General features: G+C 69.3%; 50 protein-coding genes, 1 tRNA gene and 1 pseudogene (1 of these 52 running past the window's edge). 28 read left to right on the plus strand and 24 right to left on the minus strand.

Annotated features, from left to right (window positions below; all coding sequences use genetic code 11):
• Positions 1-12: 12 nt before the first annotated feature.
• The gene (locus KUM40_RS00065) at positions 13-1,497 is read right to left on the minus strand and encodes an alpha/beta fold hydrolase (RefSeq protein WP_217161433.1); all 1,485 of its coding nucleotides are present in this window, start codon (positions 1,495-1,497) and stop codon (positions 13-15) included.
• Positions 1,498-2,093: 596 nt separating this feature from the next.
• On the opposite strand from KUM40_RS00065, the gene KUM40_RS00070 reads away from it, so the two are divergent.
• Positions 2,094-2,417 (plus strand): 2Fe-2S iron-sulfur cluster-binding protein, encoded by a 324-nt coding sequence (locus KUM40_RS00070; protein WP_161378564.1) that lies wholly within the window; start codon positions 2,094-2,096, stop codon positions 2,415-2,417.
• 355 nt (positions 2,418-2,772) lie between these two features.
• Here the strand turns inward: KUM40_RS00070 and KUM40_RS00075 are convergent, their stop codons facing one another.
• Positions 2,773-3,876 (minus strand): winged helix DNA-binding domain-containing protein, encoded by a 1,104-nt coding sequence (locus KUM40_RS00075; protein ID WP_217161435.1) that lies wholly within the window; start codon positions 3,874-3,876, stop codon positions 2,773-2,775.
• Between the two features lie 165 nt (positions 3,877-4,041).
• Between KUM40_RS00075 and KUM40_RS00080 the strand changes: the two genes are divergently transcribed.
• Positions 4,042-5,268: a cytochrome P450 gene (locus tag KUM40_RS00080; RefSeq protein WP_217161436.1), complete on the plus strand. Its 1,227-nt coding sequence runs from the start codon at positions 4,042-4,044 to the stop codon at positions 5,266-5,268.
• Positions 5,269-5,348: 80 nt separating this feature from the next.
• The gene (locus KUM40_RS00085; protein ID WP_217161438.1) at positions 5,349-5,657 is read left to right on the plus strand and encodes a hypothetical protein; all 309 of its coding nucleotides are present in this window, start codon (positions 5,349-5,351) and stop codon (positions 5,655-5,657) included.
• A gap of 64 nt (positions 5,658-5,721) precedes the next feature.
• Here the strand turns inward: KUM40_RS00085 and KUM40_RS00090 are convergent, their stop codons facing one another.
• From KUM40_RS00090 to KUM40_RS00100, 3 genes are all read right to left on the minus strand, one after another.
• Positions 5,722-6,759 carry an NADP-dependent oxidoreductase gene (locus KUM40_RS00090; RefSeq protein ID WP_217161440.1) on the minus strand — a complete coding sequence of 346 codons (1,038 nt, stop codon included), beginning with the start codon at positions 6,757-6,759 and terminating at the stop codon, positions 5,722-5,724.
• 41 nt (positions 6,760-6,800) lie between these two features.
• Positions 6,801-8,090: an MFS transporter gene (locus tag KUM40_RS00095; protein ID WP_217161442.1), complete on the minus strand. Its 1,290-nt coding sequence runs from the start codon at positions 8,088-8,090 to the stop codon at positions 6,801-6,803.
• Between the two features lie 208 nt (positions 8,091-8,298).
• Entirely contained in the window at positions 8,299-9,081 is a 783-nt protein-coding gene (locus tag KUM40_RS00100; protein ID WP_217161444.1) for an SDR family NAD(P)-dependent oxidoreductase, read from the minus strand.
• Between the two features lie 211 nt (positions 9,082-9,292).
• Between KUM40_RS00100 and KUM40_RS00105 the strand changes: the two genes are divergently transcribed.
• The 5 genes from KUM40_RS00105 to KUM40_RS00125 all read left to right on the plus strand — a co-directional run bounded on the left by KUM40_RS00105 (position 9,293) and on the right by KUM40_RS00125 (position 16,193).
• A complete protein-coding gene (locus KUM40_RS00105) occupies positions 9,293-10,528 on the plus strand; it encodes a CaiB/BaiF CoA-transferase family protein (protein WP_217161448.1) in 1,236 nt (411 codons plus the stop codon).
• Positions 10,529-10,612: 84 nt separating this feature from the next.
• Entirely contained in the window at positions 10,613-12,247 is a 1,635-nt protein-coding gene (gene cimA / locus KUM40_RS00110; RefSeq protein WP_217161450.1) for a citramalate synthase, read from the plus strand.
• Between the two features lie 21 nt (positions 12,248-12,268).
• The gene (locus KUM40_RS00115; protein WP_374227328.1) at positions 12,269-13,309 is read left to right on the plus strand and encodes a ketoacyl-ACP synthase III family protein; all 1,041 of its coding nucleotides are present in this window, start codon (positions 12,269-12,271) and stop codon (positions 13,307-13,309) included.
• Between the two features lie 76 nt (positions 13,310-13,385).
• Positions 13,386-14,345, plus strand: a complete 960-nt coding sequence (locus KUM40_RS00120; protein WP_308401010.1) for an aromatase/cyclase — start codon at positions 13,386-13,388, stop codon at positions 14,343-14,345.
• 93 nt (positions 14,346-14,438) lie between these two features.
• Entirely contained in the window at positions 14,439-16,193 is a 1,755-nt protein-coding gene (locus tag KUM40_RS00125; RefSeq protein ID WP_217161452.1) for an AMP-binding protein, read from the plus strand.
• Between the two features lie 45 nt (positions 16,194-16,238).
• Here KUM40_RS00125 and KUM40_RS00130 read toward each other — a convergent pair whose 3' ends face one another.
• Together KUM40_RS00130 and KUM40_RS00135 are read right to left on the minus strand one after the other, a co-directional pair.
• Positions 16,239-16,850, minus strand: a complete 612-nt coding sequence (locus KUM40_RS00130; RefSeq protein ID WP_217161454.1) for a DNA-binding response regulator — start codon at positions 16,848-16,850, stop codon at positions 16,239-16,241.
• 14 nt (positions 16,851-16,864) lie between these two features.
• Entirely contained in the window at positions 16,865-17,989 is a 1,125-nt protein-coding gene (locus tag KUM40_RS00135; protein ID WP_217161455.1) for a histidine kinase, read from the minus strand.
• Between the two features lie 580 nt (positions 17,990-18,569).
• Here KUM40_RS00135 and KUM40_RS00140 point away from each other — a divergent pair.
• The 6 genes from KUM40_RS00140 (at position 18,570) to KUM40_RS40905 (ending at position 24,825) form a co-directional block, all read left to right on the plus strand.
• Positions 18,570-19,448 (plus strand): AfsR/SARP family transcriptional regulator, encoded by an 879-nt coding sequence (locus KUM40_RS00140; protein WP_217161457.1) that lies wholly within the window; start codon positions 18,570-18,572, stop codon positions 19,446-19,448.
• 671 nt (positions 19,449-20,119) lie between these two features.
• On the plus strand, positions 20,120-21,382 hold the full coding sequence (locus KUM40_RS00145; RefSeq protein ID WP_254394305.1) for a beta-ketoacyl synthase: 1,263 nt from the start codon (positions 20,120-20,122) through the stop codon (positions 21,380-21,382).
• The gene (locus KUM40_RS00150) at positions 21,379-22,599 is read left to right on the plus strand and encodes a ketosynthase chain-length factor (protein WP_217161459.1); all 1,221 of its coding nucleotides are present in this window, start codon (positions 21,379-21,381) and stop codon (positions 22,597-22,599) included. Before KUM40_RS00145 ends, KUM40_RS00150 begins: the two co-directional genes overlap by 4 nt.
• Before the next feature lie 35 nt (positions 22,600-22,634).
• Positions 22,635-22,904 carry an acyl carrier protein gene (locus tag KUM40_RS00155; protein WP_161378583.1) on the plus strand — a complete coding sequence of 90 codons (270 nt, stop codon included), beginning with the start codon at positions 22,635-22,637 and terminating at the stop codon, positions 22,902-22,904.
• 113 nt (positions 22,905-23,017) lie between these two features.
• Positions 23,018-24,637 carry an acyltransferase domain-containing protein gene (locus tag KUM40_RS00160; RefSeq protein ID WP_308401011.1) on the plus strand — a complete coding sequence of 540 codons (1,620 nt, stop codon included), beginning with the start codon at positions 23,018-23,020 and terminating at the stop codon, positions 24,635-24,637.
• 35 nt (positions 24,638-24,672) lie between these two features.
• Complete coding sequence (locus KUM40_RS40905; RefSeq protein WP_254394307.1) at positions 24,673-24,825, plus strand: DUF6059 family protein; 153 nt, start codon at positions 24,673-24,675, stop codon at positions 24,823-24,825.
• An 84-nt stretch (positions 24,826-24,909) separates the two neighbouring features.
• On the opposite strand, the gene KUM40_RS00165 is transcribed toward KUM40_RS40905, so the two are convergent.
• Positions 24,910-25,947: an alpha-ketoacid dehydrogenase subunit beta gene (locus tag KUM40_RS00165; protein ID WP_217161461.1), complete on the minus strand. Its 1,038-nt coding sequence runs from the start codon at positions 25,945-25,947 to the stop codon at positions 24,910-24,912.
• Positions 25,948-25,980: 33 nt separating this feature from the next.
• Entirely contained in the window at positions 25,981-26,964 is a 984-nt protein-coding gene (locus KUM40_RS00170; protein ID WP_217161463.1) for a thiamine pyrophosphate-dependent dehydrogenase E1 component subunit alpha, read from the minus strand.
• Between the two features lie 249 nt (positions 26,965-27,213).
• Between KUM40_RS00170 and rfbA the strand changes: the two genes are divergently transcribed.
• Positions 27,214-28,086, plus strand: coding sequence for a glucose-1-phosphate thymidylyltransferase RfbA (gene rfbA, locus KUM40_RS00175; RefSeq protein WP_217161580.1), 873 nt, complete (start codon positions 27,214-27,216; stop codon positions 28,084-28,086).
• Positions 28,087-28,139: 53 nt separating this feature from the next.
• Here rfbA and rfbB read toward each other — a convergent pair whose 3' ends face one another.
• The 11 genes and pseudogenes from rfbB to KUM40_RS00225 form a co-directional block, all read right to left on the minus strand.
• Positions 28,140-29,135 (minus strand): dTDP-glucose 4,6-dehydratase, encoded by a 996-nt coding sequence (gene rfbB, locus KUM40_RS00180; RefSeq protein WP_217161465.1) that lies wholly within the window; start codon positions 29,133-29,135, stop codon positions 28,140-28,142.
• A gap of 158 nt (positions 29,136-29,293) precedes the next feature.
• On the minus strand, positions 29,294-30,298 hold the full coding sequence (gene hemC / locus KUM40_RS00185) for a hydroxymethylbilane synthase (protein ID WP_217161467.1): 1,005 nt from the start codon (positions 30,296-30,298) through the stop codon (positions 29,294-29,296).
• A gap of 218 nt (positions 30,299-30,516) precedes the next feature.
• Positions 30,517-30,924 carry an SRPBCC family protein gene (locus tag KUM40_RS00190; RefSeq protein ID WP_217161469.1) on the minus strand — a complete coding sequence of 136 codons (408 nt, stop codon included), beginning with the start codon at positions 30,922-30,924 and terminating at the stop codon, positions 30,517-30,519.
• A 646-nt stretch (positions 30,925-31,570) separates the two neighbouring features.
• Positions 31,571-32,371, minus strand: a complete 801-nt coding sequence (locus tag KUM40_RS00195) for an AfsR/SARP family transcriptional regulator (protein WP_308401012.1) — start codon at positions 32,369-32,371, stop codon at positions 31,571-31,573.
• Positions 32,372-33,454: 1,083 nt separating this feature from the next.
• Positions 33,455-33,577, minus strand: a pseudogene (locus KUM40_RS40910) (IS5/IS1182 family transposase); the annotation flags it as partial.
• Between the two features lie 242 nt (positions 33,578-33,819).
• Positions 33,820-34,479: a ScbR family autoregulator-binding transcription factor gene (locus KUM40_RS00200; RefSeq protein ID WP_254394301.1), complete on the minus strand. Its 660-nt coding sequence runs from the start codon at positions 34,477-34,479 to the stop codon at positions 33,820-33,822.
• A gap of 397 nt (positions 34,480-34,876) precedes the next feature.
• Positions 34,877-35,725, minus strand: coding sequence for an SDR family NAD(P)-dependent oxidoreductase (locus tag KUM40_RS00205; protein WP_308401013.1), 849 nt, complete (start codon positions 35,723-35,725; stop codon positions 34,877-34,879).
• Positions 35,722-36,537 carry an alpha/beta fold hydrolase gene (locus KUM40_RS00210; protein WP_189745629.1) on the minus strand — a complete coding sequence of 272 codons (816 nt, stop codon included), beginning with the start codon at positions 36,535-36,537 and terminating at the stop codon, positions 35,722-35,724. The genes KUM40_RS00205 and KUM40_RS00210 overlap by 4 nt, the downstream gene beginning before the upstream one ends.
• The gene (locus KUM40_RS00215; protein WP_217161472.1) at positions 36,534-37,811 is read right to left on the minus strand and encodes an LLM class flavin-dependent oxidoreductase; all 1,278 of its coding nucleotides are present in this window, start codon (positions 37,809-37,811) and stop codon (positions 36,534-36,536) included. The genes KUM40_RS00210 and KUM40_RS00215 overlap by 4 nt, the downstream gene beginning before the upstream one ends.
• Positions 37,812-37,854: 43 nt before the next feature.
• Positions 37,855-38,238, minus strand: coding sequence for a hypothetical protein (locus KUM40_RS00220; RefSeq protein WP_217161474.1), 384 nt, complete (start codon positions 38,236-38,238; stop codon positions 37,855-37,857).
• A gap of 78 nt (positions 38,239-38,316) precedes the next feature.
• Positions 38,317-38,402: transfer RNA gene (locus KUM40_RS00225), tRNA-OTHER, on the minus strand.
• A gap of 293 nt (positions 38,403-38,695) precedes the next feature.
• Here KUM40_RS00225 and KUM40_RS00230 point away from each other — a divergent pair.
• From KUM40_RS00230 to KUM40_RS00250, 5 genes are read left to right on the plus strand one after another with little or no spacing between them, the layout of a single operon-like run.
• Positions 38,696-38,947, plus strand: coding sequence for an acyl carrier protein (locus KUM40_RS00230; RefSeq protein ID WP_229892290.1), 252 nt, complete (start codon positions 38,696-38,698; stop codon positions 38,945-38,947).
• On the plus strand, positions 38,940-42,773 hold the full coding sequence (locus tag KUM40_RS00235) for a type I polyketide synthase (protein ID WP_217161476.1): 3,834 nt from the start codon (positions 38,940-38,942) through the stop codon (positions 42,771-42,773). The genes KUM40_RS00230 and KUM40_RS00235 overlap by 8 nt, the downstream gene beginning before the upstream one ends.
• On the plus strand, positions 42,770-44,341 hold the full coding sequence (locus KUM40_RS00240) for a long-chain-fatty-acid--CoA ligase (RefSeq protein ID WP_217161478.1): 1,572 nt from the start codon (positions 42,770-42,772) through the stop codon (positions 44,339-44,341). The genes KUM40_RS00235 and KUM40_RS00240 overlap by 4 nt, the downstream gene beginning before the upstream one ends.
• On the plus strand, positions 44,338-45,117 hold the full coding sequence (locus tag KUM40_RS00245) for a thioesterase II family protein (RefSeq protein ID WP_217161480.1): 780 nt from the start codon (positions 44,338-44,340) through the stop codon (positions 45,115-45,117). Before KUM40_RS00240 ends, KUM40_RS00245 begins: the two co-directional genes overlap by 4 nt.
• Positions 45,118-45,150: 33 nt before the next feature.
• On the plus strand, positions 45,151-45,606 hold the full coding sequence (locus tag KUM40_RS00250; RefSeq protein WP_217161482.1) for a nuclear transport factor 2 family protein: 456 nt from the start codon (positions 45,151-45,153) through the stop codon (positions 45,604-45,606).
• Positions 45,607-45,734: 128 nt separating this feature from the next.
• Here the strand turns inward: KUM40_RS00250 and KUM40_RS00255 are convergent, their stop codons facing one another.
• Both KUM40_RS00255 and KUM40_RS00260 read right to left on the minus strand, forming a co-directional pair.
• On the minus strand, positions 45,735-47,573 hold the full coding sequence (locus tag KUM40_RS00255) for an asparagine synthetase B (protein ID WP_217161483.1): 1,839 nt from the start codon (positions 47,571-47,573) through the stop codon (positions 45,735-45,737).
• 55 nt (positions 47,574-47,628) lie between these two features.
• Complete coding sequence (locus KUM40_RS00260; RefSeq protein ID WP_217161485.1) at positions 47,629-49,062, minus strand: aminotransferase class V-fold PLP-dependent enzyme; 1,434 nt, start codon at positions 49,060-49,062, stop codon at positions 47,629-47,631.
• Between the two features lie 218 nt (positions 49,063-49,280).
• Between KUM40_RS00260 and KUM40_RS00265 the strand changes: the two genes are divergently transcribed.
• The 6 genes from KUM40_RS00265 (at position 49,281) to KUM40_RS00290 (ending at position 54,255) form a co-directional block, all read left to right on the plus strand.
• Positions 49,281-50,369, plus strand: coding sequence for an acyl-CoA dehydrogenase family protein (locus KUM40_RS00265; protein ID WP_308401014.1), 1,089 nt, complete (start codon positions 49,281-49,283; stop codon positions 50,367-50,369).
• Between the two features lie 42 nt (positions 50,370-50,411).
• Entirely contained in the window at positions 50,412-50,927 is a 516-nt protein-coding gene (locus KUM40_RS00270; protein WP_308401015.1) for a hypothetical protein, read from the plus strand.
• Positions 50,928-50,929: 2 nt separating this feature from the next.
• Positions 50,930-51,502 (plus strand): flavin reductase family protein, encoded by a 573-nt coding sequence (locus tag KUM40_RS00275; protein WP_217161496.1) that lies wholly within the window; start codon positions 50,930-50,932, stop codon positions 51,500-51,502.
• A 6-nt stretch (positions 51,503-51,508) separates the two neighbouring features.
• Positions 51,509-52,498 (plus strand): VlmB-like protein, encoded by a 990-nt coding sequence (locus tag KUM40_RS00280; RefSeq protein WP_217161498.1) that lies wholly within the window; start codon positions 51,509-51,511, stop codon positions 52,496-52,498.
• 99 nt (positions 52,499-52,597) lie between these two features.
• The gene (locus KUM40_RS00285; RefSeq protein WP_217161500.1) at positions 52,598-52,933 is read left to right on the plus strand and encodes a VOC family protein; all 336 of its coding nucleotides are present in this window, start codon (positions 52,598-52,600) and stop codon (positions 52,931-52,933) included.
• A gap of 131 nt (positions 52,934-53,064) precedes the next feature.
• Entirely contained in the window at positions 53,065-54,255 is a 1,191-nt protein-coding gene (locus KUM40_RS00290) for a methylated-DNA--[protein]-cysteine S-methyltransferase (RefSeq protein ID WP_217161502.1), read from the plus strand.
• A gap of 58 nt (positions 54,256-54,313) precedes the next feature.
• Here the strand turns inward: KUM40_RS00290 and KUM40_RS00295 are convergent, their stop codons facing one another.
• Both KUM40_RS00295 and KUM40_RS00300 read right to left on the minus strand, forming a co-directional pair.
• Positions 54,314-54,475, minus strand: coding sequence for a hypothetical protein (locus tag KUM40_RS00295; RefSeq protein ID WP_217161504.1), 162 nt, complete (start codon positions 54,473-54,475; stop codon positions 54,314-54,316).
• 49 nt (positions 54,476-54,524) lie between these two features.
• Entirely contained in the window at positions 54,525-55,562 is a 1,038-nt protein-coding gene (locus KUM40_RS00300) for a DUF2156 domain-containing protein (RefSeq protein WP_308401019.1), read from the minus strand.
• Between the two features lie 285 nt (positions 55,563-55,847).
• Here KUM40_RS00300 and KUM40_RS00305 point away from each other — a divergent pair, with 285 nt between their 5' ends.
• Complete coding sequence (locus KUM40_RS00305; protein WP_217161508.1) at positions 55,848-57,005, plus strand: sulfotransferase; 1,158 nt, start codon at positions 55,848-55,850, stop codon at positions 57,003-57,005.
• Positions 57,006-57,034: 29 nt separating this feature from the next.
• Positions 57,035-57,671, plus strand: partial view of an ABC transporter substrate-binding protein gene (locus tag KUM40_RS00310; protein ID WP_217161510.1) — the 5' portion only. The gene runs 593 nt beyond the window's last position; only the first 637 of its 1,230 coding nucleotides appear in the window; its start codon is at positions 57,035-57,037; its stop codon lies off the right edge, out of view.

Here is a 57,671-nt window from a genome sequence, read left to right on the forward strand (position 1 = left end):
CCGCGCAACGGTTCAGTCGGTGTCGGCGGGGATGTCCGGGCGCAGCGACACACCTCGGCAGACGGTGTGCTCCGCGGGCAGCCGGCCATCCACCAGATAGCGGTGCACGACGGCGTCGACGTGCGCATTGCCGCCGAGTACGTAGATCTCGTGCTCGCCGGAGTCCTCGACCGTCAGCAGCCTGTGGCCCAGCAGTTCGGCCATCGCAACGCCGCCGGCGTAGTGGTCCATCGGGTCCCCGTCGGCCTGGACGACCAGGCCCGTCGGAAAGCCGCCCGGGCGCAGGCGCGTGGGCGGCTCGGCCGGCTGGAACGTTCGGAACGCCCCGACCCAGGGCTGGGCGCGCAGCACTCCGTAGCCGTAGGGGAAGCGTTTTCGGAAGTCACGCATGTCGTTGTAGTAGACTTCCAGGTCGTCGGGCCACTCGTGTTCGAGGGTGACGGCCTCCAACACGGCGACGCGCCGGGTGCCCTCGCCGTCCGCAGCCCGCCAGACGGCCTGCTCGGACAGGAGTTCCGCACAGGCCTCGGGGCCCGCCCCGCCGGGTGCCGCCGCGGCCAGCAGCGCGCCGACGGCCTCAGCGAGTTCCGCCCAGCGCCCGCGGTCGGCGCAGCGGGTCCCCACCGCCCCGTCGAAGAGCGTGCGCAGTCGAACGCCACCGGGTTGGCTCTCCAGCAGGCCGGCAACGCGCTCCACGGCCGAGAGCACCTGTGCGCGCCCGCGGCCGAGGCCGAAGGCGGTGTGGCGCTGTCCGGTCCACCGGGCCCACTGGTTCACGTTGCGGTGCACGGCGTCGCCCTGCCACAGGAACTGTTCGCGCCAGGTCCATCGGGGCCCGACACAGGAGTCGAGCACGCTGCGGTCCAGGTGTGCCGGGAACATGCTCGCGTAAACGGCTCCGGCATAGGCGCCATAGGCGTAGCCGACGAAACTGAGGTGGGTCTCGCCCAGCACCTGGCGCATCACGTCCATGTCCCGTGCGGTGTTCCGGGTGCTGATGTGGGGGCGCAGGGCGCCCCCGGCCCGGCCGCAGGCCAGTTCCCGCTGCCGCATGTCCTCCGCGAGTTGACGGAACGCCGAGTCGGGGGGCCGCGAGTCGAACGGCGCGGTCGGGGTGGTGACCTCGGCGTAGAGCCCCGTCGACGCACCGGTGCCCCGAGGATCGAAGCCGATCAGGTCGTAGACCTGGTGCAGTGCGGTCCCGGCGAACTTCTCCGGCAGGAACCTGCCGAGGCCCCCGTCGCCGCCCGGTCCTCCGTTGACGGCCAGGAGGATGCCGCGGCGCCGTGCGGGGTCGGCGGCGCGCAGCCGGCTGATGGCGAGCGTGATGCGCTCCCCGGACGGCTCCGCGTAGTCGCGGGGCACCTCGATGGTCGCGTACTCGGTGCCGGGAAAGCCTTCCCGACCGGCGAAGGGCTCTGCCGTCCAGCGCGGTCGCTGGGTGTGGAACTCCCGCGGAAGGTGAGCCGCGTCGGTGCCGGGCCAGATGGTTGCCACCTCATGCCTCCGTTCGGATCAGGGTGTCCAGAGTTGCGGATGCGCCTCGAAGCCTCCTGGAACGGCGTCGGACCGTGGCCGGCCGGGTCCCGCTGCGCGGCAGCGGCCGAAACGCCCGCCCGCGCGGGAACGGCGAGTACCGCCGGGAAGCCGAGCCCGGCGCAGCCCGCCGTTTCGAGGAGGGCCGCTCCGCAGGCGGACGCCAGGATCCCCGGGGGCCGCCGCTGTGCCGTGCGCCCCGCCGGGCGGGGGGCGGCGAGGGTGGCCAAGGCCGCCCGACCCCGCCCCACCGCCGAGGTGCCGCGTGGTGTTCTGCGCCCGCAGGCCGGCCCGGCAGGCTCGGGCGGGAGACCGGAAGCGGCGGCCGCCGTCTGGGCGTTGAGCACCACGCCCATGCCGAGGCCGAGCAGCAGCCGGGTCCCCGGCGGATCGGCGGCGGCTGGGTCCTCGTGCGCGCACCCGGCTGCCGGCCGTCGAGGGCCGGCGGCGGCCGGGTCGGGCCCGGCGGCTTCGAGGTCTTCTCGACCGCCCTCCCAGTGGGAGCCGTCACAGTGACCCACTGCACCGGTCGCGCGGCCTGCCACGAGGAGGGCACCATGGCCAAGATCACATACAAGCATCCCGACGGCACGGAGACCGTGCTGGAGGTGACGGCTCCCAACACGGTCATGCGGGGCGCGAAGCTGAACAACGTCGAGGGCATCGTGGCCCAGTGCGGCGGCTCGGCCCAGTGCGGTACGTGCCACGTGTACATCGACGAGGGCAACACGCTGCCGCTTCCCGAGATGCACGAGGCGGAGGACGACGTGCTGTACGGCACGGCCGCCGAGCGCCGGCCCACCAGCCGGCTCAGCTGCCAGCTGCCGGTCTCGGAAGCCATCGACGGGTTGATCGTGCACCTTCCGACGACCCAGGTGTGATGGGTGCCGAACCGGTCGCCGTGAAAGCGGGCCATGCCGGGGAGCAGTGCGGTGCCAGGGTGCGACCGGGCGGCCCTCACCCGGTCGCACCCTGGGGTGCGGTCGTCTCCGGCTCACCGGCGCAGGAACGGTTCTCGGTCCTGTGCTCCCGCGACTCACGCACGGTGGGGGCCGAGTCGGTGAACCGGTCGGCCGACCGCATGATCACACGCCGGCCGCCGGCCGAGGGCGGGTTCGGACCGGTTGCGGACGGCGTCGCCCGTCCCGGCTTCGGCATCCGGCGGCAGCGGACTCGACCCGTGTGAGGGGGAGGGGAAGGGGGCCGGGACGGCCGGAGGCCGTCCCGGCCCTCCCGTCACACGCCGCGCTCCGGGCCGGGTTCGAGGCGGACGTCCCGCCGGTCGGCGTCCGGGAGCACGAACTGCGCCAGGCGCCACGCCTCCTCCGACACGGCCGCCGTGTCGGTCCTCGACATGGTGCGGAACGGGGAGAGAAGCAGCCGGCCGTCCTTGACCGACCATGTGCCGCTCACGAAGCCGTCGACGAGGAAGGTGGGCAATACCCTCGCCTGCCCGGGAGCAACCAGCTTGCGGTACTCGTCGGCGATCACCCGGCTGCGGTTCGCGTGGCCGAGGAGGAGGTTGTCGAACGCGGGCAGGAAGCGCACCGGCGCCGGCCGGTCCGGGTCGCCGGGCTCTTGGGCCTCCGGCACGTCGAACAGCTCCCTGCCGCCCTCGTCGCGGTGGACCCGCAGGCGCGGCCGGAGTTCATCCACCACCTCGCGCAGGCCGCTCAGCCCCGACCACGCCTGCATGTCCTTCACATCGGCCGGGCCGAACGCGGCCAGGTACCTGGTGATCATCGTCTGGATCCGCGGCATCGTCTGCAGCGGCTGCCCGATCCAGTCCTCCGCGAGTGCACACGGCACCGATCCCCGCTTCCCCCACAGCCCACTCGGCGGGGGGTGGACCATCGGCACGAGGAAATGCACGGACACGGCCAGGGCGTTGGCCTTGCGGTCCGGGAAGTGCTCGGCGAGCGCGCTGCCCAGTTCCCGTCGGGTCAGGGCCCGGTCCCTCAGCAACCGCCTTCCGGCGGACGCGAGTTCGGCCAGGTCGAGCCCTTCGATCTCGCGCCGCAGCCCCATCAGCGGAGCGCGGTCCATGCGGGGCTGGAGCAGCGGACGCAGCCAGCGGAAGTCCTCCGCGAGCGCCAGGTGCTGGGTGGTGCGCAAGTGGGCGCCGCGCACGATCCGGCGCTCGTGCAGCTGCGACGACAACGCGTCGTGCGTGAAGCCGGCGATCCGCGTCCACAGGCCCACGTACGGTGCGTCGGGCTCCTGCCCCTGCATCGCAACCAGGTGCTCGACCACCCTGGGCACGGGCCAGGCCACGCGGTCGAGCAGCAACTGGCGTTCCAGCAGGGACCGGTTGAGCGCGCGTTCGGAGAGTAACGGCATGCCACTCATTATCACCGGGGCCTGCCGTCCGCATGCCCTGCCCGCCGTCCATCCCCGCGCTTCATGTGCTGGGGCACGAGCGAAGGTCGAGGGCCGCGGCCTACGTTTTGGGCCCGGGCGCCTGCCGCCTGAGTGGCCATCACCTCCCGACTCTCTGGAGCCGTCATGACCGAGGCCCTGGTCGCCGATCTCACCGGATCGGACCCGAGTTTCACCGCCGACCCCTATCCGCTCTTCGCCGCCCTGCGCGACCGGGGTCCGGTTCACCGGGCCCGCGTCCTGGACGGACGTGACTGCTGGCTGATCACCGACTACGAGCTGGCACGGGCCGCCTTCACCGATCCGCGGCTGAGCAACGACATACGCCATCTCAAGGCGTGGGAGAACCTGGGCCGCAACGTCGTGGGCAAGACCCTGATGCAGGTCGACCCACCGGACCACACCCGGCTGCGCAGGTTCATCGCACGCGAGTTCACGCTGCGCCGCGTACAGGCCATGCGCCCACGTGTCGAGCGGATCGCCCACGAACTGCTGGACACCATGCTGTCGTCCCACGAGGCGGACCTGGTCGAGTCCTATGCGCTGCCGCTTCCCCTGTCCGTCATCTGCGAACTGCTGGGCGTCCCTGAGGGTGACCGCGCGGACTTCCACCTGTGGTCGAGTGATCTGTCGGCGCCGCCGACCCTCGAACGGGGAATCGCCGCGCAGGAGGCGATGACCGCCTATCTGTCCGCTCTGGTGGACAGCAAGCGCAAGGCGGGCGGCGAGGATCTGCTCGGCGCGATGGCACGTGCCGTGCACGACGACGGCGACCGGCTGTCCGCGGAGGAACTCCTCGGCATGGCGTTCCTGCTGCTGGTCGGCGGGCACGAGTCCACGGCGAACGTCATTTCCAGCGGAACGCTCGCCCTGTTGCGCAATCCCGGCCAGCTCGCCGCGCTGCGGGCCGACTGGTCCTTGCTGGAGACGGCTGTCGAGGAGGTCCTGCGGTTCGACGGACCGGTGGAGGTGTCCGCGTACCGCTACACCACCGAGCCGGTGCTCATCGGTGACACCGAGATCCCCGCGGGCGAGGTGGTCCTGATCGGCATGGCTGCCGCCGGGCGGGATGCGCGGCGGTTCGCGGAGGCGGACAGGTTCGATCTGGGCAGGGAGCTGCGCGAGATCCGCGCGCACCTCGCTTTCGGGCACGGTGTCCATCACTGCGTCGGTGCGCCGCTGGCCCGGATGGAGAGCGGTATCGCCCTGCGCGCGCTGCTGGAGCGGTGCCCGCAACTGGCGCTCGCGGTGCCGTACGAGGACCTCACATGGAAGCCCCCCACGTTCCAGTTGCGGGGGCTGCAACGCCTGCCGGTCCGGTTCGGTTTCGCCGGGCCGGCCGGTCGCGGGTAGCCGTGCCGGTGTCCGCGGCAATGGGGGGAGAGCAGCCACAGGGCGGCCCGGCGAGTCCGGTCGGCACCTGGACGGCTCGGGTGAGCCGGCCCGGCGGCGACTCGATCGGCTCGTTCCGTTTCACGGCCCGGGGGCACGCGCTGCTCACCGCCGGCGGAGTCGGTGCCGGGCGCTGGTCCTCGCTCGGGCCGGGGGGCTTCCTGTTCCGTATCACGGAGCCGGTCGTCGACGACCGTGGAGCCTGTGCGGGCTGGGTGGACATCGAGCAGCACGCGAGTCAGCAGGGCCGGTCCTTCACCAGCCGGGGGACGTCCCGGGTCTACGACGCCGACGGCCGACTGGCCCGGACCGTACCGGTGGAGATCCACGCGACGCGCGTCGAGTCCTGACGGCGGGCGGGGTGGTGGTGGCGGGCGCCGGACGGTGCCCGCCACCACGACCCCGCCTTCGCCGTCAGCCGGACGTGATCCGTACGGCGACGTTGCCCCGGTAACGCCCGTTCAGCAGCGCCAGCATCCCCTCGGGGGCTCGAGCGAGGCCGCCATCGAGCGTGGTGTGCGGGAAGACGAAACGGCCCTCGCCGTGCCACTGCGCGAAGTGTTCGTACCAGGCACTGACCTGCTCGGGCGTGTGATAGCAGGCGAACGGCCTGATCTCCAGATGCCGGGTGATGGCCCGCATGAGGTCGAGCCTCGGGTGAGCGGCCCGGCCGCCGCCTATCTGGCCCGCCAGCGCCCCGCACAGGGCGAAACGCGCGTGCGGGGCCGCCGTCTGGACCGCTGCCTCGAACTGCTCGCCGCCGACGTTGTCGAAGAACACGTTGATCCCGTTGGGGGCGAGTTCTCGCAGCCGTTCGACGACGGGTCCGTCGTGGTAGTCGAAGGCGGCGTCGTAGCCGAGTTCGTCGACCAGGTAGTCGATCTTCTCCTTGCTGCCGGTACTGCCGATCACCCGAGCGGCTCCCCGGCACCTGGCGATCTGCCCCGCGAGGGACCCGACGCCGCCCGCGGCGCCGGAGACGAAGACGACGTCCCCCTCGCCCGCCCGGGCGATGTCGGCCATCCCGTAGTAGGCGGTGGGGCCCTGGCTGAGGAAGTACGCGGGGCTCGGGAAGAGGCCTGCCGGGAGCTTGGCGTACGTTTCGGCGGGACCTGCCGAGTACTCCGACCAGCCGCTCATGGAGTGCACCAGGTCGCCGACGGCCAGTTTGTCGCTGGCGGACCGCACCACGGTGCCCACCGCACCGCCGCCGAGGCGTTCGCCCGCCAGGAAGGGCGGGACCGGCAGCTGGCAGCCGGGGCGCATGAGGTCCGCGTAGGCAGCCGCCAGGGACAGGTAGTCGGTGCGCACGAGCACCTCCCCCACGTTCGGCTGCGGGACCGGCGTCTGCACGATGCCGAAGTGGTCGAGCGTCAGCTCCCCCTCCAGCTGTTCGGTGAGCCGGACCTCGCGGGCCGTCCTCGGTATCTCCAAAGCGTTGTGCGTACTCATCGTTTTCCTTCCGTGGTGGTCTGCGGGAGAGCGCCGTCGGCTCAGACGGCGGTGGATGTACCGTCCGCCACCGCGCCTGTCCGTGACTGCTTCGACGGGGAGCGCCCGGGGAACCGGGGCAGCGCGAACGTGAGCAGGAAGGCCGTCACCAGCAGGCAGGCCAACCATCGCAGGGTGTGGGAGAAGGCCACGGGGGCCGGACGGCCGGCATCCAGCAGCCCGAGGAAGGCCACCGGAACCAGGCCTATCCCCAGCGCCGCCCCCAGCTGGTAAGTCGTGTTGCCGAGCCCTGCCGCCAGGCGCAGCTGCTTTGGGGGCACCTCGGCAAGCAACACCGTCGACAGCGGTGCCACCGCCAGTCCCATGCCGCCGCCGAGCAGGACCAGCGTCGGCAGGATCTGCCAGGGCTGGATGTCGGTGCCGTAGTGCTGCGTCTGCCAGCCGTACACCAGGACCCCGGTCAACTGGGTGAGCGCTCCGGCCTGAAGCACTGTGCGCCCGTACCTCGGGAACAGCACGTCTCGCGAGAGTCCGGCGAAGACGGCCACTGCCACACCGAAGAGCAGCATGCACCAGGCGGCTCGCAGCGGGGACCAGCCGAGCCCGGCCTGCATGTGGAAGCACCAGGCGAGGAAGTAGATGCCGCCCAGGGCGCCGTAGAGGAGTTCGACGCCGACACCGACGGCGTAGGTCCGGATGGTGAAGAGAGACGTCACCATCAGCGGGCCCCCACGTCGGCGGCTCCCGGCCCGCTCGTGGCGGACGGGGCCAGTCGTCAGACGGTCCCGGCCTTCGGTGATGCACCGGCGTCCGAGTATCAGACCCACCATCCCGATCGGCATGTTGACCAGGAACACCGAACGCCAGCCGAGGCCGAACAGGTCGCCCTGAAGGAGAGCGGCGCCGACCAGCGGGCCGGCCACCGAACCCAGCCCGATCACCGCGCCGAACAGGGCCACCGCCCTGCCCTGACCGTCGGCGGGTGACACGGCGTCAATGATGAACGGCACCTGCGGAACCATGAGTGCCGCCGCCGCACCCTGCGCCACCCGCGCGGCCACCAGCGCTTCGGGGCTCGGTGCCAGCCCGCCGAGGGCGGAGGCGATGGTGAAGGCTCCAAGGCCGACGAGGAACACCCGCCGCCGGCCGTGAACGCCTCCCAGCCGGGTGCCGGGCACGAGGACGACGGCAAACGCAAGGGCGTAACCACCGGTGATCCAGGGGAGCAGGCCGTAGCGCACGCCGATGTCGGTCCGGATGCTGGGAAGGGCGACGTTGACCATCGTGAGGTCGACCAGGTCCATGAGGCTCGCCGCCATGACCACCGCCATGGCCGACCTGTGTGTCCCGGCAGCCGTCGGTTTCGGAACGGCCGCTTCGACTGCCGCGGAACGGGACGTGAACCTCATCGGCTTTCCCCCTGCTCACCATGGTGTGGAAACCTCGTGAGCCACGCTAGGAGCCATTTAGGCCGGGCAATGTCCGCAATGGGGGGGCGCGCCCGGCCGAACCGCGCACAGGGCTCGGCGCGTTCGCGCCTCAGCGGTCCTGGCCGGCCTGCTCCGCGCCCGTGTCCATACCGCCGTCGACCGTGATGACCTGACCGGTCACCAACGACGCCGCCGGGTCGGCGAGCCGTGTGATCCACGGGGTGATGTCGTCGACGTCCGCCACCCTGCCCAGCGGAATGCCGGCGGTGACCGCGTCGAACAACGCGGCCACCTGCCGCGGTGCCATGCCGTTGGCCTCGTACGCCTCGGTGCGCACGAAGCCGGGGGCCACCGCGTTGACCCGGATTCCGTGGGTGGCTAGCTCCGCCGCCCAGCTGCGGGTCAGGCTGTGCACCCCCGCCTTGCTCGCCGCGTACGCCGAGCTTCCCGGCCCGGGGTTGTGACCGGCCCGGCTGGAGACCAGGACGATGCTGCCGCGCTGCGGGGCCAGGTACGGCAGCAGGTGTCCGGTGACGAGCAGTGGACCCAGGAGGTTGGTGTCCAGCACTTCCCTGACCGTGTCCGGTCCGAGCCCGGCGAGCGGTGTGAAGCGGAAGACACCGGCGTTGTGCACCAGGACGTCCAGCACGCCGCCGCGGCCCCGTACTTCGTCGGCCAGGGCCTGTGCTCCCGCTTCGCTGGTCACGTCGGCGACCACGGGTACAACGGCCGGGTGTTCGGCCGCCACCTGGTCCAGACGCTCCTTGCGACGGCCACTGACGATCACGGTGGTGGCGCCCTGCGCGGCGAAGGCCAGTGCGGTGGCACGGCCCAGGCCCGTGCCACCGCCGGTGACGACGACGGTACGGCCCTCGAAGGTTCGGCCCGGCATGGTTTGCTCCTCGAAGCGGTCGTTGAGAGCGGACCGGCGACTCACTCTTGGGCCGTCGGCCGGAGACGGACGGCCAGCGTGGGCGACGGCGGTTGTGCCCCTCTGGACCTCGAGTGGACTGCTCGCACGGGGCCTTGTCGCATTCGAGCCGCTCTTGACCGGTGTGACAGAGGCTGAACCGTGACGGTGTCACCGACCGACGGAGCCTGTGATGTCAGCATTCGGTGGTTGCTCACCCGCGAGATCGGCGGAGGGCTCCGGGACGAAACCGCTGTTCGGGCTGCGCGTGCTCGAGCTGGCCGGTATCGGCCCGGCGCCCTTCGCCTGCATGCTGCTGGCGGATCTGGGGGCCGAGACGATCCGGGTCGAACGGGCCGACGGCGTGCGTCCCTTCGCCGAGTGGCACCGGGTGCTGGACCGCGGGCGCCGCTCGGTGGCGCTCGATCTGAAACATCCCGACGCGGTGCGCGTCGTGCTGCGACTGGTGCAGCAGTGCGACGTCCTCGTCGAGGGGTTCCGCCCGGGAGTGGCCGAACGTCTCGGTGTCGGACCGCGCCAGTGCCACGAACGCAATGCATCCCTGGTGTATGCCCGGATGACCGGGTGGGGGCAGCAGGGTCCCCTGGCGCAGGCTCCGGGGCACGACATCAACTACATCGCGCTGACCGGCGTCCTGGACGCCATCGGCCCGTTTGGCGGACCGCCCGTTCCGCCGCTCAACCTGCTGGGCGACTTCGCAGGGGGCGGCATGCTGCTCTTCGGCGGCATCCTCGCGGCCGTGCTGGAGCAGCGGCGGACAGGCAGGGGCCGGGTGGTGGACGCGGCGATCGTGGACGGCACGGCACTGCTGATGAGCATGCTGCTGGACATGTCGGGCAGCGGACAGTGGCCGTCCGGCAGGGGCGGCAACCTGCTCGACGGCGGGGCACCGTTCTACTGCGTGTACGCCTGTCGCGACGGGAGGTACGTCGCCGTGGGAGCCCTCGAGGACCGGTTCTTCTCGGCCCTCGTACGGGGTCTGGAACTGGACCCGGACCGCTTGCCGGACCGGTGGGAGCCCGACAACTGGGAGGTGCTGCGGTCGGCGTTCGCGGAGCGCTTCGCCCGGCGTACCCGCGACGAGTGGGCGGCCGCCTTCGCAGGCACCGACGCGTGTGTGACCCCGGTGCTGAACCCTGAGGAGGCGGCCAGTCATCCGCATCTGCGCGCCCGTGGCACGTTTCTGCGCGACGGTGGCTCCCTGCACCCCGCTCCCGCGCCGCGGTACGACGGTGCCGAGCCGCTCCGGCCCGGGCCGGCCCCGGTCGTCGGCCGGCACACACGCGAGGTCCTGGCCGAGTCCGGGTGTTCGGGACGGGAGATCGAACGGCTGCTGTCGTCCGGTGCCGCCCGCGCCGGCTGCGAACCCCCGAACGGCGGGGGGCGGGCGGCGCCCAGCCGCTCTTGAGCGCGACGCGAGCACCCGGCCGCACGCTTCCCGGCACGGCCGACACGACGACCCGGTACCCAACCACCAGCGGAGGACGGGCAGATGGGAACGCAGGACGACTTCCAGTTCTACGACACGACCCTGCGGGACGGTACGCAGCAGGAGGGTCTCGTGCTGTCGGTGGACGACAAGCTCGCCGTGGCGCGTTGCCTGGACAGGCTGGGTGTGGGGTTCGTCGAAGGCGGCTGGCCGGGAGCCGTACCCAAGGACACGGAGTTCTTCCGCCGCGCGGCCACCGAGTTGTCCCTGGCCAACGCCGTGCTGGTGGCGTTCGGTGCCACCCGCAGACCCGGGACGTCGGCCTCCGCCGATCCGCAGGTGCGGGCGCTGCTGACAGCCGGAACCGAGGTGGTGACCCTGGTGGCCAAGAGCCATCCCCGGCATGTGGAACTGGCCCTGCGCACAACGCTGGCCGAGAACCTCGCGGCGATCGGCAGCACCGTGCGGCACCTGGTCCACGCCGGCCGCAGGGTCTTCCTCGACGCGGAGCACTTCTTCGACGGCCACCGGGCCAACCGCGACTACGCCCTGGAAGTGGTGCGCACCGCCGCGGAGGCCGGGGCCGAGACCGTCGTGCTGTGCGACACCAATGGCGGTTCGCTGCCGGACGAGGTGGGCGAGGTGGTGGCAGACACGCTCCGGAGCACGGGTGTGCCGCTCGGCATCCACTGCCACGACGACTGCGGGTGCGCGGTCGCCAACACGATGGCGGCGGTGGCTTCCGGGGCCCGCCATGTCCAGGGAACGGTGCACGGCTATGGCGAGCGGTGCGGCAACGCCAATCTCCTCACACTCGCCGCGAACCTGATCCTCAAGTGCGGCGTACCGGCGCTGCCGCCCGGCCGACTGGACGACCTGGCCGCCGTGGGCCGCGCCGTCGCCGAGATCACGGGACGCTCCCCGGCCGCCGGTGCCCCGTACGTGGGAAGGTCGGCCTTCACCCACAAGGGCGGCCTGCACGCCTCCGCGCTGCGGGTGGACAGCGACCTGTACCAGCACATCGACCCCGCTGACGTCGGCAACGCCATGCGCACCCTGGTGTCGGACATGGGCGGCCGGTCGTCGGTGCTGCTCAAGGCCCGGGAACTGGGCTACGACGTCGCCACCGCACCGGAGGCGGTCGCGCGCCTGGCCACAAAGGTGAAGGAGCTGGAGCACCGCGGCCACAGCTTCGAATCCGCGGACGCGTCCTTCGAGTTGCTGCTGCGCGGGGAGCTGTCCGCGAACCACGGCGTGCCGTCCGTCGACGTCCTGCTGCGGCGCGTCGAGACGCGGGCCGATTGCGGCAACCTGCCGCGGTCCAGCGCCTCGGTCCGGCTGCGGGTGAACGGCGTGCAGGCCGAGGGCGACGGCTCGGGCGACAGTCCGGTCGACGCCCTCGACCGGGCCGTGCACCAGGCACTCGACCCGTGGTTCCCACGGCTGCGGCGGCTGCGGCTTGCGGAGTACCAGGTGCGGCTTCCGGCGGGCGGGTCCGGCGGCCGGGCGACGGCCCGGGTGCTGGCCTCCTTCACGGACGGCCGCGCCCGGCTGAACACCGTGGGGGTGGGCGGTGACACCGATGCCGCCTTCTTTCACGCACTGCTGGACGCGGTGCGGTACGTGCTGACGCCGGTCGGCCGCCCGGGCGGTGGGGTGCGGGCCTCCCGCCAGGAGTCGGCCGCCGCGGCGCACTGACGCAACGAACCCCAGGACGGGATGACCATGCGTGTGGAAGGCATCTACATACGGGCCACCGGCGTCCGGCTCCCGGCCCGGCTTCGGGTGAGCGACGCGGTCGCCGCGGGTGAGTGTCCGCCCCGGACCGCCGAGACCACGGGCGTCGTCTCGGTGGCGCACTCGCCCGGCGAGTCGGCGGCTGAGATGGCGGTCGCGGCCGCCCGCAGCGCCCTCGACCGCGCCGAGGCGCAGGCGGACGACATCGGCCTGATCCTCCACGCCGACACCTACCACCAGGGCCAGGATCTGTGGCCGGTGGCGTCCTACATCCAGCGTGAGACGCTCCGCAACACCTGCCCCGCTCTGGAGATCCGGCAGATGTCCAACGGCGGACTGACCGCGCTCGATCTGGCCGCCGCGTATCTGAAGGCCGCAACCGGCCGCGGTGAGGCGCTGCTGACCACCGCCGACCGGTTCTGTGCACCCGGCATCGACCGTTGGCGCACCGACCCCGGCACACCGTATGCCGACGGAGGTACCGCACTTGTGCTCTCGGCGCGCGGCGGGTTCGCGGCGGTGTCCTCCCTCGCCCTGTTCGCCGACTCCGAACTCGAGTCCCTGCACCGCGGCGACACTCCCTTCTCACCGGCGCCGTTCACCCACGGCATGCCCGTCGACTTCGACGCGGCCAAGCGCTCCTTCGTCGAGCGCATGGGTATCTCGTACGCCGTCGCCCGCAGCAGCGCGGGACAGTACAGCGTTGTCAAGGAGGCTCTGGCGGACGCCGGTATGGAACTCGCCGACGCCGCGTGGGTGATCCTTCCGCACTTCGGCCGCCGTCGGCTCCGGTCCATCTACTACCAGCCGTTCGGTATCGATCCGGGGTGCACCACGTGGGACTGGAGCCGGACCGTCGGCCATCTGGGCGCCGGCGACCAGTTCGCGAGCCTGGACCACCTCGTCGTGTCCGGTCTGGCGGTACCCGGTGACCGCTGTGTCCTGATGTCGGTGGGCGCGGGCTACAGCTGGGGCTGCGCGGTCGTCGACATCCTCGATCGTCCGGCCTGGGCCGCCAGCTGACCTCCACTGCGGCGCGCCCGCTCGATCCCGCCCCTGCAAGACGCCGCTGCGGCGGCCCTGCCGAGAGGAATGTCCTGTGGTGCAAAGCAGCGCGGCAACGACCCATGTCGCGGAGCACAGCGTCAATGTCGCGGCGCCTGCCGCGGATGTCTACGATCTTGTCGCCGACGCCCAGCGCTGGCCCGACGTCTTCGGTCCGACGGTCCACACCGAGGTGCTGGAGGAGACCGAGCAGCACCAGGTGCTGCGGATCTGGGCGTTCGCGAACGGCCGGGTGCGCGACTGGACCTCCCGCAGATCCCTCGACCCGTCGGCCCGCACGGTGACGTTTCGTCAGGTGGTGTCCGCCCCGCCAGTGGCGTCGATGGGCGGCGTGTGGCGGATCGGGGAAACGGCGGACGGCTGCCGGGTGACACTGCTGCACGACTACCGGGCCATCGGCGACGACCCCGAGGCGCTGCGTCTGATCGAGACGGCCCTGGACACCAACAGCGCCGCGGAATTGGGCGCGTTGAAGACCACGGCGGAACGGCTCGCGCAGTTCGCGCAGTTGAGGTTCGGCTTCAGTACCCACCGGGACATCGACGGCAGTCCGCGGGAGGTGTTCGACTTCCTGGCCCGGGCCGAGTCGTGGCCGAGCCGTCTTCCGCACGTCGCCCGGCTCGATCTGCGCGAGGAGGAGCCGGGCGTGCAGCACATGACCATGGACACCTACGGTCCGGACGGTTCCGTGCACACGACGTCCTCGGTCCGGCTCTGCTTTCCCGACCGGGGGCTGATCGTGTACAAGCAGACGGCACCGCCGCCGGTGATGACGGGCCACACGGGGCGGTGGCTCGTGGAATCCGTCCTGGACGACTCGGGCGCACCCGTGGTGCGTGCCACCTCCTGGCACACGGTCGTGCTCGACCCGGATGGCGTGCGCCGGGTGCTGGGACCCAGTACGAGGCTGGCCGAGGCCCGTGCCATGGTCCGTCGGTCCCTCGACGCCAACAGCTCCGCGACCCTGCTCAGGGCCAAGCAGTTCGTGGAGTGATCCTCGGCCGCACGATCACCGCAGGAGACCAGCAGGCGCGTGAGGAGCCCGAAAGCCGCTTCCTTGGGGCTCGGTTGCCTTCCAGGGGGAACGTTGAGGAACGACCGTCCGTATGTCGAGACGATCCGTGAGTGGGCCGTGACGGCTCCTGGCCACCAGGCGCTGGTGTCCGTGGGCGGGAGCGGGAGCGGGAGCGGTGCGAACGCGCCGGTCGAGCGTGTGACCTACGGCGAGCTCGACCGCGGTGCCGCCACGCTGGCCGGCTGGCTGCGGGAGCGCGGCCCGGTCGGTCAGCGCGTGCTGGTGCTGCAGTCCTGTCCCCGGCTCTTCGCGGTGAGCGTGCTGGCCTGCCTGTACGCGGGCGCCGTCGCGGTGCCCGTCGCCGTGCCGGGCGCGAGCCGGCATCAAGCAGACCGCGTGCTCGGTGTCGCCAGGGACACGTCGGCCGGTGTCGTCCTCACGGACATCGCGACGGCTCCGGATGTCTCCGTGCTGCTGGCCCGGCACGGCTACGATCGGATCAGCTGCCTGGCGGTGGAGTCGGTGCCCGACGGCGGGGGGCTGTACACGCCGGTGTCGGACGCCGAGCAGCCGGCGTTGGTGCAGTACACGTCCGGTTCTGCGCGAAAGCCCCGTGGTGTGGTCATGACCCACGGGAACCTGCTGGCCGCCCAGCACCCTGCCGTCCGGGTGCTGGGCACCCGGACGGGCGACCGGATCGGCGGCTGGCTGCCGATCCATCACGGCATGGGCCTGTTCGGACAGCTTCTGCACCCGCTCTGGCTCGCCGGCACCTGCGTCCTTGTGAGTCCGGGCCTGTTCGACCGCCGGCCGGCGGCCTGGCTGGAAGCCGTCTCGGCCAACCGGCTGCGAGTGAGCGCAGCTCCCGGCTGGGCCTACGACCTGTGTGTGCGCCGGGTCGGTGACCGGGAACTGGCCGGGCTGGACCTGTCGGGCTGGGAGAGTGCCGTGAGCGTGCCGGGTCCGGTTCGGCCCGAGGTCCAGCGGGCCTTTGCCGATCGGTTCGCTCCCGCGGGTTTTCGGCCCGACGCGTTCAGGACCTGCTACGGACCGGCCGAGGTGCCCGTGCTGGTGTCCGGTTTCGGACCGGGTGCCGGGGCGGCGGCCCACCGCGCCGTGGACGTGGCGGCACTGGAACGCCGCGAGCTGCGGGATCCGGTCCTCGGCCGTCCGGCCCGCACCCTTGCGGACTGCGGCCCGCCGGTCGGTGTGGAACTGCGCATCGTCGATCCGGTGAGCCTGGAGGTTGTGCCGGACGGACGGTGCGGGGAGATCTGGCTTCGGGGGCCGGCCGTCGCGCACGGCTACTGGAACCGCCCCCGGGAGACCAGCGAGACCTTCGAGGCCCGGACCGCCGACGGTGCGCACGGTTTCCTGCGCACCGGGGACCTCGGCGCGCTGTCCGGCGGGCGTCTGTACGTGACGGGGCGGCTCGAGGACGCCGTCGTGCTGGCCGGCCGCCGGCTGTCCGCCGGTGATCTGGAGCGTTCCGTACGCCAGGTCAGCGATCTGATCGGGGCGGGCGCGGCCTTCGGCGTCGGTGCCGAGCGGGAGCATGTCGTGGTGGTCCTGGAGCTGCGCGGACGGAATCACTACGACGTGGATCTCCCCGCTCTCGTCGGCGCGGTGCGCGCACACCTGGCCGCGGAGTTCCAGCTCACCCCGGGCGCAGTGGTTCTCGTGCGCTCCGGGACGATACGCCGTACGGCCGTCGGCACGGTGCGGTGCGGCGAGTTGCGCCGGCTCCTGCTGGGTGGCGAACTCAAGGCGATCCACCAGCAGATGGGGCGCGAGGTCCGCGAACTCATCGGCGCCGGGGACGCCTGAGCCGTCCGCGGACGCGGTCTTCGCCCGCTGCCCGGGCGCGGGTTCTCAGGGGATCCACCCCGCCTGTTCGGCGATACGGATGGCGTCGACCCGGTTGCGGGCGTTGAGTTTGGTCACGATGGAGGTCAGGTAATTGCGGACGGTCCCCTTGGAGAGGTAGAGGCGTCCGGCTATCTCCTCGGCCTCCGCACCCTGCGCGGCCAGCCTGAGCACTTCCAACTCGCGCCTGGTCAGGGGCGTGTCCTGGACGTCCCATGCGGACAGCGCCAGTTCGGGGTCGATGGCACGCTGACCGGCCGCGACGGCACGAACGGCGTTGGCGAGCCGGTGCGGTTCGGAATCCTTGAGCAGGAAACCGGAGACCCTGGCCTCCAGGGCCCGGCGCAGGGTGCCCGGGCGGCCCAGCCCGGTGAGCATGATGGTACGGCAGCTGGGCAGTTCCCGATGGAGTTCCGTCGCCGCGCTCAGCCCGTCGATCCCGGGGAGGCTGATGTCGATGACGGCGACGTCCGGCAGGGTCCTGAGGGCGGTCGGCACGATCGTGTCCCCGCGCCCGACCGCGGCCACCACTTCCAGGTCCCATTCCATTTCCAGCAGGGCGACCAGGGCCCCCCGCAGCATGGAGACGTCTTCGGCGATGAGGACTCTGACGGACATCGTGGCCTCCGATCTCAACAAGCCGGTCGGACGGGCTCCAGGGTGACGCTTCGGGGGACCTCGCCCACCAGGTGGAACCAACCGTCATCCGTCACTTCCGCGTCGATGCGGCCTCCGACGACATCGAACCGGCTGGCCAGGTTGTGCAGACCGCTTCCGTCCGGACAGCGCTGTGCGGGTGCGCCCTCGACCACGCCGTCGTTGGCCACCAGGAGCCGGACCTTCCCCTGGTCGCCGACCGCCCGGATCATGACATGGTTGACGTGTGCGTGCCTGAGCGCGTTGGTCACGCCCTCGCGTACCGCGGTGGCCAAAACGGTGTCCACGGCGGGCGGCAGGTTCCCGCACCGGATGTCTACCCGTGCGACGACTCCAAGGGAGTTCAGCACCGACTCCACGGAGGACACCTCGCTCTCCAGGGACATGCCCCGATAGCGCCGGGCCACCAGCCGCACGTCCGACAGGGCCTGGCGGGAGATGTCGAGAACTTCGTCGATCTCCTTGCGCGCCTGGTCCGGCCGGCTGGGCACCAGCCGGTAGATCAGTTCGCTCTTCAACGCGATGGAGGACAGGCTGTAGCCGAGCAGGTCGTGCAGGTCCATGGAGAAGCGGAGCCGCTCGCGCACGACAGCCCTACGGACCACTTCTGCTCGCGAGGCCCATGCCTCCGAGACGAGATGGGTGAGCCGGGCGAGGCCCAGGACGAGGAGCCCGCACAGGCCGACGGCCAGGGCGGACCCGATGGAGGGCAGCAGGGGCGCCCCCTGCACCGCGGCGCGCACGGGTGCGTCGGCGACGACCAATGCGAATGCGGCCCAGGCCCGGATTCCCGTGAGCAATAACAGCGCGGAACCCGCAAGCGGCCCGGTCAAACCGTTCCAGTTCGCTCCACCGAGCGCGGCGCAAGGATACGTCGCCGCCGCAATCAGAAGAAACAGGAAAGCCTTACGGTCGGGATTCCAGTGCCGATAGGGAAGGAAAGGGAGAATCGCTTGAAAGCCGAGCAGAGGTGTCGCGCACAGCACATAGGTGAAAATTTCACCTGCCTCGGCCGCACCCGCCACCATGTCGGCCAGAGCCAGCACACCGCTGCTCAGCACCACAGCGACAATCAATGACCGTGCGATCTTCAGAGCCACGCGTGCGCGATCCGGTCGCTTATCACTGCAGGGCTCACCGCCAAATAAGGCATCCACCTGTCCCCCGTACGCCTGAGATCAATTGCATTGTCAGTATTGCAACAGTCGCCAGCACATCGGACTCATATTAAACAGGAAGCACTTCTGAAACAACCGCGCCTATCCATTTGATCACAGTCAGTTATTTGAACCTGCTCAAAACAAGCCTCCTCGAACGCGGAGCCCGCTCCAGTAGTGCGGTCCGCCGCGGACCCGAGGGCTCGAAGGCGCTCCGGCCGACTTGGGGCAACAGGACGACGACGCCATCGTCGGCGCGGCTGAAACGTGGCTGGTTCCTGCGGTGCGTGGCTACGGGACGGGACGACGCGCAACGGGGGCTGCGGTGCCGGCCGTGGTCCGCGGCGCAGGGCACCTCGTCACGTATGAATTCTCAATGTGACTCCGTGACGGCTGGTAGGGCGGCTTTCACGAAATGCGTATGACATATTCACGATGGCGCTCGTGCGCCCCTCACTGTGCGTCGGATCAGCCGGAGTGCCAGGCTCCACCACTGTCGTAGCAGAGTGCGAGGGGAGCACAGATGGAAATCAAGGTGCTGGGTCCGCTGACTGCTGAGGAGCGCGGGATCTCCGTGGTGCCGAGCGCGGCCAAGCCCAGACAGATCCTCGCCGTGCTCGCCTTCCAGGCAGGACGGGTCGTCACGGTGTCCACGCTGATGGAGGAGATCTGGGGAGAGGCCGTGCCGCGCAGCGCTGCGACCACGCTTCAGACCTACATCCTCCAATTGCGCCGCAAGATCGCCGCGACGCTCCCGGAGCACGCTGAACGGGGCGCCAAGGACGTTTTGGTGACCCGGCACGGCGGCTATTTGCTCGACATGCCTCCCGGGCAGGTCGACGCCCAGGAGTACGAGCAGTGTGCGTCCGCCGGGCGGGCCGCGTTCGACGCGCGCGACGACGCCGCAGCATCCGAGCTGCTCAGTACGGCCCTCGGCATGTGGCGGGGCCCGGCTCTCGTCGACGTACGCGTCGGAAGGGTGCTGGAACTGGAGGTGCTCCGGATCGACCAGGACCGACTGGCCGTGCTCGAGCGCCGCATCGCCGCCGACCTGCGGCTGGCCCGGCACAGCGAACTCGTGCCGGAGCTGACCGTGTTGACGGCCCGGTATCCCATGCACGAGAACTTCTGCGCGCTGCTCATGCTGGCCGCCTACCGTTCCGGCAACGCTTGGCGGGCTCTTCAGGCGTTTCAGCAGCTGCGGACCACTCTGATCGAGGAATTGGGCCTCGAGCCCTCCCCTCGGCTGCAACGGCTGCACCAGTCGGTACTGGCCGGCGACCCGGCACTGGACCTGGAGGCCGGCGACTCCGTCACGGCGGCTGCAGACGTGGCGCGTCGTGGGCGCAGGCCGGCCGGCGGGACGGTGGGGCGACTGCGGACACGAGCACAGTCACGCTGATCATCATCGCCGTCCGTCTCGCCATGACAGCCGGCATGGGCACGCCCCCGATCGGCCGGTCCCTGTGCCTCGGCTTGAGCGGGGACGGCGACGAGTAACGACGCCCGGGGCGCGGCGCTGTTCCGCTTCGTGGTGCAACCGGTCAGGACCGCCGGAATCTGCCGGTCAGGACCGCCGGAATCTGCGGGTCAGGGCCCATGGCCCCACCGAGGCAGGGCTTCGTCTCGCCCCAGCAGGGCGGTGCGTGGACTGCCGGCCGCTGTCCGGCCGGCGAGCGGGCCTACCGGAACAAGGAGCCGCACCCGGCGCGGGGCGCTCACCCGCCCCGGCTGGGCGCCGGCCGCCCACCGCGTGAACACCGCCATCGGCCGTCCGACCGTCACCCGGCTCGCCGCGTGGTCCCGAAGAAGCGTATCGCCGCACTCCATGTCGGCACGAGCGTTCGTCTAGGGAGCCACCGAACGATGAACCGGATCGACGACGGTGGCACGTCACGAGCGCACCACCGACCGATTCAGCGGGCGGGGCGCGAAGTCAGCGATCCTGCGGCGCCTCGCCCGCCGCTCCACCGGAACACCTCGACGAGAGAGGGCTTTCACAGTGACCGGCACAGCTCGGAGCGGCTCACGAATTCCAGGCCGCCGGATTTCCGCGGAAGCGAGGTGACGGCCTTGCGCAGAGTCGCCATCACCGGCCTGGGCTCGGTGGCCCCGGGAGGCATCGGAGTAAAGGAGTACTGGGAGCTCCTCACCGCCGGCCGATCCGCCACGCGCACCATCAGCTTCTTCGACCCCTCGCCCTTCCGCTCGCAGGTCGCGGCCGAGTGCGACTTCGATCCGGCGTCGGCAGGGTTGACGCCGCAGGAGATCCGCCGGCTGGACCGAGCCGCCCAGTTCGCCGTGGTGAGCACCCGCGAGGCACTCGCCGACAGCGGCTTGCACGTCGGCGGCCTCGACCCCGGCAGAATCGGCACGTCGATCGGCAGCGCGGTGGGGTGCACCACGAGCCTGGAGCGTGAATACGTGGTCGTCAGCGACGGCGGGCGCAAGTGGCACGTCGACCACGAGTACGCCGTTCCCGAACTGTACCGGCACTTCGTACCCAACACGATGGCGGCTGAAGTCGCCTGGGTCGCGGGGGCCGAAGGTCCTGCCGCCGTGGTGTCGACGGGCTGCACTTCGGGGCTCGACGCGCTCGGTCACGCGGTGGAGCTGATCCGCGAGGGAAGTGCGGATGTGATGGTCGCCGGGGCCACCGAGGCTCCGATCTCCCCGATCACCTCCGCCTGCTTCGACGCCATCCACGCCACCACCCCGCACAACGACGAACCGGAACGGGCCTGCCGGCCCTTCGACCGGACCCGTGGCGGCCTGGTGTTGGGGGAAGGAGCGGCGATCATGGTGCTTGAGGAGTGGGAGAGTGCCCGAAAGCGCGGGGCACACATCTATGCCGAGATCGCCGGATTCGCCGCCCGGTGCAACGCATACCACATGACGGGGCTCAAGCCGGACGGGCGCGAAATGGCCGAGGCCATCGATGCCGCCCTGCACGAGGCCCGCCTCTCACCGCAGTCCATCGGCTACATCAACGCCCACGGCTCCGGCACGAAGATGAACGACCGCCATGAAACGGGCGCGTTCAAGCGCAGTCTGGGTGCCCACGCCCACGACGTGCCGATCAGCTCGGTCAAATCGATGATCGGGCACTCGCTCGGGGCGATCGGCTCCCTGGAGATCGTCGCCTGCGCGCTGGCCATCGAGCACGGTGTGCTGCCGCCAACCGCCAACCTGCACACGCCCGATCCCGAACTCGACCTCGACTACATCCCGTTGACCGCACGCGAGCAGCAGGCAGACGTGGTGCTCAGCGTGGGCAGCGGTTTCGGCGGCTTCCAGAGCGCCATGCTGCTCACCCGCCCGGGAGCCCGGTCATGACCGCCGCCGTCGTGACCGGCCTCGGTGTCGCCGCGCCGAACGGCCTGGGCACACAGGCGTTCTGGAAGGCCACTCTGGCGGGACAGAGCGCTCTGGCCCCGCTGACCCGTTTCGATCACGCCCCGTACCCGTCCGTGCTCGCCGGTGAGATCAAGGCCTTCGTCGCCGAGGAGCACATATCCAGTCGGCTGATGCCGCAGACGGACCACATGACCCGGCTCGCGCTCGCGGCCGCCGACTGGGCCATCGGCGACGCCGGCACCGACCTGCGGCACCTGCCCGAATACGGCATGGGTGTGGTGACCGCCGCCTCCGGTGGTGCCGTCGAGTTCGGCCAGCGGGAACTGGAGAACCTGTGGAGCAGGGGCAAGGAGTACGTCAGCGCCTACCAGTCCTTCGCCTGGTTCTACGCGGTCAACACCGGCCAGATCTCCATCCGGCACAAGATGCGCGGCCCCAGCGGAGTCCTGCTCACCGAACAGGCGGGCGGCATCGACGCCATCGGTCACGCCCGGCGGCACATCCGCAAGGGCACACCCCTCGTGCTGTCCGGCGGTGTGGACTCAGCGCTGTGCCCCTGGGGCTGGGTGCCTCAACTCACCACCGCCCGGATGAGCACCGTGGCCGACCCGGACCGTGCCTACCTGCCCTTCTCCGCGGACGCCTCCGGGTACGTCGTCGGTGAGGGAGGTGCCGTCGTCGTCCTGGAGGATGCGGCCTCGGCCCGGGAGCGCGGTGCTCCACACATCTACGGCGAGGTCGCCGGCTACGCGGCGACCCTCGACCCGGCGCCCGCCGCAGGCCGGCCGCCCGGCCTGCGGCGGGCGGCCGAGAACGCCATCGCCGACGCGGGCCTGACCTCGCAGGACATCGACGTGGTCTTCGCCGATGCGGCCGGCGTGCCCGAACTGGACCAGGCCGAGGCGGCAGCCATCACGGGGCTGTTCGGACGGCGCGCGGTGCCGGTGACCGCACCCAAGACCATGACCGGCCGGCTGCTCGCCGGAGGCGCGGCTCTCGATGTGGCCACGGCGTTGCTCGCACTGCGTGAGGGAGTGATTCCTCCGACGGTCAACGTGCGGACTCCCGCGCCCGCGTACGGACTCGATCTGGTCGTCGATCAGCCCCGTGACAGCAGCCTGCGCTCGGCTCTGGTCCTGGCCCGCGGATTCGGGGGTTTCAACGCGGCCCTCGTACTGCGCCGTTGCGACCACTGACCTGATGGCCCCACACCCAACGAGAGGACCCTGGTATGTCCGCCAGCACGGTAACCCTGACCGACCTCACCCGGATGCTGCGTGAGAGCGCGGGCGAGGAAGAAGGCGTCGACCTGGACGGAGACGTCCTGGATGTCTCCTTCGACGAGCTCGGCTACGACTCCCTGGCCATGCTCCAGGTCATCGGCCAGGTTCAGCGCGAATACGGCATCCGGCTGCCGGACGAGACGGTCGCTGACGCGGACACCCCTCGTGCCCTGCTGGCATTGATCAACACCAGCGGGCAGGTGCCGCAGACCCGCTGAAGCACCGTCGACGGTCCCTGCGACGACAGGAGGCACAGTTGCTCCGCACAGCCCTGAGGGTTGTCACCCGAGATCTGGCACTTCCCGAGCAAACCTCGGCGGGGCAACCGCCGGTGGGCGGGCAAGGCGTCGACGCCGCGCTCGAGGCCTTCGGCCTCACCGGCTCCTCGACGCGCACGCGGACCGTCGTCTTCCTGGTGACCGGCGATTTCCCACAGCCGGTTCACTCCGGCTTCGAAAATGTCGCCGTGCGCACGGCGGAGTCGACGGTGCTGGCTCTGGTGCTGGCGCATGCCGCACTCAACGGCGGCGGCAAGGACGTCGCCCTGGTGCTCGCCGCTCCCGATGGGCCCGGCCCCGTCCGGGCCCATCGAGTGACCCTGCGCGCGGTGGCGCGGGGGGACCGCCCGGCGCCCGGTACCGGCCCGTCGCACGGGCCGGTGGCCGACAGCGCTCGGTTGCTGCTCTGGTCCGGCCGCCGTGTCGGCGACGAGACACGGACCCGTGCCCGACTGCGCTCGGTGGTCGATCGGATGACGGACGACATGTTCCGCGCCCTGCCCGCAGTGGTGCCCTGCGGGCAGGGCGCGGGTCTCGTTCGGGCGGCCGCCGTGTGCAGCTTGGAGGATCCCGCCGCCGCGCTGGACACGGCACGGGCGGTCACGGCCGGCACCCCCCGCCCGGTGGCCCTGCTCTTTCCGGGCCAGGGCTCACAGCACACCGCGATGGCCTGCGGGCTCTATCGGCACGAGCCGGTGTTCACCGAGGCCGTCGACACGGTGCTGGAGCTCATGGGCGACGAGGGCGCGGCCATTCGCGCCGACTGGCTCACCCCGAACGGACCGCTCATCGACATCGATGACGTCCGGCGCGCGCAGCCGCTGCTGTTCGCCGTGGACTACGCCCTCGGCAAGTTGGTCATGAGCTGGGGGATCCGTCCGACGGCACTCCTGGGGCACAGTGCCGGCGAACTGGTGGCGGCCACGTTCGCCGGTGTCGTGTCGCTCGAGGACGCTGTCACGATGATGCGGGAGCGCGTCCGGCACGCGCTGTCCGTCCCGGCCGGCGGAATGCTCGCGGTCGCGGCGTCCGAGACCCACCTGCGCTCCTATCTGGTGGACGAGGTGGCCATCGCCGCGGTCAACGCCACCCTGCAGACCATGCTGGCCGGCCCCGCTGCCCAGCTGTCCGCCGTGGAGAAGCGGCTGCGTGCCGACGGACACACCGTCGTGGCGGTACCGGCGACCAGCCCCTTCCACTCTCCTGCCATGGCCCCGGCCGCCGACGCCGTCGAGCGGGAGTACACCCGGATCGGGCTGCGGTCCCCGCGCCTTGCGCTCTACTCCGGTTACACCGGGGAGCTGATGAGCGACCGGGACGCGCTGAGCCCCCGGTTCTGGGCTCGCCAGATCACGGACACGGTGTACTTCAGGCCGGCCCTCGACCAGTTGCTCGCCGCGGAGGACATGCTGCTCGTCGAGGCCGGACCGCGCCAGACGCTGACCGCGTTCGCACGCCGGCACCCGGCAGTGCGCAGCGGGGCGAGCGCGGTGGTGCCGATGCTTCCGGCCCGTTCCGGAAGTCCGGCAGCGGACCGGCTCGCTCTGCTCGGCACGGTGGCCCGGCTGTGGACCGAGGGCCATGATCTCGACGCCGCCGCACTCAGCCGCCTCTGGTACGACGGTGAAGACCGTGCCGCCCTCCTGTCACCCCTCGAGCCGGGACACCGATGATGCTCACCCGAGTTCTGCGCGCCCTCGAACGGGCGATGATCGCCGCGGGAAGCATCTGGGTGTACGTCCCGCCCCTCCCCCCTCTCGAGGGGCCCGGTCCGGGACATCCCGAGAGTGTCGCCCGAGGGGGTCCGCTCAGCGCGGCCGAGCGCGACCTCGAGCGTGCTCTGCTCGGCGAATGCGAGTGACGGTACGTCACGCGGCCGGCCCGATGTCCAGATTGGGCCGGCCGCGGACAGTGTGCGCAGTGGTACCGAGGCAGCATGCGGTGTTCAGTACGGTCCTTGGAATCCCGCGGCGACATCGGCCAGCGCGGGCAGGTCTCCCGGTGCTTGCCCGCACAGTTGCAGGCAAGCCTCCACTATGCCGCCGGCACCGGGGTGAAACGCCTCCTCCAGCGGCCAGGACACCGGCGCAGGGCAGTCCGGAAGTGCCAGCCGCCGTATCGGCGCCGTGAGGGCGTGCGGTATGTGCTCGGCCACCACGGCCGCCACTTCCGCGGTGAATCCGTACTGTGCCCAGCTGGTGTCGGCCACGACCAGCCGCCCCGTCCTGGCCACGGACTCACAGATGATCCGATCGTCCAGCGGCCGCAGGCTGCGTACGTCGACCACTTCCACACTGATGCCTCGTTCGGCCAGTTGAACGGCCGCCCGTTCCGCCTCGTGGACCATGAGGGAGGTGGCGACCACGGTCACGTCGCCGCCGCGGCGCGCGATCCGGCCGACGCCGAAGGGGATGCCGGTGGCCCCGGCCGGCACCTCTCCGGTCAGCGGGTACAGGTTGCGGTTCTCCACGAGGACGACGGGTGTGTCACCGGTCAGCGCCTGGACCAGCAGCCCCTTGGCATCGGCGGGCGACGCGGGGGCCGCCACGTACAGCCCCGCGTAGTGGGCGAAGGTCGCGTGCGGGCTCTGCGAGTGTGTCGCTCCTTGTCCCCAGCCGCGTCCGACCACGCCTCGCGTGACGACGGGCACTCCGCCCTTGTCCCCGCCGTACATGTAGCGCCACTTGGCGGCCAGGTTCACCAGCGGGTCCAGTGCCAGGAACATGAAGTCGGCCCGCGTGTGCACCAGCAGTGGCCGCAGGCCGCAGGCCGCCGCGCCTACCGCGAACCCCGCCGTGGCGTTCTCGGAATTGGGCACATCGATCACACGGTTCGCGCCGAACCGTGCGAACGCCTCCTTCGTGGTGCCGAAGGTGCCCTTGATGTCGTCAACCCCCTCCCCCGCGATAAAGATGCTCTCGTCCGCCTCCATGCACTGCATGGTGGCCTCGCTGATCGCCTGCCAATAGGTGAGAGTTCGCACGAGTGCTGGTCCTCTTCGTCGGGTGCACCGGTGTCAGCGGGGCACAGGCTGGTAGGCACCGTCTAGCAGAGCATCGACATCGGGGAAGGGCTGCTCCTTGGCGTAGGCGACGGCCCGCTGGATCTCGTCGCCGTACTGCGCCGACCACTCGGCCACGGTCCGGTCGATGTCGGGATGCTGCTCACGCAGGATTTCGGTGGCCCGCACGATGGGGCAGCGGGCCATCCACGCCTCCGTCTCCTGCACCGGCCGGTACCCGTGGTCCTGACCGTGGTCGAAGCCGGGCCCCACATGTTCCCGCCACCGATAGGTCGCGAGTTCCAGCAGGTACGGCCCGTTGCCTTCCCGGCAGTGCCGCAGCGCTCGTTGCGCCGCCTGGTACACGGCGAAGACGTCGTTGCCGTCGACCCTCGCGGCCGTGACCCCGGCGGCCTCGGCGCGATCCTGGATGGTCGAGCCCGCGGGCTGCCGGGCGCCGATCGGGGAGGAGATGGAGTACAGGTTGTTCTCACAGACGAAGACCACCGGGGCCCGGTGTACCGACGCCAGGTTGAGTGACTCGGCGAACACACCCTCTTCCGTCGCACCGTCGCCGAAGAAGGTGGCCACGGCCCTCGGCCGGCCGCTGCGTGCGAAAGCCCAGGCAGCTCCCACCGCCACCGGGATCATCTCGCCGAGGATGGCCGCCGACCCCCCGAAGCCAACCGCCCGGTCGACCAGGTGGATCGAACCGCCCCGGCCGTGTGCGCAGCCGGCCTGCTTGCCGTACAACTCGGCGACCATGGCCTTGAGATCGCCTCCCTTGGCCAGGTAGGGGGCGTGCGAGCGGTGCGCGGTGAAAACCAGGTCCTGGCTGGTCGTGGCAGCGCAGACGCCTACGGCGGTCGCCTCTTGGCCGATCGAGAAATGCGTGGGTGTACGCATCTGCTGCTCGTCACGGTAGTAGTCGGCGAGCGTTTCCTCCACTACGCGAATGCGCACCATGTCGCGGAGCAACTGGGCACGGTCGGACGTCATGTTGGAGCCTCCTCGCAGACAGTTTCAGGGCGTCGGGCCTCGGTCGGCCTGCTCCTCCTCGCGAACGGTGCCGGGCTGTCGGACGGCGCCCCTCTCGAAGCCCTTATCGTCGGAGCACCCCCTAGAGGACTGGTGAAGCCGGGCTGGACGCCCGAAGTCGAGTCCTGTTCCAGAGCCAAGCGAGCCCGGTGCGGTGCTGTGGCCTCCGCGGGACACCAACCCAACGCGATTTTGAAGGGCCACGTGCGTATGAAGGGCATCATTCTCGCCGGCGGGGCCGGCACCCGTCTGCACCCGATCACGATCGGTACTTCGAAACAGCTTCTCCCGGTGGGCGACAAGCCGATGATCTACTACCCGCTCTCGGTACTCATGCTGGCGGGCATTCGGGACATCCTCATCATCACCAACCCCACCGACACACCGAGGTTCCGGGCGCTTTTGGGCGATGGGTCCCAGCTCGGGCTCAGCATCACCTACGCGGAACAGCACTCCCCACGCGGCATCGCCGACGCGATCCTCATCGGTGCCGAACATATCGGGGACGGTTCGGTTGCGTTGATTCTCGGCGACAACATCTTTCACGGCAACAATTTCTCGGCGACGCTCACGGAGAACGCCAGGGACGTCCGGGGGTGTGTGCTGTTCGGCTACCCGGTCAACGACCCCACGCGGTACGGCGTAGGCGAGAGCGACGCCAACGGCGATCTCGTCTCCATCGAGGAGAAGCCCCGGCACCCCCGCTCCAACCGCGCGATCACGGGCCTGTATCTGTACGACAACGACGTGGTCGACATCTCGAAGAACCTCAGGCCCTCACCGCGCGGCGAGCTGGAGATCACCGATGTGAACCGCGTCTATCTGGAGCGGGGCCGGGCTCGGCTCGTGAACCTGGGCCGAGGATTCGCCTGGCTGGATACCGGGACGCCCAAGTCGCTGCTCCAGGCGGGTCAGTACGTGGGCGCGCTGGAGGAGCGCCAGGGGGTGCGGATCGCCTGCATCGAGGAGATCGCGTTGCGCATGGGCTTCATCGACGCCGATGCCTGTCACCGGTTGGGCTCCCGGATGGCCGCCTCCGACTACGGTAGTTACATCATGGCCATCGCCTCCGAACTGGGGTGAGTTGACGGCCGTCGGGCCCGTGCCGCCTCGTGGGCGGGCCCGTTACGCGCCGGTCATCCGACGGGCGTTTCGAACGTGGCGGCTCGCCGGGCCAGGGGCTCCCACCAGGCCCGGTTCTCGCTGTACCAGCGGACGGTGTCGGCCAGCCCGTGTGCGAACGAGATCCGAGGTTCGAAGCCGAGCTCCTCGCGGATGCGCGAGGTGTTCAGCGAGTACCGCCGGTCATGTCCCGGGCGGTCCCGGACGTGTTCCACACGGCCCCAGTCCATACCGAGCTCGGCGAGCACCCTTGCGGTCAGCTCACGGTTGGTCAACTCGGTGCCGCCGCCGACGTTGTACGTCCTCCCCGCCCGGCCCGACTCCAGTACGAGGTGGATCGCACGGCAGTGGTCGTCGGCATGCAGCCATTCGCGCACGTGTCGGCCGTCGCCGTACAGCGGCACCTTCCCGCCGTCGAGCAGCCGTGTGACGAACAGCGGGATGATCTTTTCGGGGAACTGATAGGGGCCGTAGTTGTTGCTGCACCGGGTGACGGTGGTCCACAGGCCGTACGTACGGTGGAAGGCGCGGACCACCAGATCGGATGCGGCCTTTGACGCCCCGTAGGGCGAATTGGGCTCCAGCGGGGACGACTCGGTCCACGAGCCCTCCTCCACGGACCCGTAGACCTCGTCGGTCGAGACGTGCACGAAGCGCTCCACACCGGTGTGCCGACAGCATTCGAGGAGGGTGTGGGTGCCGACCACATTGGTCGTGATGAAGGGCGCGGAACCGGCGATCGACCGGTCCACGTGCGATTCGGCGGCGAAGTGCACGATCGCGTCGTGTCCCGGCAGGACGTCCATGAGCAGGTCACGGTCGCAGATGTCACCCCGTACGAAGGTCAGCCGCGGGTGCCCGTACGGAAGACTGGTGAGGGTGCCCGAGTAGGTGAGCTTGTCCAGCACAGTGAGCCGGGTTTCCTCGTGCCCGGGGTAGGCACCCGCGAGGAGACCGCGTACGTAGTGGGAGCCGATGAAACCGGCGCCTCCGGTGATCAGGAGCTTCACGGCAGCCGTCCTTCCGACTCGGGCTGCTCGGCACGCCGCGTGCCGTCTCGTTCCAAGGTCATCTGCCGCTCCTTCAGTCGCCGTGTGGGTACCGCCGAGAATGGCAGCCGCCCAGTCGCACGGCCATCGACATTCACTCGAACCGTGAGAGGCGCTTGTCAGGCACGGCCGACGCCGTCCGGGTGCGATGCGGCCCCGGGGCCGCCCGGCCGGCTTAGATGCGCACTGTGCGCGGATGCACCCCGAATTCCGTCAAGGATGCGACGTGCGCCCCGGTCGATGAGTTCCGCCGCCAGGGCGGCACCGAGCTTCTCCGACTCGCCGACGATTCCGGTCAGTCGGCCCGAGACCCGCTGAGTGCCGTCGAGTGACGTGACCTGCGCGAAGAGCGACAGGGTCCCGTCCGGCCCCGTCCTCGCGTACGCGCCCACGGGCACGCTGCAACCGCCGTGCAGCTCGGCCAGCAGGGCTCTCTCGGCCCGCACCTGAGCGTCGACGACTATGTCGCTCACACTGGAAAGTATCTCCTGGATTTCCACGCTGCTCTGCCGGATCTGAATGCCGAGGGCACCTTGACCGGGAGAGGGCGGGAACAGGTCGAGGGGCAGCATTTCACCGATGGCGTCGTCGAGGCCCAAGCGGTGCAGCCCCGCGGCTGCCAGGACCACCGCGTCGAGGCCCTCGGTCTCGATCTTCTTCAGACGGGGCGGAACATTCCCCCGGATCGGAATCACTTCCAAATCCGGGCGTACGGCGAGGAGTTGAGCAATTCGCCGGGGGGAGCCCGTGCCGACCCGTGCGCCTTTCCGCAGGCCGGACAGGGTGGACCCGCACAGTGCATCCCGCGCGTCCGCACGGCCGGGCGGCGGCAGCCGCATCAGACCGGGCGGGTCCGCAGTCGGCAGGTCCTTCAGGGAATGGATGACCACATCCACGTCGCCCCTGGCCAGCGCCGCCTCCTGCTCCGAACTGAAGGCGCTGCCGCCACTGATCGCAGACACATCGGAGAGCCGGGACTTCCGATCCCTGTCGCCGCCCTCGAGAATGACTCTGTGTGTGAACGCGACATCCGGAAACCGCCGGCTGATCGGCGCGAGATATTCCCGGACTTGGGCCTTGGCCAGATTACTTGCTCGCGAACCGACCAGGTACGTTGGATGCATGACTTCTGTTGTACCGGGACGAACTCGACCGGTGGTCGACTCGCCTCTGTGCAGCATTCACTCCGCGGCCGGCCACTGAGCCTTCTCGGCGCCGGCGCTCCGGGGGCGGGGACGGCGGCGGCACCCTCACGGGTGACGACGGGCATGGTGTCCCAACCGCCGTCGGGGTACTGTCCCCGACGGCGGTTGGGGGCGACGGCCGTGCGCCCACGGTTCGCTCAGCCGTGGGTGGACAACGTCTCGCGGATGACGGCCAGTCCGCCGTCCATGGCCTCCGCGACCGACTTGGCGAGTTCGTCCGGCAGCACGTCGTGGATCCATACCAGCCGTGTCCGTGTATCGCTCTCGGCGACGACCTGGAAGGAAGCGTTGTCATGTACGGGCCGCACAGTGCCTCCGATGACCGCCCAGACGATCCGGCGTGCCGCGTGGTCGAGAGCAATGAGCCGCTCACGGGCCACGACGCCGTCGGCGAAAGTCACCACCCGGACGTCGGCGGCAGCGAGCCGTGTCGCGACGACATAGCCCGGCGCTATGCGCGGCGGCCCCTCGGCGAAGTCGCCGATCACCGCCCACACATCATCGGCACTGGCCTCGATCACGGCCTCTTTGACGATCGAGGCCATGACTACGCGGCTCCGGTGCGGAATCGGTCTCGGCCGGCGCACGGCGGGTGGGCGGGCAGCCCGGGGCCTCCGTTTTCCGCACCGCAACGGGCAACGCGTAGAGCCGCCACGAGCAGCCACCTCTCTCGCCGTCCACCGGCGCCGGGTCAAAGTGGTGCACCACAACAGGGCACCGGAGAGCCGGACCGTCCGACTCTCGTACCGGCTGCTCAACGCGCTGCCGCGCGCGACGACACTCGACAGCAGATCACTGCCACCTTTCGGAGTAATTCCAGTACGGGACGTGCGACGCCAGGACATCAGGCGGGGTGCCAGCCGCCCGGCAGGACGAGGATCTGTCGGGTGTGCCACGCCGGAACGACGCCGTGGGCTCGTGCCGCGGTCAGGTCGTGGAGGAGTCGGCGGGGTCGAGGGCGGCGTCGACGATGACGAAGGAACGTGCTCGCAGGGGACGTCGAGTATGGATGGATATGGAACCGGCAGAGTCCCTCGGCCGCCGGGTTGATGAGGGAGATCACCACGCAGACGACCACCAGGGCCCCCGTCCTGCCTCCCCGCCCACCGGGCCGTTTCACCCTCTCAGCGCAGGATGAGAGAGGTTCGGCGACTTTGTCGGGTCGACAGGCTCTCAGATGCGCACGCCGGCCTACCCGACAAGGGCGGGTTCACCCAGCAGCGCCGGGTCGTGTTCCAGGATCGCGCTTTCACACCACCTCAGCGTGGGTGACGGGTCGACGCCGAGATCTTCATTGAGGCGATGCCGGAACTGCCGGTACGTGTTCAGCGCGTCGATATGACGGCCGGAACGGTACAGGGCCAGCATGAGGAGCCGGCAGAACTGCTCCTGGACGGGATTCAAGGCGAGCGTCTCGGTCAGCTCCGGAATGATACGGGCATGCCTGCCGCACTTGAGTTCGATTCCGTAGAGCAGTTCTAATGCGGATAACCTGGCCTCCTCGTACTTGGACGCTGCAGTTTGACATAGGGGCCCTCCGACGACTCCGCCGAAGGCTGGTCCCCGCCATAGCGTGATGGCGCGGCGCAGGTCGTTGGCGCAGCGGCGGGGGTCGCCCCCGACGCCGGTACGGATGGCCTCGATGCTGTCGAGGAAGACCTGGGCGTCGAGCTCACCCGACCTCAGCCTGAACTGGTAGCCGGATACGGTGGCGGTGATACGTGGCACCGAATCCGGCTCCAAGTGCGCCAGCATGCGCCGAAGCCGGCTGATCTGAGCCTGGAGTGCGTTGTTCATCTTTTCCGGAGGAGTAGTCCCCCACAATTCCTCCGCCAGGGATTCCACTGTGACCACTTGGCCTGCAGTAGCCATGAACGACGCGAACAGGAGTTGCTGTATGGCCCCCTTGGGGCGCATTATTCGATTACTTCCTCTGATCTCTGACGGGCCGAGTGTGAAGAAATACATACTTCCTCCGTAGATCGTCTGCACCAGCAGGATTCAACGCATTTCGCGCAGGCGGCACGACATCTTTCGCACATCAGATGGAAGGTCGATCGGCCGCCTTTCGCGGTGCGCGGTATCTATTCGGTCAGTCTTGGCCGGGCGCGACCGGAGACACGAATCGGGGATACCCGCCCCGGTATCTCGAAGTCGGCGCTGTACGCGGCAGACCGAGGCTCGGTGGGGAGATCGTGCGGGTGTTCGGCACTGGGCAGGAAGGGAGGGCAGCGCTCCGCCGATCGAGTCCCGGCGTCTGCGTGCGGTCTCGCGCAGACTTCACCCGTCTGTCAAGGGGCGAATCAGCCTCAGGTCTGTCGCAGCGGATCGAGAACAGTGCGGACCATGCGCGTCCGGTGCGATAGAAGGATCTACCACCGGTCCCCGTGCCAACCACTTCGCGCATGCTTCCCCTGTCCCTCTAATAGCCAATTGCCTGGCCGTGCGGCGCGCAGGTGGTCCGCCTAGCCCCACACCTCAAAGTTCGCTCCCTGCACAAAGAAAACCACTCTATCGGTTTCCTGTACAGAGGGAAACGAACCTCTGAGCGAGAGCTCTACCACCCGCCCCCTGCATCGCCGGCGCATTGTTCATAAGACATTGCAGGTGGCGCGGCAGGTTCCGATGAACGGCGAGCCTTCGGGCCGCATTCGCGGCGCGAGAACTCACACGCCGAGCCCATGAGCGGACCTATGGGGTCCGGCGGAAGACCGGGACGGCGTCCGGCCGGGCGGCGCAGACGGCCTGGGGCGGCACGGCGTCGGGCACGGCACCGTCTTCCGGCGGTTCGCTTCTGTCGGCCCCCTCTCGCACAGCTGCGCCTGTCGGCACGCTCAACGGGCTCGTGCACGGTGGGCACGGAGGAGTCGCGGCCGCACGTCGGCCCTGACGACAGTGCGGCCCCGCTCGGCGGGCAGGGGCCGTGCCCCACCGCCGGCCCGGGTGGCGGTGGAGCGGTCGGTGGCGAACCGGCAGGCCGGCCCCACGGCCTGTTTCCGCGGTCGGGCGGCGAGCCGCGCCAGGTGATGCTCTGCCACTTCCGCGGGCCGATCGGCTCAATTGCGTGAGGCGGGGTTTCCAGCCCTTCATGCGGGCGAAGTGCTCGACGCGGGCGCACACGTGCTTATCGGAACGATTGTGTTCCTCCTTTCCGGCTGGCAGCTTCTCGCCCCTGGTACGGCGGTGCGCGATGCCGAGACGGGCGTCGGCGTCGACGACCTGGTGGGCGGCGGAGTAGCGGCAGTCCTGGGACCGAGATGGTTGACGGACCCCCGGCCGCCGAATTCGAGAAGTCGAACAGCGGGGCGAGCCGGCGCCGTGCCAGGTTTGCGCGCGCCCCTACGCCGCGGCCGACAGCGCCCGCTCCCGTAGCGGCGAACTCCCCGGCCCGTCCGCGACTGCCGGCAACGCGGCGACGGCCTCCGTCACGCCGGCGTGCGTCAGCTCTGCGCCGCCGCGGCCTTCACCTGCCCGCCCGCGGTGTCAAAATCGACCACCGCCATTCCCGAGGTGAGGCGGGGAAGTATCAGGTCCCAAAAGCGCGTCGTCGCGTGCCGGGAGCACCAGGCCCCATCGGTATTTCCTTCCGCGCGCCCGAGTACTTCGAAGCCGACAATCGCCGCTGTAATCGCCGAGGCCGCATCCTCCAGCACCACGTCCGACGCCAGGCACCCCTGCTCCCTGGAGCGGCGCAGAACGGACTCGACCCAGTTGCACCATTCCTGCCGCAGGTCGATCCTCCCGTCCCATGTCGCGTCGCTGCCGAGTCGAAATCCGGCGCGGAGTACGGAATCTTCTGCGACTCGTTGCGCCAAGCGGTGCGAGGTGTCTACAAGAAGCTGCAAAGGAGCGGGGTGATCGCACAGCTGACCGCGCTCTATAATGTCGTGAAGCAGCTGAAATGCAACCCGTTCGACCTCCTCCCCCAGCACTCTCTTGTTCTTGAAGTGAAAATGTAATGCCCCATAGCTGACGCTCGCCCGGGAGCTGATCTCCATGAGTGATGAAAGGGCAAACCCCCTGAGGTTGAATACATCAGCAGCAGAGCTGATCAGATCCCGTCTCGTCCGTACAGCGCGTTCTTGCTGGGTCATCGGCATGCTCCGGGGATGATGGACTGCTGGTTGGTGGAGACAATTTACCCGCACGTTGCGATCAGAGCTATCGGACATATCAGGCCCACTGAAGCCAGTCAAGATGTGTTTTAAGAAAGGGCAGCGCATTCGAGACAGGCAAGCTGCAGAGCCCTGGCCAGTTGAATTCTGCACTCTGCGGAATCTCATCGCACATGCCCGCAGTTCACGCGGGGTTGCGAGGGCTGCTCACAGCCGCCGAGGAGCCTCAGCTTCGGCCGGAATATACCTTCAGGACATCGAACTGATGTCGGCATGTGTCAGGATATGCAGGAGCACCTCCGGGGCGCGCCGGGGAATCTGCCGCCCCGGCGCGCCCCGAAGGTGCGCTGTATTGCTGTGGAGAATGTTGAGTGAGAGCGCCTCAGCCCTGGATTCCCGGGACCTTCTGAGACTGAGACTGGCTACCGGGCGCCTCCAGAACGGCGGCACCGCCGTAGAAGGCGCTCACCCCGCCGTCGATGACGACGGACGAACCGGTCATGAACCGGGAGGCGTCACTCGCCAGATAGACGGCCAGTCCGACGAGTTCGTCGGGGGTGCCGAACCTCCCTGCCGGCACGATCTGGAGCAGGGCCTCGGCCGTCCGCGGGTCCGTGGCGATTCCATCGGTGAGGTCGGTGTGCACCCAGCCGGCCGAGATCGCATTGACCCGGACCCCGGTCACGGCCCACTCTGCGGCGAGCGAATGGGTAAGGGCGATCACCGCGGCTTTTGACACCGCGTAGGGCGAGTAGTGGGGAAGACCGGCCTCCCCTGTGATCGAAGCGATGTTGATGATGGATCCGCGCCCGCGTTCGGTCATGTCCCGGCCGACGGCGCGGCAGACGTGCAGAGCGGATTCGAAGTTGAGCCGCATCTCTCGCTGCCATTGCGCGACTTCCAGGTCGTGGAAGGAACCGGCGCAGGTAAACCCGCCGGCGTTGTTCACGACGATGTCCAGGGGCCCCATCTCGGCCACTGTCTGCTGCACACAGGCCCGGATCTGGTCCGGGTCCTCGACGTCGCACACCAGACTGATCGCGCGTCGCCCCAGCTTCTCGACCTCGGCTCTCACCTCCTCCAGCCTCTCGGCTCCCCGGGCCAGGAGGGCGACGTCGGCACCTGCCTCGGCGTAACCGAGTGCGATGGCCCGCCCGATGCCACGGGAGGCGCCGGTCACCAGGGCAGTCTTCCCCGAGAGGCTGAACAGAGAGTTCCCGCCGTGGCTCACTTCAGGAACTCCTCGATCCGAGTCAGCGCCTGTTTGAACTGCTCCACCTGCGGCAGGTGCCCGCTGTCGTCGATGAGGGCCACGGCACTGTCGCGGATGAGGCCCGCGAACTCGTCGGCGTAGGCGGCCGGAGCAAGGCGGTCCTCGCGTCCCCACACGATCAGCGTCCGCGCGGCCACGCGGTGCAGCCGTGCCCGCAGCCCGCGGTCGGGAATCGGCCACAGATACTTACCGGTGCTGCCGAGCGACCAGACCATGCCCGCGGCTGCCTCCACGGCCGCCTCGGGATCCTCCGGGAACGCCAGGGCCGCCTGGGCGACATCGCCGGACGGGTCGTGGAAGAGCAGACCGGGCAGCTCCGTCTGGGAGGCGGCGGAGAGGGTGGCGACGGGCAGATCGTCGCGCCACAGCCCCAGGGGCGATATCAGCACCAGCTTTCCGGGGAGCGCGGGGAAGTGCGCCGCGAGCTCCGCGGCGAGCATGCCGCCGAAATCGTGGCCCACGACGACCGGTTGGCTCAGGCCCAGGGACCGGCTCGCCTCCTCGAAGACGAGGACCATGTCGGACAGGTCGTCGATGACGTGCGCGGCGTCGGGCTCACCCGCGCTCGTGCCGGGGAACTCGGGGGCGTAGACCGTGTACTGCTCGGCCAGGCGGGACAGGAAGGGGTCCCAGGCCAGCCCGGTGGACCCGTGGAGGTACAGCAGCGGAGCGCCCTGGCCCGCCACCTTCACCCTCAGTCGCAGCCGTCCGTTCCAGACGTCCACTGTCTCCTCGCGGGGCGAGGGCTGTGCGCGTTCGGTGGTGGTCATGAGGCCTGCGTCCTCCCTGCCGCGGACGGCGCGTGCTCCTGGGCCGCTGGAAGTGGCACGCCTCCCAGCCGCTTGGGCCACCAGTGATGGGCAAAGCCCTGGTCCTGCCACAGCGTGCGCAGATGGGGCAGGACCTCGGTGGCGAACAGATGGATGTTCTTCTGCACCAGGTCCTTCGGCATGGACCCGAAGCCAAGCATGGCGTGCAGGTTCCCGATCCCGTACGTCGTGCAGTACTCGAGGAGTTGGTCACGCACTGTGGCGGGACTGCCCGCGATGACGGCTCCGGCGTCGGCGAGTTCCCCGAAGCCGGCGGTGCGCATCGTGCCGTACATGCCGAAGTCCCCGGGGTCTTTCAGCATGGCCTTGACGCCGTGGATGTTGACACCGCCGGGCAGCCCCAGCATCTCTGGCGGGATGGCGCCCAGTCCCTTCCGGTAGGCGTATTCGGCGTGCGCGCCGTATTCCTTTTCGGCCCGCGCATCGGTCTCGCTGACCGCGATCGTCTGGAGAAAACCCATCCGGTAGGGGTTGCGTTCGAGTCCGAGCTGGTCGGCCAGTTCCCAGAACCGCTCGAATATCCGCTTGCCAGTCAGTTTGGCGCCGGTGAACCCGAAGTAGTTGAACCCGAACCCGCGTTCCAGCGTGAGCTGCATCGTGCGGGGGTTCCCGATTCCGGTGATCCATACCGGCGGCTGTTCCTGCAACGGCCTGGGCCAGAGGTTGACCTGCGGGAACTGGCCGTAGCGGCCGTTCCAGGCAAAGGGGTCGCGGTCGCGCCAGGCGCGCAGGATGAGTTCGAGGTTCTCCTCGAAGCGCCCCCGGACCTCAATGGGCGGGATTCCGTTGTTGATACTGGCGTCGTAGCTGAGTCCCACCGGAAAGCCCGCGATGAGCCGGCCCCCGCTGATGACGTCAACCATCGCGTACTCTTCGGCGACCCGCACGGGTTCACGTGTCTTGCCGAGCGACCGCCCCATGGGGAAGATCGCGGTGCTGAGCCTCTCGGTTTCCGTGGCATAGGCGACAGCACTGGCCACGAGGTTCGGGTTCGGCGACAGGTCGTAGGAACTCTGGCCGTGCTCGGTGAGCGAGATGCCGTCAAACCCCGCCCGGGCACCCGTCATCAACTCGTCGATGTAGTCGACCACCGAGGAGTACACGCCCGCTTCGGTCGTCAGGCTGTAGGGGGTGCTGCACACCGAATCGTGATGCGCTTCGAAGTCCGAAGGCAGAAACCGGTAGGGCGCCTGCTCGAACAGAGTGACCTTCATCTACCCTCCAGGGACCGGATTTGCGGGCGCCGCGAGCTGCGGATCACAGCTGCGTGACGATGAGGAGCGATTCGCCGCCCACGCTCCTCGTCGAGTGCCCCTTGCCGGTCACGTCCTCCACGAGAACGCTTCCCCCCGGGAGGAAACGCCGCGCCTCCCCGTCGCTGACCTGGACCTCCAGCTCGCCCTTCAGGAGCGTCATCACCTGCTTCCGGGGCGCGGGATGGAAGTCCCCGAAGTAGCCGTCGGGGAGGAGCAGGTACACACTCGCCTTGGCCTCCGTGGCCGTCGAGAGGAACATGGAGGGGGCCGGCGGCGCGAAGTTGACCTCGGCGAGGTCCAGCTTTTCCTCGGCGAAGTGCGTCTCCCCCGCCGCATCGGTGTACATACGCGTGACACCGATCGTGCGGGTCTCGGTACCCGACATCACTCTCTCCTTCTGGGAGGGCTGATCTGATTCCACATAGCAATGGTGGGCCGGCATGCCGGCCCACCAGCGCTGCGGCGGAGAGGGCAGGATTCGAACCTGCGAGGGCTAAAGCCCTTCCCTGCCAAGGCAGGGATCCGTTAGGCCGCTACGGCTACCTCTCCCTGCGGATCCGGCGTTTTCACCGCGCTCCGCTGTCTGTTCGAAAACTATGCCAGACCACGCTGACACCGTGCTGATGCTCTACTGATGCAGGTGGCGGGGCGGGCTCGAGACCGTATGTCAGCGCCTTATCAGTCGCGTGTCAATCCACTTTGATTCAATCGATGCCGTACCCACACGTCATAGGTGACCGGGAGCAGAATAAGGGGCAAGGCACATGACAGATTCTGGTACTGCTCTACACGAGCTTCGCGGACTACCAAGGTCTGAACGGTCGGAAGCCCTCGAGGAAATCGTGGTCAAGGAGTTCAAGGGCACGCTTCTCATGACCCATGATGAAGAGTTCCCTCTGACCGAGAGCTTTTTTGACCTGGGATTCACTTCACTGCGTGTCACCGAGGCGAAGCAGCGTCTTGAGGAGCGTCTGGACTGTTCCATCAGTTCCAACGTGCTGTTCAACAACCCGACTGCGGAGCAGTTGGTGGCGTACCTGATGACCGACGTGCTCGCCGACCTCTTCCCGGAAGGTTCTGATGCAGATGGCTGAGCCGGCCGGGAACAGCCGGCAGGATGCCGTCGCCGTCATCGGGGCCGGCCTCCGCTTTCCCGGCGGCAACGACACGCTCGACGGTTTCGCCGACTTTCTGCGGGCTGGTGGCAGCGGCATCGGTCCGCTGCCTCGGGACCGATGGGATGTCGATGCGTTCGCCTCGGACGGTGACGGCGCGCTGGGAGCGGTCCGTACCGCGGGGGGCGGCTTCCTGGACCGTATCGACGAGTTCGATCCTCAGTTCTTCAGCATCTCCCCCAAGCAGGCGCAGTATATCGATCCCCAGCAGCGGCTGCTGCTGGAGACGGCCTGGGAGGCGCTGGAGAACGCCGGCGTCGATCCGGCCGGGGTGCGTGACGGCGGTGTGTACATCGGTGCCACGCCGTTCGACCAGGCCATGGAGCTGGACTCGGTGCCGTACGACAAGCTCGATGCGGCGCTCGCCACGGGCATGGGCGCGTACCCGCTGTCCGGGCGGCTGTCGTACTTCCTGCGCTGGCACGGTCCGAGCCTGACGACGGACACCGCTTGCGCCTCGTCGCTGACGGCCCTGCACATGGCGGTGGCGGGCCTGCGGGACGGGGAGTGCGGCATCGCGCTGTGCGGCGGTGTCAACGCTCTGCACCACCCCAAGATCTTCGCGATCCTCTCGCAAGGCGGGATGCTGGCGCCCGACGGGCACTGCAAGACCTTCGACGACGCCGCGGACGGGTACGCGCGGGCCGAGGGCTGCGGGGTCCTGGTACTCAAACGCCTGGCCGACGCCGAGCGCGACGGTGACCAGGTGTTGGCGGTGGTCCGGTCGACCGCCATCGGGCACAACGGCGAGAGCGCGGGGCTGACCGCCCCCAACGGCACATCGCAGGAAGCGGTCATGCGCCGGGCTCTGGCCCGGGCGGGCCTAGAGCCCGGGGACATCCAGTACGTGGAGGCCCACGGTACGGGCACATCGCTGGGAGACCCCATCGAAATGGGCTCGATCAACGGTGTGTTCGGCGCCGCTCACCGGGACCGAGAGGCGCTCACCGTCGGCTCGGTGAAGTCGAACCTCGGGCACATGGAGCCGGTCGCCGGGATCGGCGGGATCCTCAAGGTGGTCCTGCAGATGCGCGACGGCCTGTACTACCCGCACCTGTATTCCACACCGTCGGGGCGCATTCCCTGGGAGACGTACCCGGTGCGCGTCCCGACCAGCTGCACGCCCTGGCAGGCGCCGGTACGCCGGGCCATGGTCAACAGCTTCGGCGTGGCCGGTGCCATCGGCATCGCCGTCCTCGAACAGGCACCCGCCCGACCCGGTACCGGCACGCCGGCACAGGGGCCGCACGTCTTCACCCTCTCCGCCAGAAACGGTGCGGCGCTCACGGGGCAGATCGAACGTCACCTGAGCCTTCTCGCGGAGCAGCCGCAGACCGACGTGGCGGATCTGTGCCTGACCCGCAACGTGGGGCGCGCACACTTCAACCACCGTGTCGCCGGTGTCGCCCGGAGCACCGCAGACGTGGTCGACCTGCTCGGCCGTCACGCGCAGAAGCTGGCCGACGGTGAACACGCCCCGGGCAGCCTGCGCAAGGTCGCGCTCCTGTTCACGGGTTCCGGGTCGCAGTACACCGGCATGGGCGCGACGCTGTACCGCCGCTATCCGGTATTCCGCCGACACCTCGACGAATGCGACCGGCTGTTCGCCGGTCACCTGCACAGATCCATCAGCGAGATCATGTTCGGCACGGCCCCGGACGCCGAGGAGCGGCTCGCCGAGACCCTGTACACCCATGCGGCACTGTTCGCGCTGGAGTACGCCGTCGCCAGACTGTGGCAGTCCTGGGGGGTCCGGCCCAATGTGCTGCTCGGGCACAGTGTCGGCGAAGTGACCGCGGCGACGGTGGCCGGTCTTTTCACCCTGGCCGACGGAATCGCCTTCCTGGTCGCTCGCGCCCGGCTGATCGAGTCGGTCTCGGTGCCCGGGGCCATGGTCGCCGTGGCGGCGCCCGTCTCCGAGGTGCGACCGCTGCTGGCCGCACTGCCGGATGTGGACATCTGCGCCGTCAACTCGCCCCAGCAGTGCGTCGTTTCCGGTGGTGCCGCGTCCGTGCAGCAGATCACCGGGACGCTTCGCGGCCAGGGGGTCAGGGTCACCGAGATGCGTGTCTCCTCGGCCTTTCACTCGCCGCTGATGGACGAGATCCTCGATCCGCTGCGCGAAGCACTGGCGGACGTCACCTTCCGGGAGCCGTCCTTGACGCTGGTCTCCTGCCTCACGGGCGAGGTGGCCACCCCTGGGGAGCTGTCCACTGCCGAGTACTGGGTGCGCCACGTGCGCGAGAGGGTCGACTTCGAGGCCGGCATCCGCACGGTCGCGGGCCGCGGGAATCACGTCTTCGTCGAGGTGGGTCCCTCCTCCGCCCTGGGAACACTGGCCAAACGGTGCCTGCCGGACGGCAGGCACCGCTGGCTCACCAGCCTGCGTCCGCGCGACGAGGAGGGCCGGTCGATCCACGAAGCGCTGGCCGGCGCGTACACCGCGGGGCTCCAGGTGACCTGGTCGGCCGTCCATGATGCAGGGGGCGGGCGCCGTATCGCCCTGCCCGCCTACGCCTTCGACCGCAAGCGGTACTGGCTGCCCGACCAGATCGGCCGGCACGGCCTCGGCGCGGCTTCGAGCGTGCATCCCCTGCTGGGCACCGAGACGCACCGTGACGATGACGGTGCTGACGTCCGTGAGTTCGTGACGCGGATCAGCGCGCACAACCTGGCCTATCTCGCCGATCACACCCTGCGCGGGCGGCCGTTCATGCCCGCGGGCGCCTATGTCGAAGCGGTCCTGGCGCTCATGGACGCGGTGTACGGCACCACCGGACAGCCGGTGCAGGACATCCGCTTCCACGAGGCCCTGTTCCTCGGCAGCCAGCCGGTCGAGGTCCGCACCCGCTGTACTGAACGGGCCGGCGGCTTCACCGATGTGGAGATCGTCAGCCGGGCCGTCGGGGAGAACGGCTCCGCCGAGCGGCGGCACGCCACCGCGGTGCTCGCTCCGGCGGGTGAGGCGGTCCCGTCCGGCACCGGCCGGGGCCTCCAGACCCGCGCAGCCGCATCCGGGCGTCCGCAGGGGCGGTTGGACGCGGAGGAGGTGCACGCGGCGTACAGCGCCGCCGGGCTGGAGTACGGTCCGCAGTTCTCCCGTGTCGGGGAAGTGCTCCGCTACGGAGCGGACTTCGCGCTCAGCGAGCTGAACGGGGCGGACATCCGGGAGGCGGAACACCTGCCGCCGCCGCTGTTCGACGCGGCCACGCAGGGGATCGCCGCTCTGGTGGACCGTGACCGGTCGTACATGTCGGTGGGCATCTCCTCGGTGCGGGTGTTCAAAAAGCCCCGTGCGGCACGCCTTCGGGCCGCGCTGCGCATCGTGCCGGCGCACGACGGTGAGATGGCATTCCTCGCGGACGCGCTGCTGATGGAGGGCGACAGGCCGGTCCTGGAGATCCTGGGCATGGCGTTTCGGGAACTGGCCGCGGTCCCCGCGCCCGCGCCCGGGAAGCGACCCGCCGACCGGTCCGAGGCGCCGCCGGCGCAGCGGTCCGGATCGCCCGAGGCGCTCCTGCGCGAGGCCGTCGCACAGTTGCTGAGGCTGGACAGCGCGCACGACATCGGGGCGGACACCTCGTTCTTGGACCTCGGTATGGACTCCCTGGCGGCGGCGGAACTGCGGAGTGTGCTGGAGAGCGAACTGCACACATCGCTTCCGCCGCAGGTCGTCTTCGACCACCCCTCCATCGAGCAGCTCGTGGAGTTCTTGGAAAAGCAGGATGTGAAGGAGCGGGTATGAGCGATCCCGAGAAGAAGACGATCACCGCCAGGTCCGCCCTGCATGCACGGCAACGGCCCCACGTCGCGGCCCTGGTCGCCGAGGGACGGGAGGTGACGTACGGCGAGTTGCACAAGGAGAGCAACCGCACCGCGAACGCGCTGCTGCGCGCCGGGCTGGCCCGCGGGACCCGGGTGGCCTACCTCGGCAAGGAGTCCGAGTACTACTACGAACTCGTCATCGCCTGTGCGAAGGCCCAGACGGTGCTGGTTCCCGTCAACTGGCGGTTGATCAGGGCCGAGGTGGATCACATCCTGCGTGACTCGCGTGCGGAGATCCTCTTCGTGGAGCGTGAGTTCCTGCATGTGGTGGAGCGGGTGCGAAGCGAACTGCCGTTCCTGCGGGAAATCGTGCAGATGGATGAGCCGGAGCAGCGGGCGGCCGGTTTCCTGGCCTGGAAGGCCGGTGCGCCGGAGACCGATCCAGGCCTGGACGCGGACCCTGAGGATCCGATCGCCCAGATGTACACCAGTGGTACCACCGGCCTGCCCAAGGGCGTGGTGCTGCCCCATCGGTCCTTCTTCACCTTCATCGAGAACATGCAGCGGCACGGGCTGGACTGGATCGACTGGCGTCCCGAGGACCGCAGCCTCACCTGCTTCCCCGGTCTGCACGCCGGGGGCTACGCCTGGTTCCTGCACTGCTTCAACGTCGGCGCCACCAGTGTGGTCATGCGGATGTTCGTCCCCGAAGAGGCCGTACGGCTCATCCGGGACGAGCGCGTGACGACGGTCTGGGCGGCACCGGCGATGCTGCAGATCATGCTGGACGAGCCAACGGCGAGCCCGGAGGCGTTCACGTCCCTGCGCAAGATCATCTACGGCGGCTCTCCGATCGACTACGAGCTGATGGTCCGCTGCATCAAGGAGTTCGGATGTGAACTCGCCCAGGCCTACGCCTCGGCGGAGACCGGAAGCTTCGTGACGTGCCTGACAGCGGCCGAGCACGTCCCCGGCAGCCCGCTGATGGCCTCGGCGGGCCGGGTGTGCCCGGGCAACGACGTCAAGATCGTCGACAAGGAGGGCAACGAGTTGCCGGCCGGGCAGACAGGGCGTATCTGCCTGCGCAGCCCCGCCCGCTTCACGGAGTACTGGCAGCAGCCCGAAGCGACCCGGAAAATGATCGTGGGCGACTGGCTGTACATGGGGGATGCCGGCTACCTCGACGACAACGGCTATCTGTTCCTGCGGGACCGGATCAACGACACGATCATCGTCGCCGGGCAAAACATCTACCCGGTGGAGATCGAGCACACCTTGTGCCTGCATCCCGCTGTCGCCGATGTCGCGGTGTTCGGTGTGAGCGACCCCCGCTGGGGCGAGGTCGTCCGTGCCGCGGTGGTATGCCGTGCCGACGTGGCGCGGCCGACCGAACGCGAGCTGATGGTCTTTCTCCGCGGGCGCATCGCCGACTACAAGATCCCCGGCGGCTACGTGTTCCTGGAGAGCCTGCCGCGCAATCCGACCGGCAAGGTGCTGCGCCGAGTCCTGCGCGAGCGGTATGCCGGTGCGCCGGCCGGGCAGCAGTGACCACGGGTCTACGGAGGGGCGGCACCTCGGCCGGGTGGCTGCGCCCGGCCGTCTCCGACCCCGACGCGCAGGCGGCGCTGTTCCTCTTCCACTACAGCGGCGGCGGTGTCTCGATGTACAGCCGGTGGCCCGACTTTCTGCCGCCGAGCGTCGAATGCCGCCGGGTCCAGTTGCCGGGCCGCCAGGACCGCGTCGACGACCCCGCGTTCACCGAGCTCGCGCCGCTCGTCACGTCGCTGTGCGAGGTGATCTCCCAGGAACTCGACGACCGGCCCTACGCGTTGTTCGGTCACTCGATGGGAGCGCTGCTCGCCTATCGCGTCGCCGTCGAGATGGATCGCGCCACACACGCACGACCCGCGCTCGTGGGTGTGTCGGGCTGGGCACCGGAAGGCCTTTCGATACCCAGCCGGCACCTGACCGAGGGGCCCGACGAAGGGATCGTCGCCCTGTTGCGCGAGTTGGGCACCGTGCCCGACGAAGCCCTGGACAGCCGTGAGCTGTCGGCGATGGTGGTCGCGCCCATGCGGGCCGACCTCGCGGTGTGCGCCGACTACCAGGACGACCTCGCCCCGGTCGGCTGCCCGCTGGTGGCCTACGGCGGGCGGGACGATCCGTACCTGGCGCCCGGTGCCCTGCGGTCCTGGGCGACACGCGCCCACCCCGCCTTCCTCGGCGTCCGTGAGTTTCCCGGCGGCCACTTCTTCATTCATGACCACGGCCCCGGGATCGCGATGGACCTGGCGCAGCTGCTGCACCGGCACATCGCGTGCTGATATCCCGCTCCACCCATCAACCTGGAGGACACCATGACGCTGCCCACCCCGAACCGGCTGGCGGAGGCGTACGTCAAGCTGTGGAACGAGCCCGACCCGGGCCTGAGGCGGGAGGGTGTCAAGAAGCTGTACACCCCGGACGCCACGTACATCATGTACCGGCGTGACCCGTTCCACGGTCACGAGGTGATCACCGAGCAGATCAAGTACACCTACGACATCTACTTCCCGCTCGGCTACCACTTCCAGTCGTGCTACAACGCCGTCGGGCATCACAACCTCGTCCGGTTCAACTGGGTGATGGTGTCGGACGAGACGGCCGAGGTGGAGATGGCGGGCCAGAACACGGTCCTGTTGGCCGAGGACGGCCGGATCCAGGCCGACTACCAGTTCCACGAGAAGATCCCGACCGCGTTCGTCTACAACGACGGCTACGACGAGACGGGTGTGGTGACCCGGCCGGCCAAGCCCACTTTGGTGAGCAACTGATCCGCAGGACCCGGGCATCGCGACCGGGTCCGAGACGCCTGGGGGGCGCCCCGCACTTGGTGCGGGGCGCCCCCCAGATGTGCGTTTTGGCCCGGCGTGGGCGATGCCGGCACGGCGGGCGGGTTCGTTCAGGCGGCCGCGAGCGCCGAGTCCAGCAGCGCGTCGTCGCGCGGCTGGGCCGGGCGCAGCACACGCAGCTCCTGGTTCCACAGCTCGTAGACGAGCAGGGCCCACAGGGCCTTGGCCCGGCTCGCGGAAGGCTCCTGGAACTGGTCGGCGAGCAGAGATTTCACGGCGACCGGGTCCAGTCGGCCGTCGCCGCGCAGGCGGCCCGAGGCCAGCGTGTCGTGGGCCAGCTCCATCAGAGGGGTGCCCGGCGCGAGCATCGCCTCAAAAGGGCAGGTACGGGCGGCCGGGGGCCGGCGCAGCAGTGTCTCGGGCAGCAGCTGCCGGCCTGCCCCGTACGGTGTCGCCGGCCGGCGCGGGTCGCCGGCTGAGCCGTGGCGCGGGGCGGCCACCATGGCGGGCTGCAGGAACGGCAGCCGCGCCTGAACGGCCCATGCGGCGCTCAGGTGGTCGAGCCGGCGCAGGTGGGCGGGGAACAGCTGGCCGGTCTCGAAGTCGGTGACGGCCGTGGACCGGTCGGCCGGGTCCGAGGCCAGGGAGGCGGCCAGGCGGTCGGCGGTCGCTCCGAGGAATCGCAGGTACTCCTGGTATTCCGCCGTGTAGAGGGACTCGCGCAGAGGGCGGGGTACGGCTGCCAGTGACTCGACGTACGGCGAGAGCCAGTTGCCGCCGTCACGGCGGGCGGCGTCTTCCTGGGAGGGCACTGTCGGTGTGGCGGCGAACAGCGGGTCGGCCCCCTCTGCGGTCAGGGCGACGGTGAAGCCCGCCTGCCTGACGGCGCGGAAGGCGGCGTAGGTGGTGATCGCGGCGGGATCGGCGTGGGGCTGGCCCAGGTGCCAGATCGTGCGGGGCAGCAGTTCGGGCAGTTCAGCGGGGCTGATGGTGACCTTGTGGTGGAGGGCACCGCCTCGCTGGGCCACGAGGCCTGCGGCGGTCTGTTCGGCGACGGACCGCCGACCGCTGTAGGAGACGTGGAAACTGTGCAGGGGCGCGGCCTCGGCCTCTGTCTGGTGCCGGGCCGCCATCGCGGTGAGCAGGCGGGAGCCGGGTTCGTTGGTGAGCACGGAGCAGATCGGCACATGGGTGCGGGCGAGTCGGCCGACCTCTTCCTGGAGTGCGCTCTCGCGCGGTGTCACCGCGGCGGGCCGTGCGAGAGAAGATCGCCGCCACACGCGCAGGCCACTGCCGCCGCCGGCCACGGCGAGCGCTGCGGGCGGCAGGGTCCTGATGCCTTTGAGGATGGTCTGGTTGCCCAGACAGGTTCCGGTCGTCAGGTATTCGTCCAGGCCTGCTTCCCGCTCCTGCGCGGGAACCTGGGAGAAGGCCAGCAGTCCAGGCAGCTCGGAGGAGAGGTGCACCTTGCCCTCGGAACTGGTGTGGTAGTACAGGGTCTTCATGCCCTGTTCGTCGGTGGCCAGGACCAGTTTGGGCTCGGCGCGCAGATCGATGAGGGCGATCGCGAACATCCCCTCGAGGTGCTGCGCGAAGCCTGTGCCGTACTCGGCGTAGAGCGCCGGCAGCAGGGCGCCGTCGCAGCGGTCGACGAGGCGGTGACCGCAGGCCCTAAGGCGGCGCCGCAGGCTGTGGTGGTTGTAGATCTCCCCGTCGAGTACCGCGACGATCCCTGGCAGATGGGGCAGCTTGTAGGGCTGACGGCCCGTTTCGGGGTCGGTGGATGCGAGCCGGTTGCAGCCCAGTGCCCACCCCCGGCCCTTCGCGATGCCTCTGCCGTCCCGTCCTCCGTGGGCCTGGCGGCTGGAGGCGGCGGCCAGTTCCGAGTCTGTGGCCCTGGCGGCGAACGAAGCGAAGATCCTGGACACGACGAGCCCCTTCAGTTCCATCGGTTCTCGGTGGAGATCGTTGAGTCGGGTCGGGCGGGGCGGCGGGGCGGTCGGCTCACGCGGAACCGGTGGCGGGGGGCGGCGGTGCGGAGGCGGTGCCCCTCACCCGGGCCAGCGTCTTGCCGATCTCCTCGACGGTCCGGTCGACGTCCGATTCCGTCGTGCGCCAGGAAGTGACGGAGATACGCATCGCCAGCACGCCGTGCCAGGTCGTCTCCCCGAACCAGCAGACGCCGCCGGTCTGCAACTGCTTGATGACCTTGCGGGTGAGGGTGTCGTCGCCGCCGAAACGCACCAGAACCTGGTTGAGCACGGCATCGTTGAGGATCTGGACCTGCGGCAGGGACTCCAGCTTCGTGACGAAGCGGCGGGTGTTGGCGCAGCAGCGGTCGATGATGTCGGCCACCCCGGTGCGGCCCAGGGTGCGCAGGGCCGCCCAGACCGGCAGGCTGCGGGCCCTGCGGGAGAGCTCGGGGACCCATTCGATCGGGTCGCGCTCTCCCGGGACTCCGGCGGGAAGGTAGTCGGCACGTGTGTGCAGCATCGCGGCCTGATGTGCCTGCGGGTGGGCCACGAAGACGAGTCCGCAGTCGTACGGCACGTTCAGCCATTTGTGCGCGTCGGTCGCCCATGAGTCGGCGCGCTCGACCCCGGCCACCAGATGGCGCAGGGCGGGGCTGGCCGCGGCCCACAGGCCGAACGCACCGTCCACGTGTACCCAGGCGGAGTGGCGGTGGGCGATGTCGCTGATGTCGCCCACCGGGTCGATGGCCCCCGAGTTCACGTCGCCCATCTGTGCGCAGACGATGGTGGGCCCGTGGCAGTCGGCCAGGACGTGTTCCAGCTCCTCGACGCGCAGCCGGCCTTCGCCGTCGGAGGGCACGACGTGCACCTGGTCGGTGCCGAAGCCGAGGTAGCGCAGCGCGAGGTCGATCGTCAGATGGCGCTGCTCGCCGACGACTATGTGGATGGGCGGGGCGCTTTGCAGGCCGCGGCGTTCCACGTCCCAGCCGGCCGCGGCCAGGACGTGGTGGCGTGCTGCGGCCAGTGCGGTCACGTGTGCCATCGCGCAGCCGGTGGGGAAACCGACGGAGGTGTCGGCGGGCAGACCGAGCAGGTCGATGAGCCAGCCGGCGGCGATGTGCTCGGCGGTCGCCACGGCGGGCCCGAGGTCGAAGATCCCGCTGTTCTGGTCCCAGGCAGTGGTGATCCAGTCGGCGGCAATCGCGACGGGCAGGGTGCCGCCGACGACGTAGCCGAAATAGCGGGGGCCGGAACTGGCGACCACACCGCCCTCGGCCGCGGCCCGTCCTAGCAGGTCGATGGTCTCGGTGGGCGACGCCGGCCGCTCCGGCAGCGGTCCGCCCAGCAGCTTCATGAGCTCGTCGGCCCCGGCGGTGGCGCCCACATGCCGCTCAGGCAGCCCGGCCAGGTAGTCCATGGCCTGCCCGGCCGCGTGCGCCAGGATTTCCCTTTCACCAAGATTCATTTCACCGAAGATATGACATGCCCGCTGACCTGGCGCTGACAGCGGCAATGCCCGTGCGGCCGATTTCAGGGTCAGTTGAACGTCAGCCCGATGTCAGTCGCCTGCTGGCATAGTCCTTTGTGACGGCCGTCCCGTCCATGCATACATCGCTCAAGGAGGGCGCGGCGATGCGATTTCTTGACTCCGCGCACGAGTCGTGTGAGAAATTCCATCCGGGTTTGACAGCGGCCCTCGAGGCCATTCCGCTGGCGGAACGTGAAGCCGCGGACAGCCGGGTGCTGGAGATATTTCGTGCCCACGGCGGTGCGGGGCTGCTGGTGCCCAGGGCGTACGGCGGGCAGGAGGCCGATCCGGTGGGCGCGGCACGCGCGCAGCGGGCCCTCGGGGCGCTGTCACCCTCACTCGGGGTGGCGACGGTCATGCACCACTTCACCGTGGCCATGCTCTTCAGTCTGGCGGAGACGGCCGACCGTCTGACCCCCGCCCAGACCAAGCTGTTGGCCTCCATCGCCACGGACGGGCTGCTGCTGTCCTCCGCGTGGGCGGAGGGGCGTACGGACCAGAACATCCTGCTGCCCTCGGTGGTGGCCGAGCCGGTCGGCGACGGCTACCGGGTCAACGGCGAGAAGAAGCCGTGCAGCCTTTCGCGGTCGATGGACCTGCTGACCGCCAGTGTCGCGATCACCGACGAGGAGGGCCGGCAGAGTCTGGCCCTGCTGCTCATCCCGGCGGACTCCCCCGGTATCACCGTCGAGACGTTCTGGGCGACGCCGGTACTCGCCGCCGCACAGAGCGACTTGGTGCGGCTGACGGATGTGATGGTGCCGCAGGAGCTGGTCATCGGCAGCACTCCGGAGGACCAGCGCCGGCTCGATGATCTCCAGACGGCCGGTTTCACGTGGTTCGAGTTGCTGGTCACCTCCGCGTACACGGGTGTGGCGGCGACGCTGGTGAGCCGGGTACTCCAGGCCCGCCGGGGAAATGAGAGCGATCGGTCCGCTCTCGCGGTGCGTCTGCAGGCGGCCGTAGACCTGCAGGAAGGCGCCGCTCGCGCCATCGCGGGCGGGGTCGAGGGCGACGAGGCGGTCGCCTTGGTCCTGGTGGCCCGCTACGCGACGCAGGATCTGCTCGCCGCCGCCGTCGACGCCGCGACGGAGATGCTCGGCGGCATGGCCTTCGTCGGTTCCCCCGACGTCGCCTACCTCGCCTCCGCGGTGCGGGCGCTGGCCTTCCACCCGCCCTCTCGCGGAAGCCTTGCGACGCAATTGGTCGATTACTTCGAGGGAAATCCGCTGCACCTTTCCTGATCCTTGTGTCCGCTGGCCACGTGCTGATTTATGGAGGGAACCGTGGATCAAAAGAACCCGTTCGAGACACCCAATACGTTCCGGTTGCACCGGGCGGAGTATCTCGTGGGTTTCGCGCTGTCGATCGTACTGATCATCGTTCATTTCGGAGAGATCCGCTGGATCCCCTTCATCGCGCTGTTCGCCTACATCGACCTCATCGGCTACATCCCTGGCGCCATCGCCTTCCGCCGGAGTACCGACGGGCGCATCTCCAAGGTCTACTACGTGCTGTACAACAGCATGCACAGTCTGGTCACCCAGGGTGCTGTAGTGGGGCTGTGGCTGTGGCTGGCGGGGCCCGAGTGGGCGCTGCTGGCGATCCCGTTCCACGTCCTGGGGGACCGCGGACTGTTCGGCAACTTCCTCAAGCCCTTCGGGCTGCCCTTCGAGCCGGTCGCCGATCCCCTGTACGACAGGATCACTGCGCAGATGCGCGCACGCACCGCCGGCGCCGGAAGCCGGGTGCCCGGGCCGGCCGTCGCCGAGCACACACCCGGCGTCGCACAGGAAGCCTGACTGTGAATTCCACACCTGCCGCCGCGGCGGTGGCCACGGCCCGCGGCATCCAGGGCGCCGGCCCCGAGGCCGGCCGCCGGGCGCTGCGCCGCTTCGCCTCGGGCATCACCGTGCTGACCGTCAACCACGACGGTGTGCGGCACGGCACCACTGTCAGCGCCGTGGTGGCCATCTCCCGCGAACCGCTGCTGCTGGGCGCCTGCCTGCGGTCTTCTTCCGCGTTTACTGCACTGGCCCGCGAGGCGGGTGTGTTTTCAGTCAATGTTCTGTCCAGTGAACAGGCGTCCCTGGCAAGGCAGTTCGCCGTTCCTGGCCGGCACCGGGGCGACGCGCAGTTCGCCGACGTGAAGTGGACCACGGACAACATGACAGGCGCGCCGCTGATCGACGGCTGCCTGGCCCACATGGCGTGCGCCCTGACCGGGGACCAGGAGATCGGGGATCACCATCTGCTGACGGCGGAGGTGCTGGCCGGGGACGCGGGCCAGGGGGCTCCGCTGCTGGCTTTCGCCGGGCAGCTGTGGCACGAGGGGCTCTCGGCCCTGGACACCCGCACACCCGAGGACAAGGAGTGAACTGCGATGACCGCTGACATACCTGTCGAAGCGGACTGGGACGAGGCACCCGGCCTGCTGGAGGGCGCCGGCTCGCTTGCGCTGACGGTCGAGCAGTGCGACCTGGCGTACTGGTTCTCCGCCGTGGCCCAGGGCACCCTGCGCAACCGCCCCCTGGGGTACTCGCCGTCGGCCCTCACGCCCGACCACATGCGCGAGCCCGGTCCCCTGCGCGAGGCGCTCCGGCTGGAGCTGGCCTACCGGGCGCTGGACGAGGAGTCCGCCACCAAGGTGCTGGCGGACTACGTGGCCACCGCGCCGGGCACTGCCGAGCTGGAGTTCTTCTCCACCCAGCTGCTGGACGAGGCGCGGCACCACATGATCTTCCGCAACCATCTGGTCGACCTCGGCGTGCCCCGGGGTGAGCTGATGCCGTGGATCCGCGAGGTCGGCGCGGACTACGAGCAGCAGGTCCTGCGGCCGATCAGAGAGTTCGCGCAGCAGGTGACGCGGGAGGAGCAGGACTTCATCGGCGGGGTCGTGGCGTTCGCGGTCATCATCGAAGGGGTGCTGGCCGCCTCCACCGAACTGAGCGAACGCAAGTGGGGGGTGCTCGATCCGGTCGCTGGGGAGATCGCCCGCGGCGCCGCGATCGACGAGATCCGCCATCTCGCGGTCGGCAGCTCCATCGTGCGCGAACACCTGCTCGAGCACCCGGAGGACCGCGAGCACATCATGGGGGTCCTGCACCGCGGCCGCGCGCTGTGGGGCGAGATCAACGACCGGGAGTTCGTCATGCACCGCGAGGAACTCTTCCAGGAGGGCATGCTCCAGCACCGGGAACTGCTGACGGACTTCGAGCTGTTCCCGGGGTGCCGGATGCTCGATACCACTCCGCAGTCGCGATGGGACCTCGCGGCCCGCTGGAATGACGAACTGGCCGAATCTCGGCTGAAATACATGGGGATCCCGGAGGCAATCGATCTTCTGCGTGCACAGGCTCCCCGCATCCTGTAGCTTGCCGTGTCACACATACCTGCAGCAGCCGATTTTCTGGCATGCCAGACAGCCGGCTGCTGTCCGCACGGAGTTAATCCGCAATAGGAGAAACAAGAGATGGCCATCCAGATCGGTAACGTCTGCGTTGACACCAACGACCTGAAGCGCGCCTCTGAGTTCTGGCAGGCGGTGACCGGGTACAAGGTTTCGTCGTCCGACGATTCCACGGTGTACTTCGAGGACCCGGAGCAGAAAGCGTCCGGCCTGTCGCTCCAGTTGGTCCCCGAGAAGCGGCAGGGCAAGAACCGGCTGCACCTGGACTTCTTCACCAGCGACCTGGACGGTGAGGTGAAGCGCGTCAAGGGCCTCGGTGCCACCGAAGTCGCCTCCTATGACGGCTGGGTAGTTCTGAAGGACCTGGACGACAACGAGTTCTGCATCTGTGCGGCCTGACGGCCGGCAGTGAACAGTGCGACGGCGGTCCAGCATGTGTTTGTGCTGGACCGCTGTCGCACTGCCGCATTCTTGGCCGGCCTGCTCGGGCCGGCCCCCGCAGAGGCAGAAATGCGAAAGGAACGCGTTGGATGAACTGTGGCTTCACCCTTTTCGACACCGCCGTCGGCACCTGCGGAATCGCCTGGAGCGAGCACGGCGTCACCTGCCTGCAGCTGCCGGAAGCCGACCGGGCCCGTACCCACGAGCGGCTGCTGAGCATGGTTCCCGGGGGGCTGGAGAGTACGCCGCCGCCTCACGTGTGCGGTGTCATCACCGCTGTGGTGCGGCATCTGCGCGGCGAGCCGGGGGACCTGGCCTCTGTTGATCTGGACATGTCGCGGGTGCCGCCCTTCCGCCGCCGTGTCTACGACACCGCCCGGGCCATTCCGGCCGGTGAGACCCTCACCTACGCGGCGGTGGCCGAGCGGATGGGGAAGCCGGGTGCGGCACGCGCCGTGGGCCAGGCGCTCGCCCGTAATCCCTTCGCACTGATCGTTCCCTGCCATCGCGTGGTGGCCGCGGGCGGCAAACCCGGCGGCTTCTCCGCGGGCGGCGGCGTCACCACGAAACTGGGCCTGCTGGCGATCGAACGTGCCGGTGCGCAACGCCCCGCCGGGACCGGCGGTCCGGCCGGCGCCTACCCCTTCGACCCGGTCACCGCGGTCGCGTATCTGCGTGCCTCGGACCCCGCGCTCGCCGACCTAATCGACAGTACCGGTCCGTTCGCCATGCCGCTCAACGAGGCGGCCAGCGTTTTCGGCGCGCTCGCCGAGGCCGTCGTCTACCAGCAGCTGTCGAACAAGGCGGCGGCGACGATCCACCGCCGTGTCCGTGCGCTGTTCCCCGATTCGAGCGAGGGCCTGCTGCCCGAGCAGATCCTCGGCGCCTCCGACGAACAGCTGCGCTCCGCGGGTCTGTCACGGCCGAAGCTGGCATCGCTGCGCGACCTCGCGCACAAGGTGGATGCCGGTGTGCTGCCGGAGCTGGAGGCGATCCGGGGGATGGACGACGAGGCAGTAATCCAGTGCCTGTCGTCGGTGCGCGGCATCGGCCGGTGGACCGCGCAGATGTTCCTCATGTTTCGTCTGGGCCGGCCGGACGTGCTGCCGGTGGACGACTACGGCATTCGCAACGGCTTCTCGATCGCCTTCGGGAAGGCGGCTCTTGCCGGGCGCGAGGAGATCGAGACCCGCGGTGCGCGGTGGCGTCCGTTTCGCACGGTGGCGTGCTGGTACCTGTGGGAAGCGGTGGAACGCACCAAGCGGGGGTCCTCGGCCTGAGTCCGACAGCCCCGGGGGATCCCGGCGAAGCCCCCGCCTGGTGCGCTCATGGGTGTGCTCACTCGGGCACGGACTCGATCGCCGCCGCGCGCAGCAGCGCGTCGAGTTCGGCGAGTGCTGCGTCGGCGGCTGCTCCCGCCGCTTGGTCGTCGGGAGCCGCGGCCACCGCTCCGAATAGTTCGAAGACGTGCTGGCCAGTGGAGTCGATCCGGTCGGACATCTCTGAATACCCCGTTCGTCGTCTCGGACTTGGCGAAGAGCGCGCGTGGTCAGACCGCGTTGCAGGCACGGAAGATGTGCACGAGTGCCGGAATGCTCGCCCCGTTCTGGAAGGCGACGTACTCCGGGAGGATGACGTCGGGGGCCCACTTCTCCTTGTAGGCGAGCTGGGTCTGCGCCGGGTACACGCCTTCGCCGAACTGCCACAGGTGTCCCATGAACCAGTGGAAGGCCTTGCTGTGCCCGGGCAGCTGCGGTCGCACCTGCAGCGACGTGAAGGGCGTGAATCCGAAGTGGAGGTAGCGCGTTCCCTCGGCCTTGAAGGTGTCGATGGCCGTCTTGTTGATCGCCTCCATCACCCCGGGGGGCGAGTCGGGATGGCGCCGTGTCAGGTCGTGGAGCCAGCCGGCCTGCGCACCGTAGACGGGTGAGTAGGTGATGTAGCCGACGAGTTTGTCGTCCAGCACGCCGACGAACAGCCGACGCAACGGCTGGTACTCGCCGCCGTACTGGCCTATCAGGAACTCGAGGGGCTTCGTGCCCTCGCCCTTGGTCCCCAGCCAGCTCTTGTCCAGCTCCCACATCTGGTCGTACCACGGTTCGAGCGGGACTTCGCTGATCTTCAGACCGCTGCGCAGCGAGCGGGAGATCTTGTTGCGCAGTTGCATGAACGCGGTACCGCGCAGGGAGAAACCCTCAAGGTCGATGGCGTACGAGGCGCCGATCTGATTGACCGTGAAACCTTGGGCAAGATAAGGATCCGCGTCGGCGCCCTGGAGCTGCACGGTCACGATCTGGCGGCTCTGTTCGTTCGCGAAGGCGACGAATTCCTGGAGCAGGCGCGCGCGGGTGTCGACCGGTGCGAACGGTCCACCCAACTGGACCAGGTACCTTCCTGCGGTGCGGTACACGATGACTCCCGGCGAGTCATCCGATTCGAAATAGCTGTTCCCGCTGTTGACCGCGAGGAAGGCACTCGGATTATCTGCGACCGTATATCGCTGAATGGCTTCGAGTGCCCTGTCGGATTCTGTTGTGACGGTAGCCATGCCCACCTCCGTTCTTGTCGGACCATGGCGCCTCAACATTACGCCAGTTATCGCACAACTGTCGAGCGCTCCACAAGGCTTTCTGGGCTCCAACAAGGTCAGTTGTGCGTCAGCGGCATGTCAGGCGCAGCCATCTAACATGAGCCTGTCGATGCTGAAGCGTCGGGGCAATGAGATTGTGCAAATCGTAGGGGATTCTCTGCATGGAATTTCCCCTAAAAGTCATCGGCGACCGGGCCGGCTCCGGCTCGGCGGCGCCTGCCAGGTCGGCGTTACCCGGGCACCCATTCGCTGAGCGAAATATCCGCCGGAAGGCAGGAGCGCATGGTTTTGGACACGTCTGATCGTTCGTCGGTGAATCGTATGGATCTCGATCCGGCGTCGCTGGTGGCCGAAGCGCGTTGCATCGCGGACGACGACGGGGAAGCGCCGCTGCGTTTCGTGCCGGATCTCACGGAACTGACCAGGGCTATCGACAGCGAGGCGCGGCTGCATGACCGGGGTCGTGCGCGCACGCGGGCCGCTCTAGTGTCCGCTCTGGTGACGCAGATCCGTGTCCGGCACATGATGGCGGCCGTGCCCGAGATCAGCAGCGTTCCCATCCGTCCGGTGTTCATCACAGGTCTGCTGCGCACGGGGACCACGTTCCTGCAGCACCTGCTCGCCCAGCACCCGGACCTGCGCTCCCCGGCGCTGTGGGAAACGATGGCGCCTGCCGCCGCCGAGGAGCCCGATGACCTCATCGCCGCGTGTGAGGCGTACATCAAGGAGTACTACCGGGCGGCTCCGAGTTTCAGGTCCATCCATCTGCTGCAGGCGCAGCTGCCCGAGGAGTGTCATCGGCTGACCGCCAACTCTTTCCGCCACTCGATCTATGCGCTGCGCTACCGCGTACCGGGCTACTCCCGTTGGCTGCGCGGGCAATCCATGCTGCCGGCGTACCGCTTCCACAAGGACCAGTTGCGCTGCGTGCTGTGGCGCAGGCCTGGCGCGCCGGTGCTGCTGAAGTGCCCCTCTCATCTGTGGCACGCCGAGGATCTGGCCCGGGTCTACCCGAATGCCAAGGTGATCCGTCTGCACCGCTCGCCCGCCGTGGCAGTGCCCAGTGTGTGCAGCCTGACCTCGACTGTGCGTGCCGCACGCTCCGATGCCGTGGACCGCGAGGAGATCGGCCGTTACTGGCTCGACTATGCCGCCGAGGCCCTCAACCGCCTACGGCGGGGCACCGGGCCGACTGCCACGGCCCCGCTCGACTTGAACTTCCGCGATGTCGTGGGCGATCCACTCGGTGCCGCCGAGCGTGTGTGCGACTACATCGGAGTAGCGCTGACTGCTGAGGCCGGTCGCCGCATGACCGCCTTCATGGCGGCGGAGAACGATGCGACAACCGGCCGTCACACCTATGCCCTGGAGGACTTCGGTCTCACCGAGAAGGACTTCGAGGAGCGGTTCGCCCCGTACCGGTCTGAGTTCGGCATCTGAACATTCGCACCGACAGCAGGAGGAATCCCGTGGGTAGTGCCCAAACCACACACGAGGAACGTGCTCGAAGCAATATCGAGCAGGTCAACAAGCATGCGGGCGCAAATCCGGTCCGCATCGGCATCGTCACCCCGCTGAACGAGCCGGGCGATCCCACGGCGGGCGAGCTGGTCACCCGTGGCGCCTGCCTGGGCGCGGAGTACGTGCGTGAGCACGGCGGTACTCGCGGCGGGCGGCAGATCGAGTTCGTCCTCTACGACGACCAGGCCACGGCCGCGCAGGAGGGCATGGCGAGGTCGTCGGCGGCCCAGATGACCAAGCTCGCCCTGGTGGACGGTGTCGTGGCCGCCATGGGGCAGTGGCATCTGCGCACCACTCCGTGGGTCGTCGACGTGGCGAGCCGCTACGATCTGCCGATCTTCGTCGAGAACGGGCACAGCCTGATCACAGCCCAGAAGCGGCGCAACGTCTTCCGCTCGTACTTCTCGATAGCCGACCGTGTGCCGGTGATGCTCGACTTCGCGGCCTCCCAGGGGATGCGACGGATCGGGCTGCTCGCGGCAAACACCGTCTTCGGGGCGCAGATGGCCGACACCTTGGTCGAGTACGGCACCCAGCGCCATGGCATGGAGTTCCTGCGGTTCGACTTCCCCCAGGACGACACCA

The organism is Streptomyces sp. AC512_CC834 (assembly GCF_019049325.1).
In the GTDB taxonomy this organism is placed as follows: Bacteria; Actinomycetota; Actinomycetes; order Streptomycetales; family Streptomycetaceae; genus Streptomyces.

Excerpts from the sequence above, each read along its gene's own strand:
- KUM40_RS00070 (WP_161378564.1), top strand. The coding sequence starts at position 2,094 with ATGGCCAAGATCACATACAAGCATCCCGACGGCACGGAGACCGTGCTG.
- KUM40_RS00075 (WP_217161435.1), bottom strand. The coding sequence starts at position 3,876 with ATGCCGTTACTCTCCGAACGCGCGCTCAACCGGTCCCTGCTGGAACGC.
- KUM40_RS00080 (WP_217161436.1), top strand. The coding sequence starts at position 4,042 with ATGACCGAGGCCCTGGTCGCCGATCTCACCGGATCGGACCCGAGTTTC.
- KUM40_RS00090 (WP_217161440.1), bottom strand. The coding sequence starts at position 6,759 with ATGAGTACGCACAACGCTTTGGAGATACCGAGGACGGCCCGCGAGGTC.
- KUM40_RS00095 (WP_217161442.1), bottom strand. The coding sequence starts at position 8,090 with ATGGCGGTGGTCATGGCGGCGAGCCTCATGGACCTGGTCGACCTCACG.
- KUM40_RS00100 (WP_217161444.1), bottom strand. The coding sequence starts at position 9,081 with ATGCCGGGCCGAACCTTCGAGGGCCGTACCGTCGTCGTCACCGGCGGT.
- KUM40_RS00105 (WP_217161448.1), top strand. The coding sequence starts at position 9,293 with ATGTCAGCATTCGGTGGTTGCTCACCCGCGAGATCGGCGGAGGGCTCC.
- cimA (WP_217161450.1), top strand. The coding sequence starts at position 10,613 with ATGGGAACGCAGGACGACTTCCAGTTCTACGACACGACCCTGCGGGAC.
- KUM40_RS00115 (WP_374227328.1), top strand. The coding sequence starts at position 12,269 with ATGACCATGCGTGTGGAAGGCATCTACATACGGGCCACCGGCGTCCGG.
- KUM40_RS00130 (WP_217161454.1), bottom strand. The coding sequence starts at position 16,850 with ATGTCCGTCAGAGTCCTCATCGCCGAAGACGTCTCCATGCTGCGGGGG.
- KUM40_RS00140 (WP_217161457.1), top strand. The coding sequence starts at position 18,570 with ATGGAAATCAAGGTGCTGGGTCCGCTGACTGCTGAGGAGCGCGGGATC.
- KUM40_RS00150 (WP_217161459.1), top strand. The coding sequence starts at position 21,379 with ATGACCGCCGCCGTCGTGACCGGCCTCGGTGTCGCCGCGCCGAACGGC.
- KUM40_RS00155 (WP_161378583.1), top strand. The coding sequence starts at position 22,635 with ATGTCCGCCAGCACGGTAACCCTGACCGACCTCACCCGGATGCTGCGT.
- KUM40_RS40905 (WP_254394307.1), top strand. The coding sequence starts at position 24,673 with ATGATCGCCGCGGGAAGCATCTGGGTGTACGTCCCGCCCCTCCCCCCT.
- KUM40_RS00170 (WP_217161463.1), bottom strand. The coding sequence starts at position 26,964 with ATGACGTCCGACCGTGCCCAGTTGCTCCGCGACATGGTGCGCATTCGC.
- rfbA (WP_217161580.1), top strand. The coding sequence starts at position 27,214 with ATGAAGGGCATCATTCTCGCCGGCGGGGCCGGCACCCGTCTGCACCCG.
- hemC (WP_217161467.1), bottom strand. The coding sequence starts at position 30,298 with ATGCATCCAACGTACCTGGTCGGTTCGCGAGCAAGTAATCTGGCCAAG.
- KUM40_RS00190 (WP_217161469.1), bottom strand. The coding sequence starts at position 30,924 with ATGGCCTCGATCGTCAAAGAGGCCGTGATCGAGGCCAGTGCCGATGAT.
- KUM40_RS00200 (WP_254394301.1), bottom strand. The coding sequence starts at position 34,479 with ATGCCGATGACCCAGCAAGAACGCGCTGTACGGACGAGACGGGATCTG.
- KUM40_RS00210 (WP_189745629.1), bottom strand. The coding sequence starts at position 36,537 with ATGACCACCACCGAACGCGCACAGCCCTCGCCCCGCGAGGAGACAGTG.
- KUM40_RS00215 (WP_217161472.1), bottom strand. The coding sequence starts at position 37,811 with ATGAAGGTCACTCTGTTCGAGCAGGCGCCCTACCGGTTTCTGCCTTCG.
- KUM40_RS00220 (WP_217161474.1), bottom strand. The coding sequence starts at position 38,238 with ATGTCGGGTACCGAGACCCGCACGATCGGTGTCACGCGTATGTACACC.
- KUM40_RS00235 (WP_217161476.1), top strand. The coding sequence starts at position 38,940 with ATGGCTGAGCCGGCCGGGAACAGCCGGCAGGATGCCGTCGCCGTCATC.
- KUM40_RS00240 (WP_217161478.1), top strand. The coding sequence starts at position 42,770 with ATGAGCGATCCCGAGAAGAAGACGATCACCGCCAGGTCCGCCCTGCAT.
- KUM40_RS00250 (WP_217161482.1), top strand. The coding sequence starts at position 45,151 with ATGACGCTGCCCACCCCGAACCGGCTGGCGGAGGCGTACGTCAAGCTG.
- KUM40_RS00255 (WP_217161483.1), bottom strand. The coding sequence starts at position 47,573 with ATGGAACTGAAGGGGCTCGTCGTGTCCAGGATCTTCGCTTCGTTCGCC.
- KUM40_RS00260 (WP_217161485.1), bottom strand. The coding sequence starts at position 49,062 with ATGAATCTTGGTGAAAGGGAAATCCTGGCGCACGCGGCCGGGCAGGCC.
- KUM40_RS00280 (WP_217161498.1), top strand. The coding sequence starts at position 51,509 with ATGACCGCTGACATACCTGTCGAAGCGGACTGGGACGAGGCACCCGGC.
- KUM40_RS00285 (WP_217161500.1), top strand. The coding sequence starts at position 52,598 with ATGGCCATCCAGATCGGTAACGTCTGCGTTGACACCAACGACCTGAAG.
- KUM40_RS00290 (WP_217161502.1), top strand. The coding sequence starts at position 53,065 with ATGAACTGTGGCTTCACCCTTTTCGACACCGCCGTCGGCACCTGCGGA.
- KUM40_RS00295 (WP_217161504.1), bottom strand. The coding sequence starts at position 54,475 with ATGTCCGACCGGATCGACTCCACTGGCCAGCACGTCTTCGAACTATTC.
- KUM40_RS00300 (WP_308401019.1), bottom strand. The coding sequence starts at position 55,562 with ATGTTGAGGCGCCATGGTCCGACAAGAACGGAGGTGGGCATGGCTACC.
- KUM40_RS00305 (WP_217161508.1), top strand. The coding sequence starts at position 55,848 with ATGGTTTTGGACACGTCTGATCGTTCGTCGGTGAATCGTATGGATCTC.